Origin of the sequence: Lachnoclostridium sp. An14, assembly GCF_002160755.1 — a bacterium.
Lineage (GTDB): Bacteria > Bacillota > Clostridia > Lachnospirales > Lachnospiraceae > Lachnoclostridium_A.
In genome coordinates this window covers 1-51,730 of the sequence record NZ_NFLE01000030.1, presented here as the reverse complement: position 1 = coordinate 51,730, position 51,730 = coordinate 1, and the positions used below count along the sequence as shown (strand labels likewise).

Sequence of the window (51,730 nt, the reverse complement as noted above, 5' to 3'; positions counted from 1 at the left end):
GGGATTTTATACCCTTTTGACGGGTTAATTGAGTGATGTTATGGCTGCATGGATCAATTTTCAGATTCATGGTACTGTTATCAATTCAGATACTGTTCCGTGAATAATTTAGGTTTATTGTTTCTTGTGCAAGTTTCTCTACATCTATTCCTGCCATTCGCCCTTCTCCTTTGTTTCTTCGTCAAATGGAACGATCTCCGGTCCTATATCATTAAAGTCCATTTCATTTGTACTTAAAATTTTTTTGTATATTTTGTTTCCCCATCTCTGGATAAGAGGTGGAATAATAATAAAACCTGCAGCCATTAAAACACTTCCAACTGCAAAACATATCCATTCTCCACACCCATCTATTTTCTTCCGTTTCCGCATAACTCATCGCCTCATAAAAAATACGTGCAAATTTTACAAACTTCCATATCTTAATCCAATAATCCAATCCCAAACGTATCCTTATTGATCTTTTGCTAAATGTCTCTTATACCACTCGATTACCGCATCTCTGTCCGATTCATAGAACTGGGTAGAAATATAAATATCAGTTCCCTGGAATGACAGTGCCTTTGCGCGATATCTCTTTTGCGTTGAATTGCCCATATTTTCGGTTCTCTTGTCAGCTATTGCTGGATAAGCCGTTGTTGCGAACAATGACTTGGTATATTCCTTTGTCTTTAATTTTTCGACCTCAGTTTCCCCAAGTAACCCCCGATCAATTAAATCTGCCATGAAGTTATAAAACAGGCTTGCGACTGACAGCATTCCTTCGGCCCATGTATTCTCATCGTTGATATCGAATGGAACTTCGGATAAAGTAAACGTAAATTCCTCACTCTCCAAATCCATCTGCACCATCATATCCCGAATAAATGATATGGTTGTATTGGCCGACAGATTTGATTCGTAGTAAATACCGCTCCTATCAATTTCTTTGCCCTTACGCAGTTTTCTCTTATCATTGGTGATATACACATTGGTAGCATTCGGGATCATGTAATCCTTTGCCGCCAAATCGGAAAGAAGGGCCGTATTCAAATCATAGGCCACAGTCATAAATTTTGTAAGAACTTCTGCCCAGCTTGTCACCTTCGTATACTCGCCACTGAAAGAAAAACTACTCGGTTTCGTGTTTGTCAAATTCAATCCGCTGTCCAAAGAAAACCCGCTGTCACTATCACCCATAAAATCGGAACGAATATCTTCATAATTAAATTCTTCGATCAACCGCGCCGCAAGAACCTTCGCTCTATGTAAAATTGCGTCCTCGTTCCATGTGTCTGCCGACAGCACTTCGCGGTTAAGAATGACTGCCTTAGAGTTTGCCCTGATGATTTCCTTTTTATCACGAAAGGACTTCGTTCCCAGTTCACTGTTGTGCCCCGTTATGGTAAGGTTCCCCAATGTATGGAGATACACCTCATAGACTCTGCTGTAGTTCTCTCCAACCTCTTTCTTCCAAACTGCGGCATTCTCTTTTTGAGGAAGAATATGCTCGATGGTGAGATTGCTAACCTCAATATGCTCTTTCGTAGAATTCTCTATTGCAGAAAGAACAAACTTGCAGATAGGTTTCTTATACAAAGGCTTATAAAGTAACGCATATTCAAATTCCTCATCAGAAGGCATACGACCGCTGGCCTTAAGTCCGTTCAGAAACACAACAAATCTCTCATAATAACCATCGTATGTCGTACCGTCGATCACTCTATCGTACATGGACTTCATAAATTTCGACAGATTTTTGTTAATCTCACAGGCAGTCACTCTCACATAATATGTCAAAAGGTAATTCAAGACTTTGCACAGCGTCTTGTCATCAATGTGTCCATCTTCATAATCAGTGAATATTCTGAATATTAACGGCAGGACCGTTGTCTGCTTAATCGTATCGAAGGATCGTAAATATCCTGTAATTTCCTTGCTGTAATAATGATTCTCACCAACGAACGCTCCGTAGTACCGAGATGTTCTTTTTAGTTTTTTCAGCACATCCTCATGGCTCAAATGATTTTGTTCACAGTGTTCTTTAAAAAGCAGATACGCATTATTGGCATTTACAGCCTTGGTGATATTCGAATTTAAAAAATTAATTACAAAATCCCCCAGATTACGATATCCAACATTTTTTTCTATTTCTGACCAGTAGTCCTCGTATAATTCATCCTGGTTCTCATCATCCATCAAAAGGTAATTTCTAATAAGATCAGCAAGGCTCAGATCCAAGCCGGTAGAGTTGATAGACTCAAAGATCTTTTGCGGCTCATCCCCCTGAGATTTATCCAGAATAATTTCAACCATTTCTAGTTTTTTTATTCCGTCAAGAATATCCCCCAGCTCGTACCCTGCATCAACCGTCTCCTTGATCATAGATTTGAAAAGAATGTAGTTTTTATAGATATTGGAATTCCGGTCCATATCATCCATTTTATCCTTGATGAGAAGGAGAAGCTGTTCATTATCTGATTTAATAGGTTTCAGCTTAACCTTGTATTTCTCATCGCAATTGCGGTTAAACATAACTTCCTGGATTTCTTCTTCTATTCTGACAGAAACGCCTTTTGCTGCGTCATACAGAGCCTTAAGAAGAATATACACCGTTGTTAACCTCTGCTGGCCATCAATAATCAGAACCTCGCTCAGATTACTTCCGTTCAGTCCGACTATATAAACGATCGTTCCCGTAAAGTGCTTGTGATCACGTTTATGGGCAAGCATAATATCCTGATACAGTTTTTCACACTGAACATTTGACCAGTCATAATTTCTCTGATATACAGGCACCTTAAACACTCGCTTATTTTTTTCAATCAAATCTGAGAAAAGCCATACTCTATAAGGCTGCATAATCCAATCTCCTTTTTCTTTTGTCCGCTATGGTTTGCTCTAAGGTTCTCCTCTCCCTCATTATACCCCATCCCCCCACCCAAACACAAACCCCTTTTCCCAAAAAACCACTCATACCGCCCCCACCCCACACATACATTTTTAATAAACACCCGCCGTCAGGAGATGCGCCTATGAAACTGAAAAACCGCCTCTCTGAAAACGCCCTGTTCTGGATGGCGCTGATTTTGCTGGCCATCGGGGCCGCTACCACGTTTTACCAGCAGGGCAGCCTGGCCCTCACCGCCAGCTCCTTTCACATTTTCCAGGCCCCCGGCACCGCCAATCATCTGGCTGGAAACCGCCAGCTCCCCATTTACTGCGTCCAGACGGAAAAGCCCCAGGTGGCTCTCTCCTTCGACGCCGCCTGGGGAAACGAGGACACCAAGCAGCTCATGGACATCCTGGCCAGGCACAACGTGAAGGTCACCTTTTTCATGACGGGAGGCTGGGTGGAAAACTTTCCGGAGGATGTAAAATACATCGCCTCCCAGGGCCACGATCTGGGAAACCACAGCGAAAACCACAAAAACATGAGCCAGCTCTCCGACGAGGAGATCCGCTCCGAGCTCCAGAAGGTACACGACAAGGTAAAGGAGCTCACCGGCCAGGAAATGACCTTGTTTCGCCCGCCCTACGGGGACTACGACGACCAGGTGGTCACCGTTTCCAGGGATATGGGCTACTATCCGGTGCAGTGGGACGTGGACTCCTTAGACTGGAAAGATTACGGAACAGATTCCATCATCAACACGGTGCTGAACCACAAACACCTGGGAAACGGCAGCATTATCCTCATGCACAACGGGGCCAAATACACCCCCGCCGCCCTGGAATCCATTATCACAGGCCTTCAGGCGGCCGGATACGAGCTGGTGCCCATCTCTCAGCTGATCTATCAGGACAATTATCACATCGACCACGAGGGACGTCAGATCCCGGACCTTCCGCCGGCAGCTTAAGTGCCGCCGGCCTTTCCGGGGCCATTTTTCTTCTCCTCCCGCCGCTTTCTTCTCCAAATCCACAGGTACATTCCTCCGCCCACGGCCATCAGCACCGCCCCCAAAGACAATGCCGTCACCGCCGCCCGCACCAGATACCGGAATGTGCCATCCCCCGCGGACGGTTCCGAAACATTCTGCTTTTCCCCGTCCTGGGAATCCACCTCCCCGGCATTTCCATCCGGCAAAACGCCTCTTTCCTCCTCATTCACATCCTCAACCCCAGCTCCGTCTCCCCGGTACACTGCCCGCACATCCCACACCCGTTTCCTTCCGGACGCCAGCGCCTTCCTGCACCGAAGGCCATTCTCATCCACATAGCTTTCCCCGTCCCAGACCACTTCCTCCACCTGATAATACGCCGGGTCAAGGCCAGCCAGGGCCAGCAGTTCCTCCCCCCGATCTTCCACAAAAGGCGTCTCCTCTCCCGCCGTCACCTCCTGCCCGTTTAACAGGTAGCTGTCCGCCCCGTACTCCTCAAAGATCACCGGGAGGGAAAAATCCGCCTCCCACCGCTCTCCCCGCCTCTCCTGCCGCACCAGACGGTACACTTCCCCATCCTCGGCAAACACCTCCGGAATCTCCGTGACTGCCTCCGCCTCCCGGTAAACCACTGCCCGGTAAGCCGTACCGCCCGTTTCCACTTGTGCAGCCGTCCCAGCCGCATCTCCCATCATTCCGCCCGTCAAAACCGCCGTCAGCGCCCAAACACACATAAAATTTCCCATACCGCACCTCTCCTTTTCCACTGCAAAAAGAGAACAACCTTCGTTGTCCCGCACCTGCAACTCTAAATTGTTATTTTATTGTCAAAAACCTTATTCTGGAAAATCCCGCCGGAACCGGCGGCCTTCTTGAATCACTCTTGAATCAAAAATCAGATAAGCTCTCTCAAATCATATCCAATGCAGCTAAAAAAACAGGCAATTTCCCTGCCATTCCCTCTCTCCTACTTCCATTCTTCCCGTATGTCGCCGAATACCTGCCGGCAAAGCTCCACATACTCCCCGTACGGCTCATAATCCGACAGGGATTTCAGGCGCAGCGCCATTCCCCAGTAATACCAGGCGTGGGATTCCTTGTGCTTTTCGTTGAACCGCTCCCAAAGTGCCTCTCCCATGAGCAGATAATCCCTGGCCGTAGAGCGGATATTGCTCAGCTTGTCCCCCAGAATCAGCATTTTCAGATCCGTTCCGGCCTCCTCCGCCCGTTTGAGCTTGCGGGTCTTTCTCACCAGCCAGGACTGAGTCTTGTCGTCCGTCTCAGAGACCACCAGGTCTGTCACCCGATCCCCAAACTGCTCCCGCAGCTCCTCCTCTGTGGCGTCCGTATCCTCCAGTACATCATGGAGAACGGCCGCGGCGATCAGCTCCTCGTCCTTCGTCATACTCCCCACAATGACCGCCGCCTCCAGGGGATGGACGATATAAGGGATCTTCGTCCCCTTTCTCACTGCCCCCCTGTGGGCTTCCACAGCAAATTCAACGGCTTCTTTTATCATAACTGCCTTTCCGGCCAGCGGCCAAAGTGCACTTTTTTCTTACGATTCTTTCTAATATCTTAATCATAGCACAGTTGGCCGGAATTTAGAAGTTAAAACTTGTAAGAGCGGAAATTTTCTGCTATGCTATAGGTCAGAGTCAGACTGCCGCGGGGCGGGCACCCCCGGTATTTTCCCCGGGCCGCCGGGCGGACGGCACACCCAGCTGCCCCCAAAGGCCGCAGAAATAAAATCATCAGGAGGCATCACATGAAACAGAACCGAACACGCAGGAAAAAACAGACCCAGTCCAGCGATCTGCGGACCGTCCTTCTCTTTTACGTCCTGCCGTTTATCGTGATAAACAGCATTATCTTTTACCTGTTCACGGCCAAGCCCAAGGTGGAGATCACCGTCAGCGACACGGAGGACTACATTTCCACCACCGCCACGGTCACCATCCACACCCTTCTCCCTACAAAGGAGCTGTCCATCACCAAGGACGGACAGGCCATTGAGACGGAGCAGGCCGACAGCCACACCTACACCGTGCCCATCACGTCCAACGGCGTTCTGGAGGTGTTTGTAAAGAACTTCAACGGCATGGCCGCGTCCGCTTTCTCCCACATTAATATTTTGGACGACGCCGCGCCCACCGTGCGCAAGTACGACCTGAATGACGACATCATCACCATTGCCCTGGAAGACACCCAGTCCGGCGTGGATTTTGAGTCGGTTTACGCCGTGGATTCCGACGGAGCCCAGAGTTTTCCCATCTCCCAGGACAATTCCGCCGGAGAGGTGAAATTTGAGATGGATTCCAAGGGCCTCACCCTCCACGCCTCCGATTTCACCGGAAATGAGCTGCAGGTGACCTTCACCTCCCACATGGAAGGCTCCGAGGAGGTGCTGGACAGCATCGAGGGCTCAGAAGGTACGGAAGGCTCAGAAGAATAACGGTCCATACAAAACCCGGCAAATTGGTTTGAAAAACACAGTCAAACAAACGCAAAGCCCAAACGCAAACGACGGCCGCTCCCGGCAGGTATGATCCTGCGCCGGAAACGGCCGTTTCTATTTCTGTTTCAGACCTTCTATTTTTCCTTTTCTTCTTCCTTCTTCTCCCGGCCCCGTCCGTACACCCAGGCCAGATCCCGGCATTTTTCCCGCAGAGCCCGGTCAAACTGCCCCGGCAGAAGGCGCCATTTCCAGTTGTTTCCCAGAGTGGACGGCTCGTTCATTCTGGCCTCGCTCCCCAGCCCCAGATAGTCCTGCATGGGGATCACCGCCAGCCTCGCCCGGCTGCCCAAAGCGGCCCGGATGAAATCCCAGTGAATTTCCTCCCGGGGCGTATGGCCATTTCCCAGGTAGCGCTTAGAAAACTCCCGGTCCCACGAAGGCATGGAGCCGTACCAGCCCTGGAGCGTGTCGTTGTCATGGGTGCCTGTGTAGACGATGCAGTTTTCCTGGTAGTGATAGGGCAGATAAATGCTCTCCCCGTCGGCGGAAAAGGCAAACTCCAGCACCTTCATCCCCGGAAATCCCGACTCCTCCACCATCTGGAACACGCTGGGGGTCAAAAAGCCTAGATCCTCGGCGATGATGTCCAATTTCCCCAGCTTTTTCTCAATGGCCTGAAACAGCTCCAACCCCGGCCCCTTTTCCCAGTGGCCGCCGGCCGCCGTCTCGTCCTCAGCCGGGATAGAATAGTATTCGTCAAATCCCCGGAAATGGTCCACCCTCACCACATCATACAGCTGGAAACAGTAAGCCATCCGCTCCGTCCACCAGGCATACCCCGTTTTCTTGTGGTAATCCCAGCGGTACAGCGGATTTCCCCACAGCTGCCCCGTGGGACTGAACCCATCCGGCGGGCAACCCGCCACAGAATCCGGCTCCCTCTCCTCGTTAAACTGAAACAGCTCCGGATGGAACCAGCTGTCGGCGCTGTCAAAGGCCACGTAAATGGGGATGTCCCCGATGACGCGGATGCCCCGGCGGTTCGCGTAAGCCTTTAATTTTTTCCACTGCTCCTGAAATTTCAACTGCTGGAACTCATAAAACAGGATCTCGTCCGCCAAAAGCTTTTCGTAGCGGGCCACCGCCTGGGGCCGTCTCATGCGGATGTCTTCCTCCCATTCCGCCCAGCTTTTTCCGTTAAAATGATTTTTCACCGCCATGTAGACGCAGTATTCTTCCGTCTCCAGGCTTAAGTTCTCCTCCGACTCCTGGCCCAGGAGTTTCCACCGTTCAAAGGCTTTCCGCAGGACCTGAAAGCGGCTCTTGTAAATCCGCTCGTAGTCCACATAGGCCGGATACTGCCCGCAGTCCGCCTCCAGACATTCCTCCTTCGTCAGAAGTCCTTCCTCCGCCAGCGTATCCAGGTCGATAAAATAAGGGTTCCCGGCAAAGGCGCTGAAAGACTGGTAGGGAGAATCCCCGTAGCCTGTCGGTCCAAAGGGCAGTACCTGCCAGTACTGCTGGCCCGCCTCCTTCAGCTGATCCACAAATTCATACGCCGCCCTGGAAAAGCCTCCGATCCCGTAGGGGGACGGGATGCTGGTAACCGGGAGCAGAATTCCACATTCCCTCATCTCTTTGTATCTCCTTTTTCTGTCTTATCCGTATAATTTACATGGACATCCAGCTGGTTATAGGGAATGGAAATCCCCGCCTCGTCAAACCGCAGCTTGACCTCCTCCAAAATGTCCCATCTGGACTGCCAGTAGTCTCCTGTTGCCGTCCAGCCGCGGCCGCCGATGATCACGGAGCTGGCCGCCAGATCGCTCACAAACACCTGCACCGGCGGCTCCTTTACCACCATAGGATGGCTGGTGTAAATATCCATTAAAATCTCCTTGGCCCGTTTTAAATCCGCATCGTAGCCGATTCCCACAGCGATGTCCAGCCGCCTAAATTCCTCCGCGGTGGCGTTGGTGATGGGGGAATTGGAAAGGCTGCCGTTGGGGATAACCACCGTCTTATTGTCGGAAGTGTTCAGGGTGGTGTAAACCAGGCCGATGGACACCACACTGCCTTCCCCGTAGTCACTGACGATGTAGTCCCCCACCTTAAAGGGGCTCATCAGCAGAATCAGCACGCCTCCCGCAAAGTTGGAAAGGCTGCCCTGGAGGGCCAGGCCCACCGTCAGTCCCGCCGATCCCAGCAGGGCTATGATGGAGGATGACTGGATCCCGATCCGCTCCGCCGCCATAAAAATCAGCACGCCGTACATCAGCGCCTGCAGCAGGGACAAGAGGAACTTCCGCAGGGAAAGCTCCATATCCATGCGGGCAAAGGAGCGGTCCACCATCTTTCGGACCGCTCCCGCCACTTTAAATCCTACTACCAGTATCAGAATGGCCACCGCCAGGTCGATCCCAAACTGGGTCAGCCCCGGCAGCCAGTTTTTTACCATATCCGGCATTTACACTCTCCTGTCTCGCCTTCTGTCTATTTTGCCTTGCCGCGGGATTTCGCAGCGGATTTTGCCGCCGGTTTCCCGGTTTTCGCAGCCGGTTTTTCCGGCTCCGTTTTCGCGGCTGCCTTTTTCGTACTGGCCGGTTCTGCCTTGGCCGACGCTTTTTCCGGCTCCGCCTTGGCCGCCGGAGTTTCGGCCTTCGCCGCCGCTTTCGCGGTCTCCGCTGCCGGCGTTTCTGTCTTTTCCGCCGGTTTTTCCGCCTTCACCGCCGCTTTCCCGGTCTCTGCCGCCGGCTTTTCCGCCTTTGCCGCTGGTTTTACTGCCTTAGCCGCCGGCGTTTCCGCCTTCGCAGCTGCTTTCGCGGTCTCTGCCGCTGGCGTTTCCGCCTTCGCCGCCGGGGTTTCCGCCTTTTCCGCCGGTTTTACTGCCTTCGTCTCCGGCGTTTCCGCCTTCGCCGCCGCTTTCTCCGTCTTCACCTTCGGCGCCTCTTTCTTCACCGTCTTCTTCCCGGCCTTTTTCACCTCCGGCGTGCAGGTAAAGACGCTGACGCTCATGGGGGCCACATTGATGACGATAGAGTTGGGACGCTCGTTCCACTCCTCCTTCTTGGAGCTCTTTGCCCGCGGATTGGTGTGGCCGCTGCCGCCGAATTCCACGCTGTCACTGTTGAAAATTTCCTTATATTTTCCCGCGAAGGGCACGCCCACCTGGAACTTGTCGTGTACCACGGGAGCGAAGTTGCAGACAAAGAGCAGGGTCTCGTCTTTCTTCTTCGTCTTGCGCAGGAAGATGGCGATGTTCTCCGCCGCGTTGTTGCACTCGATCCACTCAAAGCCGTCGGGATGGAAATCCATCTGGCTGAGGGCCGGATACTGCTGATACATCTTATTCAGCGCCTTCACATATTCCTGCATCTGGCTGTGGATGGGATACTCCAGAAGTCCCCACTCCAGCTCCTTATTCTCATTCCACTCGTCCATCTGGCCGAACTCCTGGCCCATGAACAGCAGTTTCTTGCCAGGATGGCCCAGCATAAAGCCGTAGGCCGTCCGCAGGTTGGCAAACTTCTCCTCGTAGGTCGCCCCCGGCATCTTGTTCACCAGGGATCCCTTGCCGTGCACCACCTCGTCATGGGAGAACACCAGGATGAAATCCTCGCTGTAAGCGTAGATCATGCTGAAGGTCAGCTCTCCGTAGTGGTAATTTCTGAAATAGGGGTCGCACTGCATATAGCCCAGGAAATCGTTCATCCATCCCATGTTCCACTTATAGTCAAAGCCCAGGCCGTCGTCCCGCACATCCCCGGTGATCTTCGGCCAGGCCGTGGACTCCTCCGCGATGAGTACGGCTCCGTTCTTTTTCTTCTTGAAAATAGAATTCAGGTGCTTTAAGAATTCCACCGCGTCCAGGTTCTCGTGACCTCCGTAAATATTGGGAACCCACTCGCCGTCGTTCTTTCCGTAGTCTAAGTACAGCATGGAGGCCACCGCGTCCATGCGGATGCCGTCAGCGTGGTACTTCTCCGCCCAGAACAGAGCGTTCGCGATCAGGAAGTTGGAAACCTGAGGTCTGGCATAATTGTAAATCAGGGTACCCCAGTGAGGATGAGCTCCCTTTCTGGGATCCCGGTGCTCGTAGAGGCAGGTGCCGTCAAACTCCGCCATTCCCCACGCGTCCCTGGGGAAGTGGGCCGGAACCCAGTCCAAAATCACGCCGATCCCCTGGCCGTGCATATAGTCCATAAAGTACATGAAATCATCCGGCGTTCCGTAGCGGCTGGTGGGAGCGTAATAGCCGCTCACCTGATAGCCCCAGGAGGCGTCTAAGGGATGCTCCATCACCGGCAGCAGCTCCACATGAGTGTAGCCCATCTCTTTTACGTAGGCCGCCAGTCTCGGGGCGATCTCCCGGTAATTGTAAAACTCAGAGCCGACGATGGGATTCCCCGCCTCGTCCATCTGGATTTCCTTTCTCATAAAAGAACCCAGATGCAGCTCGTAGATGGCCATGGGCTTTGACTTGGTGTCCGTTTTCGCCCGCTTGTCCATCCATGCCTTGTCGTTCCATTTATACTTCTCAATATCCCAGACTACGGACGCCGTATTGGGGCGCAGCTCTCCGTAGTTGGCATAGGGATCGGCCTTTAAAATGGGATCCCCGTTCATTTTCTTGATCTCATACTTATAGAGCGTTCCCTCCTCCAGTCCGGGGATAAACAGCTCGTACACGCCGTAGCCCTCGTGGAGTTTCATCTGGTGCCTTCTGCCGTCCCAGAGGTTAAAGTCTCCCACCACGCTCACCCGCATGGCGCAGGGTGCCCATACGGCAAACAGCACGCCCTTTACCCCGTCCACTGTCATGGGGTGGGCGCCCAGCTTTTTGTAGATCTCGTAGTTTACGCCGGCGTCAAATTTTTTCAGCTCCTGCTCGGTGATCTGGTCCGCGAAGTAGTAGGGATCCCGCAGCTCCGTCTCCGTGCCGTTGTCAAACGTCACCTGTAAGGTATACGGGGCGGCTGTCTTTCTGGGGATCAGGACGGCAAAAAAACCTTCCTCGTCCGCCATCTCCATCGGGTATGTCCCCGCTCCCATCTTTACCTCTATGCTCTCAGCCGTGGGAATAAATGCCTGGACCAGCACTCCGCCGTCCACCACGTGAGCTCCCAGCAATTTCTCCGGATGACGGGCCTCCGAGTACACCATTTCCTCTATTCCCGCCCAATCCATTAGATCATACAGCATCTTGTTCATATGAGAACCCCCTTTGAATGGAAATCTACTTTCTATTTTAACATTTTGCTCCTTATAACACAACGATATTATTCTATTTTTGCCGTTTTCGTACAATTCTTTTTCGCACGGTGCCGCTTACTCCACATATTTCTTATTTTTGTGGAACGCGCGCAGTAAATGGACATGACCGCGGCGGACGTGGCCGCATCCCGCTGCCATCTTTCTCTGTGCGGCGAAACTCCCTTGCGCCGGAGCGCGGCTGCGCCAGCAGTCAGTTTCCTCCCCGCGGAGTGCGCCTCCTTGCGGAGCATTCTTGTTTAACAGGAAACGAAGTTTCCTATATCACATATCACAAAAAAAGTGTGCGCCTCAGCGCACACTTTCCCTCTTTTCTTCCATCCCGTCATCAGCTGCCTCGTCTGCTGATCAGCTTTTCCATGGTCTGCTGCAATACCGTAAAGTCAATGGGCTTAGACACGTGGGCGTCCATGCCGGCCGCCGTGGTGGCAGCGATGTCCTCCGCGAAGGCATTGGCCGTCACGGCGATGATGGGCACGGTTTTGGCGTCCGGACGGGTCAGCACCCGGATGTTTTTTGCCGCCTCGCAGCCGTCCATCTGGGGCATCTGCATATCCATCAGAATCACGTCTATGGCAAAGGGCCTGGACTCTTTAAACAGCTCCACCGCCTCCAGGCCGTTCCACGCCTGGATGATCTTCATCCCGCTCATGCTGAGAATTTCCGTGGCGATCTCCATGTTGGCCGCGTTGTCCTCCGCCAGCAGCACCGTGATTCCATCCAGGGAAAAGGTCTGCACCGCAGGCTCCCGCTTGGTCTTTTTCGCCGCGTCCTTCACAGCCGTGAAGGGAAGTATGATGGTGAAGGTGGTCCCTTTTCCCGGCTCACTCTCCACATTGATCTGGCCGCTCATCTGCGTCACCAGATTTTTCACAATGGGCATCCCAAGGCCCGTTCCCGCCACCCGTTTTACCCCAAACCTGGTCTCTCTGGCGTAAGGCTCAAAGAGCTGAGGAAGGAATTCCTTCGACATCCCGATACCCGTATCCGCCACCACCAGCTTGTATTTGGCCACATTCTGGTGGGCGAACTGGCTCACCTCCACCGAAATTCTGTCGTTCTTTCCCGTAAATTTCAGGGCGTTGGAGAGGAGGTTGTTTACGATCTGGCTGATGCGGAAGGGATCGCCCAGAACCACCTCGTCCTCCAGGGCAAAGCGCAGCTGGAATTCCTTCTGCTCCGCCTCCGCCTGGATCCGGAAGGTGGAGGCGCATTCTTCCACGCACTCCCGCAGGTCAAACTGCTGATAGTCCAGCGCCACCTTGCCCTGTTCCATCCGGGACATATCCAGAATATCGTTGATCAGTCCCAAAAGCTGACGGCTGGAGAGATTGATCTTTCCCATATATCCGGAGATCTTTTCCGGGTCGTCCAGGTTCTGCTGGACCAGCTCGGAGAGACCGATGATGGCGTTTAACGGCGTCCGCATATCGTGGGACATATTGCTGAAAAACGCGTGCTTGTTCTTCTCACTTCTGCGGGACGCCTCCAGGGCATCCTCCAGAAGTTTCTGCTCCTGTAAACGGCGCTGCTTTTCCTCGTCCACTTCCCGGAAACAGAGCACAGCCTCCTCCGGAGACAGGGATTCATCAAAGAGCACCCGCACATTCACCCAACGGTACGTATCTCCAAACAGCCGCCTGAAATCTCCTCCGAAATCCCGCACCCGCTGGGACACCAGCCCGCGGATGCTCTGGAGGGAAAAGCTCTCCACATACTCCTTGTAGGCCTCCGGCTCAATCACCTCCGTCATGACCTCCAACAGCACCTGATAGTCTCCCACCGGAGGAATCCGGCTGCGGATGTAATCCGAGCCCTTGATCATATCGTAGGTTCCGGTGGTGACATTCACCCGGTACAGGGCGTAGTAGGAATTTCCCAGCACCCGCACCGTCTCGCTGGTGCGGTCCATCTTTTCGCCAAGCCGCCAGTCCCTCCAGGCTAAGATCACAACCGTCGCCAGGCTGAACACCAAAATGACGGAAAACGCCGCCGCCATGGAATTCAGCTGCCTTAAAATCGTGGCATAGGGTACTGTGATGATAGAAATCCAGCCATTTGGCATATAGCTGTAATATACCCCACGCTTATTTCCCAGGGGGTCATTCATATAAGAATTGTAGCTGTCCTGCTCCCCGTTTTCAATGCTGGCAACCAGCTCATCCATAAATGGTTTCAGCTCATCGCCCTCCATATCCAGAATGGTCTGACTGTAAATCAGCGCCCCCTTCCGGTCACAGAGATAAAAAGAGGCATTCTCCGGAAGGGGCAGAGGATTGGACTGAAACTGGAAATTCTCCGGAAAAATGTCAAAAGCCATCACCGTATCGCTCTCACTGCACTTCTGGGAAATGGTGATCACGGGGCGGTTGTACACCGCGTCTGTGTAAAGATTGGTAAACACAGGCTCGCCGTCCGCTGCCAGGGCATTCCGATACCAATTCGTGGACTGGGCGTCATAGGTCGCGTCCCCCTCCCAGGGATTGGCAGCCACGATTTCCCCGTCCATGAGCACGTAGGGATCCACCGTCCGGTCTCCCAGGGATGCCTGCATCTGCTGGAAAAAGGTATGGATCATTTCCTTCGTCTCGCTTTTGGGGCGTCCCTGGGCGGTCTGGGTGTCGATGATCTCCGTTCCAAAATCCAGCAAAGTCTCATAGACCGTCAGGTTGTTCCTCTCCTCAGAGGAATAGCTCCTGGCTAAAGACTCCCCCAGATCCTGGGTATTCTTCAAAAGCTCCGTCCGCAGAATGAAAAAGCTCAAAACCCCCAACGCCGCCAGAAAGACCAGCACAACGCTGTAAAGAGTGATATTCCGTTGGAATACCCTCCTTCGTTTCCTTCTCCTGTTCACGCTCATCTGGCACTACCCCCGGATTGCCGCGATTGCTGCCTCGTAAGCCTGCTCCATTTCCGGCATCATGCTCTCCGCCTCCTCCCAGCGGTCCGCGCGCATCAGCGCCACCTGGCTGGTCGCCAGCTCGTAAAGTCTGGTGATGGAAAGATTTCCGCACACGCCCTTTAACGTATGGGAGGCCCGCAGCTGGGTATCCCTGTCCCCCGACGCCATGGCCTCTTTTAAAAGGGCAAAGCTCCCGTCTGTCAGGAACTTATTTAAAAACCGCTCCAGCAGCATCTCGTTGTCCATAAACCGGGACAGAGCCTCCTCCACATTGATTCCCGCTTCCTTTAAACGAATCTTTTTCCCCTCGTCCATCATCTATTCCTCTCTCCTTTGATAATATAAATTCCAGATCTCCGGCTCCACTTCCTCAAAGCACTTTAACAGCCGCGGATTAAACTGGCCGCACTCCCCGTCCCGGATCATCCGCAGCGCCTCCTTCCGGTCAAACGCTCCTTTATAAACACGGTTGCTCACCAGGGCGTCGTACACGTCCGCCAGGGAAACGATCTGTGCCCAGACGGAGATCTCATCCCCCTTCAGGCCGTCGGGATAGCCCCGTCCGTCCCAGCGCTCGTGGTGGTGCCTGGCAATGTCGTAGGCGTACTCGTAGGCCGCGTGATCCCGCATCTGAGGGATCTTCTCTAAAAGCGTGGCCCCCTGCACCGTATGGGTTTTCATAATCTCGTATTCCTCCGCCGTCAGCCTGCCCGGCTTATTTAAAATCGCGTCGGGAATGGCGATTTTTCCCACGTCGTGCATGATGGCCGCCATGGCGATCCACTCGATCTCCTCAGAGCTGATTCCTTCTCCCATCGAGGTGTGGAGCAGCATATATTTGGTGATGTCGTAAATCCTGCGGACGTGGGCCCCCGACTCGCCGCTGCGGAACTCGATGGCGGTGGACAGAGACTCGATCATTCCCACGTTCAGGTCGATGATGAGCTGGGCCTGGCGCAGCAGTTCCGACTGCTGCTGATCCACCACATTTCCCAGGCGCTTTCTGGCCTGGAACAGCTCTACCACAGAATTGACCCGCCGGCTCACGATGTAGGGAATCACCGGCTTGCTGATCACGTCCATCACCCCCATCTCGTAGGCGTCCCGCATCACGGAGTCGCTGGCCTCCGCGGTAATGAGAAACACGGGGATCTGGCCCAGCAAATTCCTGGCCTTCAGCTCCCGCAGCACCTCGATGCCGTCCATCTCCGGCATGATCACGTCCAGGAGCACCGCGCAGATCCGGTCTTTGTGCTCCAGCAGCCGCTCCAGACCAATCCGTCCGTTTTCCGCCTCCTCAATGGCGTATGTATCCGAAAACAAATTGTCCAAAATCGCCCGGTTGATCTCGTCGTCGTCGATGATCAGCACCGTGTCCGGCGTACCGGGAATGTTTTCATATAAATGCTCCAATTCCATGCCGAGTCTTCCTTTCCGTTCGCGCCTGCCGGCTGCCCCGGCGGCGCATTTTTACTCTTTCAGTATAAGGAAATGGGGGGCAGATGTCAATGAATTCCCGCCTCGCTGTCCCACCATCCAAGCATCAGATCCACCACCATGCCGTAGCTTGCCACCCCCTGCTCCTGGTCGTTTGCCTTTAAATAGGTATCGTTCATCGCCTCGGCCACCTCCGCGACCCGGCCCTCGTACCGGGCCCAAAACCGGTTGTTTTCCTCCAGATCCGCTAAAACTTCCGGATCCAGCTGCGCTCTGACCGCGAAATATCGTTCCGGATCCGCCGCTGTCAGGGCATTTCCCGCGTAGATCCAGCCCATCACGTAACCGCTGTAGCGAAACTCCCGGCGCTCCGACTCCAGACAGGCCAAAAAACCGATGAAATTGGCCTCGTCCTCCCGCATAAAGCCCTTCAGATGGGAAAGCTCATGGCAGAGGGTGTGAGGAATGTTGTAGGGGACCATGGCGTTGTTATAATTTGCCTCCACGGTGAAAGGGGAGTAGATGCCCGCCAGCTGCTGCACTGACAGGATCCAGGGAACCGTCAGGTATTTGGGCCGGGGATAGTAGCCGGACAGGCGAGAATCCCTCTCTCCCAATGCCTTCATGGCCTCCACGCCATCCTTCGCGTATTCTCCGGCCGTCAGCCGCGCGCCGGCGCAGTCCGCGTATTCATTGGCTTTCTCCGTCAGGTATCGGAGAAATTCCTCCAGCTGCTCCGCCGTGTGGGCCTCTCTCCCGTAGGAAAGCCCGTCGGAAAAGGAAGTGCTGTAGTAATTGACGCCGCAGGTGGCGCTGTAAAGAAACAGGAGCGCTCCCCCCAGAAACAGGGCCCGGGACAACATCCGAAAGGGGTCTCTCCAATGACGCGCCACGTAGACCGCACTTCCCGCCAAAAGCAGGTAGATCCCCGCCTCCGCCGCCGAAAAAGGGAAGATTCCCCAGATCCGTCCCAGGGAATTGACCCACAGGGGATAGAGGCGCGCTGTGTACCAGGACGCAAAGCCGGGGAGTTTCCGGGCGGCCAGAAGAAGGGCCAGGGCGGCGGCAAAAAGGATAGCGGCGCCGGACAGCCATGGCACGTTTCCCGGACTGGAAAAACGGGGCGTCCTATCCCTTTTTCCCCCGTCCCTATTTTTATGTCTCCCCCGGTTTTGTTCCTCTGTCCGCGTTTTCTCTCTCATCGCGCCACCTCCGTCCCCGCGTTTTCTGCCCCCATTATACTCGATTTCTTCCTTCTCTTTCCATGGCTATTTCTGGCAAAAATATGAAAATTTTATGTCCATTTCCGAAAACCCCTTGCGTTTGATGGCATTCTCATATAAACTTATTTGATATGTGAAATGGATCAGATTGCTGAAACAGCGATCGCCAGACAAGAAAGGACCGTACTCATACATGAACAACACACAGGAACCCCAGGAGAAGGAACCATTTTCCCTGAAAAAAGAAATTATCAGCTGGATCTGGATCATCGCCGTCGCGGCACTGATCGCATTTTTTCTGAATACATTTATCATTGCCAACAGCAAGGTGCCCAGCGGCTCCATGGAAAACACCATTATGACCGGCGACCGGGTCATCGGCTCCCGCTTATCCTACAAAATGCACGACCCGGAGCGGGGGGACATCGCCATTTTCCACTTCCCCGACGACATCACCGGCAAGACCCTCTACGTGAAACGGATCATCGGGCTGCCGGGGGATACGGTGGACATCAAGGACTGCCAGGTTTATGTAAATGGCGAGCCTCTGGACGAGCCCTACATCCGGGAACCTATGGCCCCGGAGGAGCCCCTTCATTTTGAGGTGCCGGAGGACAGCTATTTCATGATGGGCGATAACCGCAACTGGTCTTCTGACTCCCGATACTGGAACGAGCATTTCGTCACCAGGGACAAGCTGATCGCCAAGGTACTGTTCCGGTATTTCCCGCTTAACAGCATTGCGTGGCTGGATGACTGAGGCCGCGCAGAGTCGATGGATGGGCATTCTCAGGAAATAGGGAAATACATTTAGAATCTTGCATTCGTTTTTTACTGAAATCAAAATCGAAACAAAACCAGGGAGCAATACTGCCTGCGGCTGACGCGGCGGCGCTACTCCCTGGTTTTTTCCATTTATTCTATTTATTTCTTTAATTGCAACTCGCCACATGACGGTTTTCCATATCCGTCAAAAGGCTTTCCCGCAGCATCTGGGCCAGCAAATCCAGCTCTCCAGGCAGAAACGCCTCCGCCCTCGCCATAAGGATGTGGGTCCAGTACACCCCTTCTTCTCCCACAGAGGCGCAGACGCACTGGTCGGAATGACACACGTATTCCCAGGGGGAAAAGGTAAGAGTATTGCAGTTTAAGCAGGAATTGATCACGGTAAACAGGCTGGTGCTGCTCTGAAGAATGTTGATATTCTGCACATTCATGGTATGGAAGATCTGGTCGCTCATCTTGCGGATCTCCCGTTTCCCATCACAGAGGATATAGGTCTCCCCGTGAAGTTCTAGCGGCGTCACCCAGTGCTCACCTTCCTTTTTCTTCCGCAGCTTTCCTGCCAGCGGATGTTTTTTCGGCACCATGAGCATGATTTCCTCCCGAAGAAGGGGGTAAACCCATATATTTCCGTTCATGGAATAATCCTCGTCAATCACCGTGGTGCAGGCCGCGTCCACAATGCCCTGTTTCAAGGCACCCACCAGATTTTTCCGGGAACTGATGGTGTCATTAATCTCCAGATCAAACCCCATATCCCGTCCGTCCAACATGGACATCATCGACGGAATCAGGATGGTCCCTCTCTGATCCCCGATCCCAAAACGGATCCGCCGGCGGCTCAGTCCCTTTAAAACTGTCACTCCCGTATCATATTCCTCCACCAGCCTGCGGATCAAGTCCAGGTATCCCTTTCCTTTCACCGTAGGCCGTACACCGTGAGAAACCCGCTCAAAAATGGCAAATCCCAGCTGCTCCTCATAGCTGTGGAGAAACTGGCTCAGTCCCGGCTGTGACACGTACAGGGAGCGGGCTGCCAGGGAAATGCTGCCCTTCGTCTCTATTTCCAGCAGTGTGCGAAAATCTTTCAGTTCCATTCGGCCAATACTCTCATTCTTTCTATCAATCCACTTGTCCATTATAGCGCACCGGGCCATGAAACACAATTTGATGTTATTGGATAATGGACATTTTCCCTGTTTCCGCGTGCAGCACATCCATGGCCGCCGGATCCTCCACCAGACCGACACGGTCCAGGAAATACAAAAGCTTTTCCAGATATTCTCCAGGCAGCTCTACCATCGGCGTGTGACCGCAGTCCATCCAGAACAGCTCCGCTCCGGAGATCCCGTCTGCCAGAATCTGGGCGTGAATTTTAGAACGGCTCTGATCCTTCAGTCCGTGGAGAATCTGTACCGGACAGGTAATCTCATTTAACCGGTCTCTGAAATCGCTCTCCCGCACGGAATGAGCCGCCTGACAGACCGTGTCCTTTTTCAATGCCATGGCGTAATCCTCCAGCTGCTGGTACATCCCCTGGGAAATAGGTCTGGCATAGCACCTGGCGCTGAACTCCCGAAACAGCTCCCGATCCGGCCAGTCCTTTTCCAGCTTTCTGGGAAAGTCCGGATCTCCGTGCCCAATGGCGCAGGCCCCTGTATCCGCCACCATAATTCCCTTCACCAGCTCCTCCTCGTCGTCGATGGCCGCCGCTAGGCTCACCACACCGCCCCAGGAATATCCGGCCAGCACCGTGGGCCCCAGCTGCAGCTCGCGAATCAGAGCCAGCACCTTTTTCCCCACGGTTTCCACCTCCCATGGTCCGTCAGAATTATTCCAGTCAATGATGGCGGACTGACAGGGCAGATAATTTGCCAGACCGGCAAACACATTGGGGGAGGTCATCGCTCCCGGGATAAACAGTACGGACGGCAGACCGCTGTGCAGGTTCCCCACATAATTTAATATCGCCTTTTCTCTCATCTCAATCTTCCTGTTCTTTCTCTTTTAATCCAAGCAAGCTGGCCGGAAGGCTTTTCGCCATATAATCAATGTCCTCCACCGGCACTCCGTGATCGGCGAAATACTGCATATAAGCGCGCAGCGCCTCCTCCCACCGCGGATTGGCCAGTTGGCCGCCATCTGTGGAAATGATCATATGCTCCCGCCCCAGTCTCCGGTATGCCTCCAGGTTCTCCGGCAGGTTGACATGGAAACTGCCGTCCGGCATGGGCTGAGCATAGTACCGTCCCATATACACGCCGTAATCTCGTACCAGGCGCTCCTGTTCCTCTAAGGTCATGGCTGTCACCCAGTATTCCGGGTGATCCACCAGGATCCGGTCAATCCCCATGGACTTTGCCGTGTCGATCACCGCCAGGCTCTCCTCCGCGTTCAAGTGGCCCGTTCCCAGGACCGCCCCGTACTCTTTGATCACCCGGAGTACCTCCTTGGTGGCCTCATTTACCCGGCCCAGCTCCACGCAGGCGATCCCGTCGTGAAATCCTTTCAGCTCCCGCTCGTTTCTGGAGTCCGTGGTGGGCAGCCAGACGATTTTTGCCCCCAGTTTCAGGGCCGTCTCCACCGCCGCCGTATTTAAGCCCCCTATGGGGCGGTTTAACACCACGCTGCCGTACATGACTGTATCGGATTCCGGATAGAGTCTGCGCCGCATCTCATTGCACAGCTCCGCGCGGGCCGCCGTCATTCCGTAATGCCACTTTACTACAATGGCCCGCGCTCCCACCCGCACCCCCGCCTCCATCAGCTCCATATCGGAGTAGGAACGGGGATACAGGTCCGGTTTGGCGTGGACGTGGACCTCCACCACGCCCTTCAGAGAAATTTCCTTCATAGGCTTGTTCCTCCTATATGATAGCCGGCAAAATCAAAGAAATCTGCGGGATGTAGGCGATGAGGAAAATGGTAATAACCACCGCAATCAAATAGGGCCACACGCCTTTTACAATCTCCACAAAGGGCGTCTCACACACCGCTGACGCCGTAAACAGATTCATTCCGAAAGGCGGAGTGGCCAGTCCCACCACCAGCGTGATGCAGAATGTCACTCCCAGATGGATGGGGTCGATCCCCAGCTGTAAACCGATAGGTACTATAATCGGGGCCAGAATTACCACCAGAGACAGCACCTCCATCACACAGCCCGCGATCAAAAGCAGAATGATCATCAGCAGCATAAAGATATACCGGTTGTGCAGGTAGGGGATAATCGCCTGGGTGATGGCCGTGGGAATTCTGGCGGTGCTGAGCAAAAAGGTGAAAATCGCCGCCATGGCCATAATAAACATGACCATTCCCGTGGTGGACACTGTCCTTCTGAGGGAGGACACGATGTCCTTCCATTTCATTTCCCGGTAAATCAGTCCCCACAGCATGGTGTAAAATACAGCTACCACAGCTACCTCCGTAGGAGTGAAGATTCCGGAGTAAATGCCTCCCAGAATGATTACAGGCAGAAACAGGGTGGGAAGGGCCTGAATCACGGAGCTCAGTACCTCCTTGGAGCTGTAGCGGGCCTTTTCCGGCGTATGCCCCAGTTTTTTAATGCGTCCCCGGCTCATCACAGAGTTCGTAAGAATCATGGCACCCGCCAGCATAATTCCCGGCAGCACCGCCGCCATAAACAGATCCGGAACTGCCACACTCATCGTCGAGCCATACACGATCATACAGATACTGGGCGGGATGATGGGCCCCAGAGCGCCTGCCGCCGCCAGCATTCCACCGGCGTCTCCCCGGCTGTACCCCGCGTTTAACAGGGCCGGAAACATGATACATCCGATGGCAGTTACTGTCGCCGGTCCTGAGCCTGTGAGGGCCGCAAACACGGCACAGCACACAATGGTTACCGTTCCCACGCCGCCCACAGAACCGCCCAGCAGCTTTTCCATACAGCTCACCAATCGCTTGGACATTCCGCTGGACTCCATCAGATACCCAGCCAGCGTAAACATGGGAATCGCCAGCATAGTAAAGCTGTCCACCCCGTTTACCGAGCTCTGGGCAACGATTACCATGGGCTTTAAGTCCGTGACCAGCAGAAACAGCATTCCCGACAAGCCGATGGAAAACGCCACCGGCACACCGAAGGCCAGCAGAGCCACCATTACTCCTAAAAGCAGAAACGCCTGTGTCATCCTTCCACCTCCTCTGTGTTTTTGTCCATCATATCACTTAAAATATTGCTCACCGTTCCCACGATCATCCCAAAGCAGCCCACCGGCAGGGAGGCGTATACCACACAGGTGGGAATTCCCAGGGTGGGGGTGTGAGACTTGGCCGACACCTCGATCATGGTGAAACCGTACCGCAGCAGCACCAGACAGCAGATCATCACCAGGATCTCAATAATGAGCTGATGCACCTTTTTCACATTTCCTTTCAGATGGTCGTTTAAAATAGTCACCGTGGCGTGTCCGCCGGTTCTCGTACAGATGCTGGCCCCCAGCATAATCACCCAGATAAAAGCATACCGCGCAAACTCCTCCGTCCCCGCCATGGAGGCTTCCAGAATGTATCTGGTGAACACCTGCAGGGCCAGAGCTATCGTCATTGCCACTAACAGGATTAGGGCCATTCCCTCATATATTTTGTTAATCCATTCACAAATTTTATATATCGCCCGATTCATATAATCCCTCTCCTAACGACATTGTGGGCGCAGACAGCTGCGCCCACGGCAAACTTTCTTATTCGATCGTCTCTGTCAGTGCCTCAATCTTGTCCAGGCGCTCCTGTCCATTAGCCGCGATAAAACTGTCATATACCGGCTGAACCACTTCGCGGAAGGCCGTTTTATCCTCAATCTCGTTGATCTCCAGGCCCTTCTCATCCACCATGGCCTGAAGGAGCCTTTCGTTTAACTCCGGCATCTCCGCCCGCTGGGTATCCCTGGCGTAGGCAGCTGCCTCCTCAAACCATCCCTGCTCCTCCTCACTCAAATTCTCCCACAGAGAGCGGGACACGGTCAGGCTGATGGGGTTGTAAATGTGCTCTGTCAGGCTGACGTATTTGCAGACCTCGTAGGACTTGTAGCTGTACATGGGGCCGATGGGCTGCTCCAATCCGTCGATGGTGCCCTGCTGCAGGCCGGTGTAGCACTCGCTGGATGCCATGGAAACGGGGTTGGAGCCGAAAGCCGTGAAGGTGGCCAGATATGTCTCATTTCCAGGCACCCGGATCTTCATGGAGGTGAAGTCCGCCGGGGACACGATGGGTTTCTTCGTGTTGATCACGCTGCGGAATCCACCTTCTCCGTAAGCCAGAATTTTTACATCGTACTCATCGTAAAGCTGCTGAATTAAGTCCCCTGTAATCTCCTCATCGTCCATTACCGCATGGGCCTGTTCCTCGCTGGTGAAAATGTAAGGCAGGTCAAAGGCCGCAAACTCCGGAATGCTGGTGCTGTAGCTGAAATTAGAGATAATGGCACAGTCGATGGTGCCCAGTTTCATTCCCTCAATCATGGACGCCTCACTGCCTAACTGGGCGTCGGATAAGATGTCAATCTGGATCTTTCCCCCGGAAAGCTCGCTCATCTTGTCGGCAAAATGCTCCGCCAGCAGCTGGTAAGGATCGTTGGTGCTGGGGTCAATGTGTCCCAGCTGGATCACCAGCTCCGGAGCCGCCCCCGCTGATCCTTCTGCCTCCGCTACCGCACCGTCCGTCTGATCCGCCGCAGCCGTACTGCTGTTTCCTCCCCCCTGGCAGGCCGCCAGTCCCATAACCATCGACACCGCCAGAATACATCCCAATACTTTCTTCATAATCTGTTTCCTTTCTCCTTTTTTCTGAAAATACAGTTACTTTTTACAATATTATAGTAACATTTTGCCAGAAATTCCGCCAATATGAATAATCAATCCCATGATATAAGTACAGGTTATGGCATTCATTTTTGTAATATCACCGGGACCATGCCTGTGTTTTTTACACCAGGAAAATACGCATTCTTTTTCCCTTTTTTGGACAACAACACAACGGGAGACAGCCGTTTCACCTCTCCGGGAAGGATAGACCTGCCGAAAATCCGATTCTCAAAAAAGCGTTTTATAAAGCAAATAGAAGGAGCAGTCTGGCCGTTCCCATTGACGCTCCCAGGCTCCTCCTATCATTTTATATGTAAAAGTGTACTACTCTGTAACGCACACGCGCGCTGAAACGCAGCTGCTTAAACAGCCATATTCTTCCGCGTGGAACACGTAGCTGCCGCACACTTTTGTTTCTTTGTCTTACTGAAACTTACATCCAAATAAAACCAGGGAGCAACACTGCCGCGGCTGACGCGGGCGGCGCTGCTCCCTGGTTTATACACAAAAAACCCCGCCAGCCCCATCGGTCTCCCGCCGATTCCCGCTGCCGGGGTTTTCCTTACAATTTCGTTCTCTTATCTGCCGTCCAGCCATTTCCCATCATGGCCAGGCCCTACTAAGCTTCGCCGTGCATCCACCGCACAACCGCCAATCTCAGCCCTTCTTCTCAATCTCCATCACCATATCCACCCGTCTCTGATGGCGGCCGCCCTCGTACTTGGCGTCCAGCCACTCCTTGACGATCATTTTGGCCATCTCGTCTCCCACCACGCGGGCGCCGAAGGCCAGGACGTTGGAGTTATTGTGCATTCTGGAAAGCTTTGCGGTGTAGGGCTCGCTGCACACGCAGGCGCGGATGCCCTTCACCTTGTTGGCCGCCAGGGAGATTCCCACTCCCGTGCCGCAGATGGCGATGCCTAAGTCCGCCAGGCCGTCCACCACGGCGCGGCCCACCTTTTCCCCGTACACCGGGTAGTCGCAGCTCTCCCTGCTGTCCGTGCCTAAGTTGATCACCTCATAGCCCAGGCTCACCAAATAATCCAAAATAACATTTTTTAAATCCACTGCCGTGTGATCATTTCCGATTGCGATTTTCATAATGTTGTCGTCTCCTTCCTGTCATCTGTGCCAAAGCGGCTTTGCCACTTAATCCTCCGGCTGCGCGCTCACTCCAAAAAAAGCCTGTATCCGATCCAGCCGGGATGTCATGGACTGGAGCAGCAGATCCGCCGCCGTCAGCGCCGCCATGGTTTCCACCACCACCACGGCCCTGGGCACGATCACCGGGTCATGGCGGCCGACGATCTCGATCATGGTCTCCCGCCCGTCCCTCGTCACCGTGTGCTGCGGTTTCGCGATGGATGGGGTCGGCTTAAACGCCGCCCGCAGAAAAATCTCGCTTCCGTCGCTGAGGCCGCCTAAAATGCCGCCTCCGTGGTTGGTGCGTTTCACGGTCCCGTTTCCGTCCGTGTGGAACTCGTCATTGTTCTCCGATCCGCGGCTTAAGGCGGCCCGGAAACCGTCCCCGATCTCCACGCCCTTTACCGCGCCGATGGACATAACCGCCTTCGCCAGATTGGCGTCCAGCTTTTCAAACACCGGCTCGCCCACGCCCGCGGGCATTCCCCAGATCACGCATTCCACCACGCCGCCCACGGAATCCCGCTCGGCCATCCGCCGCTCCAGCAGGCGCTCCGCCTGTTCCGCCGCTGTCCGGTCCGGCATATAGAGGCGGTTCTTCCCCATTTCCTCCCAGGAAAACCGGCTGCGGTCGATGGAAACGTCCCCGATGGCGCTGGTGTACGCCTGCACCCGGATCCCTAAGCTGGCGAGAAACTTCGCCGCGATGGCGCCTGCCGCCACCCGCCCGGCAGTCTCCCGCCCGGAGGAGCGGCCGCCGCCCCGGTAGTCCCGAAATCCGTATTTCATGTCAAAGGTGTAGTCCGCGTGGCCGGGACGGTACACCTCCATAATATTCCCGTAGTCCCTGGAACGCTGGTCCGTGTTCCAGATCATCATGGAGATGGGCGTCCCCGTGGTCCGCCCTTCAAACACTCCCGACAGGATCTCCACCCGGTCGCCTTCCGCCCGCGCCGTGGTGTACCGGCTCTGCCCCGGTTTTCTCCTGTTTAAATACGCCTGAATGTCCTCCTCGCAAAGAGGCAGGCCCGCCGGACAGCCGTCTACCACGGCCCCGATGGCCTTCCCGTGAGACTCCCCCCAGGTGGTCACCTTAAATATGGTTCCAAATTCCGAACCTGCCATTCCCTTTCCTCCGTATCGTTTCTTCTGTATGGTTTTCAAATGGGCCGGGCCGGTTTCCCCGTCCCGGCCCACTGTCTTTTAGCGCACCTTCGCGAACACGCAGCTGTTGGGCTCGTCCACGTGGATGGAGCGGCTGCTCATCACCAGAAGGCCCTTCTCATAGTCTACCCGGAAGAAGGAAATATTTCCGCCGTGGTTGATGGAGGCGATGTGGCTGCTGTCCGGGAACACGGCGATGTCCTTGGGATAATCTCCGCTCACCGGCAGGCAGCAGATAAACTCTAAAAGGCCGGTCTCCGTGTCGCGGTTGTAGACGCTGATGCTGTTGTCACCGGCGTTGCTGCAGTAGAGATGGGTCTCGTCCGGGGAGAACCGCATAGCGCAGGCCGCCGTCAGCTGGCTCATCTTCTTCGGGCCGGTGGTGGGGATGGTCTGGATCTTCTCAATCTTCGGCACCTTGTCCCCCGTCTCGTAGGTAAACACGTCGATCACGTTCTTCTGCTCATACAGCAGATAAATAAATTTCCCGTCAGCGCTGAACCGGAAACACTTGGGAGCGGACTCCTGGTCACAGCGGATGGCATCCACCAGGGCCAGCCGCTCGTCCTTCTCGTTAAAGCGGTAGATCTTTACCTGATCAATGCCGGAGTCAGCCATCATCACAAACTTATTGTCCGGGGTCCTTCTGGTACAGGTGATGTGGGGACGGAACGTCCGCTCCGCCACAGTCCCCAGACCTTTGTGGAACACGCCGTCCACGATCTCGCCCACGGAACCGTCCTTGTTGAGCCTGAGCACCGTGGATTTGCCGTCGTGGAATCCGGAAACGAATATGTACTTGTCCTTCGCGTCCGTGGACAGATGGCAACCTCTCATCCCCTTAATGGGAGCCGTGTTCAGCCGGGCCAGGCTGCCGTTTTCCAGAATCCGGAAGGAAACCACGCCCTCGTCCGCGATGGAATAGAGGGTCTTTCCGCTGTTGGACGCCACCAGATAGGAGGCGTTGTTGACCTCCTCCTCGCATCTGGGGATAAACAGCCCCTTCTCCACATCCACATCAAAAACCGTAATGCCTTTTGCCTTTCCCGTATACGAATAGGAACCGACATAAGCCATGTATTTACTGCCTTTCATCCTGTCAATCCTCCTGTTTTCTCCTTCGGAAACACCGAGTCTTATTAGCTATCATTATCCCCTTTTTCCCTACCGTTGTCAATGTTTACTGACTGGAAAATGAAATAGAAATGTTCCTGTTGACACACGGTGCCGTTGCTGTATAATGAATGGTGCTGTTTGTTTATTATTACTGAACTTTTTATTTAACAATACTGTTACCTGCCACGGCGGACCGCCGGATGCAGGCTGCGGCCTGCCGCAGAACGCGGCCAAGCACGGTGAGAACGCGGCCAGACGCCGCGAAACACCACAAACCGCCGCGCGGAGGCGGGAAAGAAAAGGAGGAAGGAAATGTCCATCGGAAACAGGCTGAAAGAGCTGCGCGTCCTGAAGGGGCTGACCCAGGAGGAGTTAGCTGACCGGGCGGAGCTTTCCAAAGGTTTTATCTCCCAGGTGGAGCGGGATTTGACCTCCCCGTCCATCGCCACTCTCACGGACATTCTCCAGTGCCTGGGAACCAGCCTCAGCGAATTTTTCAGCGAGGAGCCGGAGGAACCCATCGTATTTGGCCGGCAGGACTATTTTGAAAAATATGACGCAGAATTAAAGAATGAGATCCAATGGATCGTTCCCAGCTCCCGGAAAAACAGGATGGAACCCATTTTGCTGACCCTTAAGGCCGGCGGCTCCACCAGCCCGGAGGATCCCCACGAGGGGGAGGAGTTCGGCTACGTGCTCCACGGCTCTGTGACCGTCCATCTGGGAAACCGGGCCTGCAAGGCAAAAAAAGGCGAATCCTTCTATTTTACCGCAGGCAAAAACCACTATCTCAGCAGCAAGGCGGGAGCAGTCATCCTCTGGGTCAGCTCGCCGCCCAGCTTTTAAGAAGTTTACATTCAGGAGGAAATTGATTATGGCACATCCCCTTATCGACCTGGTCCATATTTCCAAGGCCTACGACGGCGCCACGGTGCTGGACGATTTAAGCCTCTCCGTAAAGGAGAATACCTTCGTCACCCTCTTAGGGCCTTCCGGCTGCGGAAAGACCACCACTTTGCGCATCATCGGCGGCTTTGAGCGGCCGGACGCGGGAACGGTGATTTTCGATGGCCAGGACATTACCAGCCTGCCGCCCAATAAGCGGCAGCTAAACACCGTGTTTCAGAAATACGCCCTGTTCACCCACATGACCATCGCGGAGAACATCGCCTTCGGCTTAAAGATCAAAAACAAGCCCAAGTCCTACATCGACGACAAGATCAAATACGCCTTAAAGCTGGTGAACCTAGACGGCTTTGAAAACCGCAGCGTGGCCTCCCTCTCCGGCGGCCAGCAGCAGCGGATCGCCATCGCCAGAGCCATTGTAAACGAGCCCCGGGTGCTGCTTTTAGACGAGCCTTTAGGCGCCCTGGATCTAAAGCTGCGCCAGGATATGCAGTACGAGCTGATCCGGCTGAAAAACGAGCTGGGCATTACCTTTATCTACGTGACCCACGACCAGGAGGAGGCCCTCACCATGTCCGATACCATCGTGGTCATGAACCAGGGCTACATCCAGCAGATGGGTTCCCCGGAGCAGATCTACAATGAGCCGGAGAACGCCTTCGTGGCGGATTTCATTGGCGAGAGCAACATCGTCCCCGGCGTCATGCTCCGGGACGAGCTGGTGGAGATCTTCGGCGCCAAATTCCCCTGCGTGGACAAGGGTTTCGGCGTCAACCGGCCGGTGGACGTGGTGATCCGCCCGGAGGACATCGACCTGGTGGAGCCGGAAAAGGGCACCCTCACCGGCGTCTGCACCCACCTGATTTTCAAGGGCGTCCACTACGAGATGGAGGTGACCACCCCCGACGGCTTTGAGTGGCTGGTCCACTCCACGGACCTCTGCCCTGTGGGAAAAACCGTGGGCATCCACGTGGATCCCTTTGACATCCAGATCATGAACAAGCCGGAATCGGAGGACGAGGAGGCCGTGGGAGTCAATGAATAAGAAAGCGACAAAATGGCTGGCCGGGCCATATATCCTCTGGATGATCGGTTTTACGGTCATCCCCCTGGCCATGATTTTCCTCTACGGCCTCACCGCCGCCGACGGCTCCTTTACCCTGGAAAATGTGGCTGCCATCGCCACCCCGGAGCACCGGAAATCCTTATTTCTGGCCCTGGGGCTGTCCCTTGCCAGCACGGTGATCTGCCTGGTGATGGCCTATCCCCTGGCCATGATCCTGCGCCGCCGGAACGTGGGCCGGGGCAGCTTTATCCTGTTTATTTTCATCCTTCCCATGTGGATGAATTTCCTGCTTCGCACCATGGCGTGGCAGACCCTTTTGGAGAAAAACGGGGTGATCAACGGCATCCTCACGGCCCTGCACCTGCCGTCCATCGCCGTGATCAACACCCCCTGGGCCATCATCCTGGGCATGGTCTACAACTTCCTGCCCTTCATGGTTCTGCCCATTTACAACGTCCTGGTAAAGATTGACGACGATGTGATCAATGCCGCCAAGGACCTGGGGGCAAACGATTTTCAGACCATCACCAAAATCCTGCTGCCCTTAAGCGTCCCCGGCATCATCAGCGGCATCAACATGGTGTTCGTGCCGGCCCTGACCACCTTCGTGATCTCAAACCTGTTAGGCGGCAGCAAGATCCTGCTCATCGGAAACGTCATCGAGCAGGAGTTTACCAGAGGAAGCAACTGGCACTTAGGCTCCGGCCTGTCCCTGGTGCTCATGGCCTTCATCCTGGTGAGCATGGCCTTCATGGCCAAATATGACAAAGACGGGGAGGGAACTGCATTCTGATGAACCGCGCGAAACTGAAACGGCTGATCCAGGATTTTTACCTGGTATTTGTCCTCATATTTTTATACGCCCCCATCCTCACCATGATGGTGCTGTCCTTCAACACCTCAAAATCCAGGACGGACTGGGGCGGTTTCACCCTGGACTGGTACGTGCAGATGTTCCAGAGCTCCACCATCATGGACGCCCTCTACAACACTCTGCTGATCGCCTTTATCGCCGCCCTGGTCTCCACTGTGCTCGGCACCGTGGCCGCCATCGGCATCAACAGCATGGGGCGCCTGCCAAAGACCATCACCATGGGAGTGAACAACATCCCCATGTTAAACTCGGAGATCGTCACCGGCATCTCCCTGATGCTGGCCTTTTTGGCCTTCGGCATTTCCCTGGGCTTTAAAACCATCCTGCTCTCCCACATCACCTTCTGCATCCCCTACGTGATCTTAAGCGTGATGCCCAGGCTGAAGCAGACCAGCCGCTACACTTACGAGGCGGCCATGGATCTGGGAGCCGGGCCGGTGCAGGCCTTTTTCCTGGTGGTGCTGCCGGATATTATGCCAGGCGTCCTCTCCGGGTTTCTGCTGGCCTTTACCATGTCCTTAGACGACTTTATCATCACCCACTTTACCAGAGGCGCCGGCATCAACACCCTGTCCACCCTGATTTACAGCGAGGTGCGCCGGGGCATCAAGCCGTCCATGTACGCCCTGTCCACGGTGATTTTCTTAACGGTGCTGGCCCTGCTTTTGATCACCAATTTCTCCCCGGAAGGGCAGGAAGTTTCCAGGGGACTGCCCCCCACCGAGGCGGAAAAGGCAAAGAAACGCCGTCTGGAAACGGCCCGCAAGGCCCTTTTGACGGCGGCCTCCTTCTGCGTGATCCTGGCGGTGTCCTTCACCACCTACCGCCACTTTGCCGCCGCCCGCTCCAATGAGCTCTACGTCTACAACTGGGGCGAGTACATCGACGAAACGGTCATCGAGGAATTTGAAAAGGAAACGGGGATCGACGTGGTCTACGACCTGTTTGAGACCAACGAGGAAATGTATCCGGTCATTGAGGCCGGAGGCGTAGCCTACGACGCGGTCTGCCCCTCCGACTATATGATTCAGAAAATGATTGAAAACGATCTGCTGGCGGAAATTGACTTTGAAAACATCCCCAACATCGACCAGATCGACCCGGAATACCTGGAGCGCTCCAAAGCCTTCGACCCGGAGAACAAATACTCCGTCCCCTACACCTGGGGCACCGTGGGCATCCTCTACAATGACAAGCTGGTAGAGGAGCTGGGCGCTAAGCCGCCGGAGAGCTGGCTGGATTTGTGGGACGAGAAATTCGCCGGGGAAATCCTCATGCAGGACAGTGTCCGGGACGCCTTTATGTGCGCCTTAAAGCCCCTGGGCTACTCCTTAAATTCCACCAATCCGGAGGAGCTGCGCCAGGCCAGAGATCTGCTCATCGCGCAAAAGCCTCTGGTACAGGCCTACGTCATCGACCAGGTGCGGGACAAGATGCTGGGCGGCGAGGCCGCCGTGGGCGTCATCTACTCCGGGGAAATGCTCTATCTCCAGGAGCTGGCGGAGGGCAAGGATTTCCAGCTGGAGTACGTGATCCCCAAAGAGGGCACCAACCTGTGGATTGACTCCTGGGTGATCCCCAAAAACGCCCGCAACAAGGAAAACGCGGAAAAATGGATCAATTTCCTCTGCCGCCCCGACATCGCCCTGCGAAACTTTGAATACATCACCTACGCCACCCCCAACCGGGGCGCCTTTGACCTCCTGGACGAGGAGCTGAAACAGAACAAAGCCCTGTTCCCCGACTGGGATTCCTTAGAAAACGCCGAGGTCTACCAGTACCTGGGCGACGAGGCGGACAGCCTTTACAACGAGCTGTGGAAGGAAGTCAAATCCAAGTGACGGACAGACATCCGGAAATAAAAAAACGAAAAAACTCCTGAAATTTAAAAAAATGCCAGTTCCGCTTTTTATTGGAACTGGCATTTCTTCATTTAACAGGAAACTGGGGTTTCTGTTAAAGGTTTCCTGTTAAATAAGAATGCTCCGCAAGGAAACGCACTCCGCGCAAAGGAATATGGCTGCCGGCGCAGCCGCGCTCCGGCGGGAGTGTGCGCCAATGGCATACTTTTTTATAGTTAGGACGCCGCAAACCACGCCTTCATGGTACTCAGCACCTGTACCAGCTGGTCCTCGGTGATAATGTAGGGCACCATGGCGTAGAGACAGTTTAAAAACGGGCGGGCAAACACCCCTCTCTCGCAGGCAAACTGCTGATACCCCTTTAAACAGGCCCCGTCCTTCACCTCCACGCAGACACAGCCTCCCATGATCCGCACCTCCCGGACCCTTGGATCGGAGAATCCGGCCATCTCCCGCCGGGTGATCTCCTCAATCCGGCGGATTTTCCCCATGTAGTCCTGTTCCTCAAACAGCCGGATGGACTGCAGCGCCGCGGCGCAGGCCAGGGCATTTCCCATAAACGTGGGGCCGTGCATCAGGGCGTGCTCCGGGTTGTCGTCGTAAAAGCCGTCAAACACCCTCTTGTTTGCCGCCGTCACCGCGTGGCCGATGTAACCGCCGGTGAGGGCTTTTCCCAGCACCAGGATGTCCGGCAGCACCAGATCCGCCACAAACCGGTTTCCCGTGCGCCCGAAGCCGGTGGCCACCTCGTCAAAGATCAGAAGAACGCCGTACTGGTCGCAGAGCTCCCTGGCCCGTTTTAAGAAGGAAACGTCGTACATCCGCATTCCTCCCGCCCCCTGCAAAAGAGGCTCCACCAGCAGGCAGTTTAATCGGTGGTGGTACTTCTCAAAAGCCTGCTCCAGGGCCGGAATCTCCGTGGGGATGTGGGCCACGTGGGGGCTGGGGCCGTAGGCGTTCATCACGAAGTGATAATCCTCGTCGTCCCCCACCTCCATGGTCTTAAAGGTGTCCCCGTGGTAAGCGTGCTCTAAGGCCAGCACCATGGTGCGCTCCGTCTCTCCCCGGTTCATGAAATACTGGAGGGCCATCTTTAAAGCCACCTCCACCGCCACACTCCCCGAATCAGAGAAGAAAAAGTAGTCCAGATCCCCCGGCAGGAACTCCTGCAATTTCGCCGACAGCCGCTGCACCGGATCGTGGGTCAGCCCGCCTAACATCACGTGGGAAAACTTCTCCACCTGGGAAATGATGGCCCGGTTCATTTCCGGGTGCTTATAGCCGTGGATCATGCTCCACCAGGAGGAGACGGAATCAATCATATCCCCTTCCGCCGTGTGCAGCCAGACGCCCTCCGCGTCCAGGACCTTGTACGGCTCCTTCATGGTTTTCATCTGCTCATATGGATACCAGATCATTTCTCTATTCCTCCGTCATTTCATCGTAAAGGGCCTTCAGGTTCTCCGCCGAAAGCCTTAAATCCCGGTCTCCCTCCTGGACGCAGGCCACCACCGGCACTCCCGTCAGGCGCTCGCACATCGCCAGGTTATCCTCGTGCATCACGTCCCCCGGCTGAAACCGGTTGAAAATGATTCCCTTCAAGGGAATACCCTTTTCCTTCATGTAAAAAGCCGTCAGCCCCACGTAATTGATGGTGCCCAGGCCGGCGTCCGCCACCAGGAGACAGCCGCAGCCGCCCATGCGGATCACGTCCGGCAGCCACAGCTCCTCGTCTCCCATGCGGATGGGGCAGAGAATTCCGCCGGAGCCCTCTAAGGTCACGTAGTCCCAGCGGTTTTTCACCTGGGAAAAGGCCTCCTTCACCTTATTCATGGAGACCGGGCCGCCCTCCAGGCGGGCCGCCAGATGGGGGGAAACGGCATTTTCATAGATGTAAGGGCACATCTCCTCCGGCAGCTGGGAAATGCCGGACATCTCCTTCACAAACATGGCGTCCCCCGGGATCAGCTCTCCCCTCTCATCCCGCTCATTTCCGCTCATGGCCGCCTTAAAATACCCGGCGGACACGCCGCTCTCCCACAGTTTCTTCACGATCAGGCCGGCCACATAGGTCTTTCCCACATCCGTGCCCGTCCCCACTAAAAACAGTCCCTTACTCATACGCCACCTCGTATCCCAGCCCCTTTAAAAGCTCCTTGTCCGTCTCCACAGTGATCCCTGCCGTGGTCAGCATATCCCCGGTGATGGCGGCGTTTGCCCCCGACTGGAAACAGCCCTTTCCCTTGTCCGCCAGAAGGCCGCGGCCTCCCGCCAGGCGGATAAAGGCATCCGGCAGCAGGAACCGGTACACCGCCACGATCCGCCTCATATCATCGGCGGTCAGCGGTTTCTGGCGCTCCAGGGGAGTGCCAGGAATGGGATTTAACAGATTCACCGGCACACTCCCAATCCCCAGCTCCCGCAGGGTGAGGGCCATGTCGATCCGGTCCTCCTTCGTCTCCCCCATTCCCATGATCCCACCGCTGCACACGGTGAGGCCGGCGGCCTGGGCCGCCCGGATGGCCGCCACCTTGTCGTCAAAGGTGTGGGTGGTGCAGATCTCCGGGAAGTGATTCCTGGAGGTCTCCAGGTTGTTGTGCACCCGCGTCACTCCCGCTTCCTTTAATTTCCGGTACTGTTCCTCCCCCAGAAGGCCGAAGGAAATGCAGACGGACAGCCGGCACTCCCTGCGGATCTGCCGCACCGCCTCGCACATCTCGTCCACTTCCCGGTCCGTCAGCCGCTTTCCGGAGGTGACGATGGAGTAGCGCAGCACGCCCTGGGCATCCTCCCGTTTCGCCTGGGCCACGATCTCCTCCGCGGAGAGCAGGGGATACTCCGCCGCCCCGGTGTGATTGTGGGCGGACTGGGCGCAGAACCGGCAGTTCTCCGAGCAGCGGCCGCTCTTTCCGTTTATAATGGTGCAGAGGTCAAAGCGGCCGGCGCAGAAATGCTTTCGGATCCGGTCCGCCTGCTCACACAGCTCCTCCAAGGGCTGCTCCCACAGCCAGAGCGCCTCCTCACGCCCGATCAACCTTCCCTCCATAATCTCCTTCGCAAGCGTTTCAACCGTCATGTTTTCCGTCTCCCTTCCTCAAATCAGCGGAATCCGCCGTCCGTTTCCTCCGCGGCGTTTCCGACAGTTCCCGATGATGGAAGAATAGCACAGCCCGTCCCAAATGTCAACTTATCACAAGTTTTTAGTTTACAATCCATCAACCCATGGACTTTCCCTCTCATTTGCGGTATGATTTGATGGAACGATTGATTCTACACACAAAGGGAGGACAACACCATCATGTACAGCTTTACCAACGATTACAGCGAGGGCGCCCATCCGCACATTTTAAAAGCCCTCATGGACAGCAACCTCATCCAGCACACCGGCTACGGCATGGACGAGGATCACTGCGGACGGGCAAAGGCCCTGATCAAAAAGGAAATCGGCAGGGAGGACGCCAGCATCCACTTCCTGGTGGGCGGCACCCAGGCCAATCTGACCGTCATCGCCTCCGCCTTAAAGCCCTGGGAGGCCGTGATCTGCGCCGCCACCGGCCATATCAACGTCCACGAGACGGGAGCCGTCGAGGCCACCGGCCACAAAGTCCTGGCCATCCCCGCCGCTGACGGAAAAGTGACCCCCGCCATGGTTCTGGAGACCCTGGAGGCCCATCCCGACGAGCACATGGTGAAACCGAAAATGGTCTACATCTCCAACACCACGGAGATCGGCACCCAGTACACCAAGGCGGAGCTGGAGGCACTCTCCCGCGTCTGCCGCCAGAACAATCTCTACCTGTTCTTAGACGGAGCCCGCTTAGGCGCCGCCCTCACCAGCTCCGCAAACGACCTGACCATGGCCGACATCGCCGCCCTCACCGATGTATTCTACATCGGCGGCACGAAAAACGGCGCTTTGTTTGGGGAGGCAGTGGTGATCTTAAACCCGGCCATCGACGAGAATTTCCGTTTCAGCATCAAGCAGAGAGGCGGAATGTTGGCCAAGGGCTGGCTCCTGGGCATCCAGTTTGAAACCCTGTTCACCGACGGCCTGTTCTACGAGATGGCGTCCCACGCCAGCCGCCTGGCGGACACGCTCCGGGAAGGCATCCGGGAGGCGGGATACCCCTTCTACTCCGACTCCGTGAGCAACCAGGTATTCCCCATTTTCCCTGACGAGCTGATCGAAACTCTCTCCAGAGACTTTTCCTTCAACATCCAGGAGAAAATGGACGACAGCCACCACGCCATCCGCCTGGTGACCTCCTGGGCCACGAAGGCGGAGGCAGTGACGGCCTTTTTGGAAGCGCTGAAGGCGTAAACGGCCATATTCCTCCTCACGGAGCGCGCCTCCCGCTGGAGGCTTTTGTGGCATAGGGAACTCAGTTTCCCATGACACAAAAAAACGGGAAAGCTCGCTGATTTCCTCAGCCGGGCTTTCCCGTTTTCTTAAATTTCAGGTAATCTTCGGGCACTTCCGCCGCCATACGGCATCTGCGCCTTACTCCATTTCCTTCAGCGTCTCCACCGCCGTCCGGATCTGGTTGTCATTCTCCGGATCCACATTGATCAGATAGGTCATCTCCCCATCCAGCTCCACCTCCACATCCGGCTCCAACCCTTTGCCGTGCAGGTCAAAGCCGTCCGGCGTAAAGTAGTGGGCCGTGGTGAGCTTGATGGCATCCCCGCCGGTAAACGGGATCACGCTCTGCACAATCCCCTTTCCGAAGGTGGTGGTTCCCACCAGCTCCGCCCGGTCATAGTCCCGCATGGCCCCAGCAAACACCTCCGAGGCGCTGGCGGAATTACCGTTTACCAGGATCACCATGGGAATGTCCAGCTCATGATCGTCCGGGATGGGATACTGGGACAGACGCGTCCCCGCCGTAGAGCTGGCCTGCAGCTCTCCGTCTTTTGAGAAATACTCGTCTCCCGTCCCGTTCTTGTACTCCGTCCGCACGATGGTGCCGTCCGGCAGCAGATAGGCCGCCATCTCCACCGCCGCGTCCAGAAGGCCGCCGGGGTTGTTTCTCAGGTCAATGATCATCTTTTCCATCCCCTGGCTCTCCAGATCCTCCACCGCGGCGATAAACTGTTCCGCCGTCACGCCCTCAAACTGGCTCACCAGCACGTAGCCGATGTGATCCTCCAGCATTTCATGCTCCACCGTAGGCGTCTCGATCTTCTCCCTGGTCATCACCAGATCCAGGTACTCCTCCGTGCTCTCCCGGTAGACGGTCACCGTCACCTCTGTGTCCGCCTCGCCTTTGATGTAGTTGTTCACCACCAGGTCCAGCTCCATGCCTACCACATTTTCCCCGTCCACGGCGGTGATCATGTCTCCCGGCAGCATCCCCGCCTTAGCGCTGGGCGTCCCGTCAAATACCCGCATGATCTCCATCACCATGGTCTGCCGGTTCTGGCTGATGAGGGCGCCGATACCACAGTATTCCCCGTTGATGCTGTTGTCCATGAGATCCTGGAAATCTTCTTCCGTATAATAGGAGGAATAGGGATCCCCGAGGCCGGCCATCATGCCCATGAAAATGCCGTCCTCCACCATCTCCGGATCCTCGTCAAAGAGATAGCGCTCCTTAATGATCCCCTGGATCAGCTCCATCTTCTGGCTGATCCTTTCCACATCCAGGGTCACTTCGCTGGGCGTCGCCTGATGGTCCGCAATCCCGTAGGCCTGATTTCTCATCACGCCCCGGCCTACCACCCAGATCCCGGCCGCCATCCCGATGATGATCAGTCCGGCAAAGGCCGTCACCAGCGCGCCCACCAGCACGCCCTTCCAAAATTTATTCCTGTTGTCCAATGTCATTCTCCTATCTTATTACGGGCTCACATACTTCAGGGGATTGACGTATGCTCCATTCGCCCTTACTCCGAAATGCAGGTGGGGCCCCGTGGAATACCCGGTGGATCCGACCTTCGCGATCACCTGCCCCTGAGCCACCTTCTCTCCGGCGGAGACAAGAAGGGAGGAACAGTGCATATACACGGTGGACACCCCGCCTCCATGGTCAATCATAATATAATTGCCAGCAGAAACGCTGTATGTAGAGATGGTCACCGTCCCCGCTGCCGCCGCCAGAATATCGCTGCCGGAGGACGCCCCGATGTCCACGCCCTTGTGGTTGGTGGACGCTCCCTCCGTGGGAGAGGAACGGTCGCCGAACTGGGAAGTGATCCTGCTGCTGGACGGACAGGGCCATATAAAGCTAATATTCCCTAAATTGACAGGAGTATACTTCTGGCCAGCCGCCTCCGCCTGTTTCCGCGCTTCCTCCTCTTTCCGGCGCATTTCCTCCTCGATGGCCCGGATCTTCGCCTCCTGGGCCTCGATGTCCTTCTCATACTCGGAAATCTGCCCCTGGGCGCCGGCGATCTGGGTCTCGTAGTTGGCTAACTCCGCCGTCTTTTCCGCCATCAGCGTCTCCACCGACGCCTGCTTGGCCTGAGTGGATTCCTGAAGGGTCAAAAGCTCCCCCTTCTCCGCCTCCAGCCTTGCCTCCCGGACGGCGATGTCCTCCTTCGCCTGGGCGTACTCCGTCAGCTTTTCCCGGTCATAGCGGGAAATCTGAGCGATGTACTCCGCCCGGTTCAGCATCTCGGAAATGCTCTGCGCTCCCACCACCAGATCGAGGAAACTGGTCTCTCCCCTCTCATACATATACTGGATCCGCAGTTTCATGGAGTCGTACTGCTCCTGCTCCACGATCTTTGCCGCCTCCAGCTCCTCCTGGGCTGCGACGATCTCCCCCTCTTTATCGGAAATCTGCCCCGCCAGACGCTCCAGCTCCCCATCCAGGGCGGATAAGCTGGCGTCCAGCTGTTTCACATAGGCCGCGGCATCGCTCTTTAAGGTCTCCAGCTCCTTTAAGGTGGCCTCCACCTTCTTTTTCTCCGACTCCAGGGAGGACATCTCCTCTCTGGCGCTGTCTGCCTCCGTCTTGGTGGCGTAGGCCTGAACCCCCTGGCACATCACCGCAAAGGCTGCCGCCAGGACGGCCGCCGCCCCCATCCGTATCCGTCTCTCCATAGCCGCCTCCTACACCTTCAGATGCTTTCTGATTGTGAAAAAGCTCACAAAGAAACCGATGCCGACTCCCAGAACGAGGGCCACCGCCGCCATAGTGGGAAAGAGCTGCTCCATAGGCAGCAGTTTCAGCACGCCGCCCATGCCTCCCGCCGCCCCCACCGAGCGGGCTGCCATATAGGATACGACCCTTCCGTACAGGATATACATAGCTCCCAGGGGAAGGAGCGCTCCCGCCAGGCCTAACACCGTCCCTTCCACCACGAAGGGGGCCCGGATCATGAAATTGGTGGCCCCGATGAGGCGCATGATCTGATTCTCCGTCTTGCGAAACGCCGCCGCCACGTGGATGGTGTTGCTGATGAGGAACACGGACACCGCCAGCAGGATCCCGATGATCACCGCCGACAGAACGCCCACCAGCCGGTTCAGGCCTGTAAAGCCCGCCACCAGGTCATTGGAATAGTTCACCTTCCGCACCCCGTCCAGGCCCTGCAAATAGGACACCATCATATCCTGCTCCGAAATGTCCTTTAAAAAAATCTCATAGGAGGCGGAGGACGCCAGGGGATTGTCCTGGGCGAAGCCTTCCGCCAGTTCCTCCATCCCGGCAAAATATTCCGCCTGGAAACTCTCCCAGGCTTCCTCCGCCGAGATAAACTCCATCTCCTTTACCTCCGGCCGTCCGGCGATCCCATCCCCTAAGGCCAGGATTTCCTCCTCCGTCATCCCCTCGTCAAAAAACACGGTGACGCCGATGGTGGTCTCCGCCAGGTGGGTGATATTCTGGATATTGGAAATAATGGAAAAGAACAGGCAAAATAAAAAAATACACGCAGAAATCGTCGCCACCGATGCCAGGGAAAATAAGCTGTTTCTGCATATATTTTTTATACCTTGCTTAAAGCTATAACAGATTGTGCTGAAGTTCATAGATCTCACCGCCCCTCTTGTCGCTGACCACCATGCCCTTGTCCATGGTAATCACCCGTTTCTGCATACTGTCTACGATCTCCTGGCTGTGAGTCACCACGATCACCGTGGTTCCCTGGGCGTTGATCTCCTCCAAAAGCCGCATAATCTCCTCTGCGTTCTGCCGGTCCAGATTTCCCGTGGGCTCGTCCGCCAGCAAAACCTCCGGATTGTTCACCAGCGCCCTGGCGATGGCCACGCGCTGCTGTTCGCCGCCGGAGAGCTGGTTGGGATAAAACTTGTACTTGGACGAAAGTCCCACCAGTTTCAGCATTTCCGGCACGTTTTCCCGGATCCGCCGGACCGGCACGCCGATGACCCTCTGGGCGAAGGCCACATTTTCATATACCGTCCGGTCCTTCAGCAGTTTGAAATCCTGGAATACCATCCCCAGCCGCCTGCGGTACTTCGGCACGTGGCGGCGGGGCATCCGCTGTAAATTCACTCCATTCACAATAATATGGCCGGAAGTAGGCTCTACCTCCTTCAGAAGCATCTTCAGCAAGGTGGACTTTCCCGACCCGCTCCTGCCGACGATGAATACGAATTCACCGTCGGCAATATGGATGTTCAGCTTCCGTATCGCCTTGTTTCCGGCCTTGTAGGTCTTTATCACATTTGAAATTTCTATCATAAATCCTTATTCCTAGTAGTCCATGCTCTCCATATACTTCATGTATTTTACTACCATCAGCGCGATCTTAAAGGTGATGGCGTCCTCAAACACACGCAGGTCCAGGCCCGTGCTTTTCTGCAGCTTATCCAGGCGGTAAACCAGGGTGTTTCTGTGGATGTAGAGCTGTCTGGAGGTCTCGGACACATTCAGGCTGTTCTCAAAGAACTTATTGATGGTGGTCAGAGTCTCCTCGTCAAACTCGTCCGGGGACTTGCCGTCAAAGATCTCCTTGATGAACATCCGGCACAGAGGCAGGGGCAGCTGATAGATCAGGCGGCCGATTCCCAGATTGCTGTATGCCACCACATTCTTTCCGCTGTAGAAGATCTTGCCCACGTCCAGGGCCATCTTCGCCTCTTTATAAGAGCGGGAAACTTCCTTGATCTCATTGACAATGGTGCCGAAGGCCACGTGTACCTTGGACATCGCCTCCGTATTTAACATATCCAGAATGATATTGGCCGTCTTTTCCAGGTCAGCGTAGGTCTCGCCCGGCTTGACCTCCTTCACCAGGATGATGTTCTTCTCGTCCACCGCCGTGACGAAATCCTTCGTCTTGGTGGCGAACAGGCTGCGCACCGTCTCCAGGGCGCTGCCGTCCTTCTCGTGCTTCGTCTCAATGATGAAAACCACTCTCTTGACATTGGTCTCAATATGAAGCTTCTTCGCCCGGTTGTAAATGTCTACGAGCAGAAGGTTGTCTAAAAGCAGGTTCTTTATAAAATTATCTTTATCGAATCTCTCCTTGTAGGCCACTAACAGGTTCTGAATCTGGAACACCACCATCTTGCCCACCATGTAGACGTCCTCATTGCTGCCCTTGGCCAGCAGGATGTACTCCAACTGATTCTCGTCGAACACTTTGAAAAACTGATAGCCCTGGATCACCTGACTGTCTGCCGGAGAATCTACAAATGCAAGTATGGAATTTTCGTACTCCTCTGCCTCCGAAAAGGTAGATGCCAGCACCTTTCCTTCCGTGTCGCAGATGCAGAAATCTATCCGGGTGATCCCCTTTAACCCCTCAATCGTAGACTGTAAAATCTGATTTGATATCATTTGCTGCACTCTCCTTTTTGTAATTTGCCCTAATTGTATCTTAATTCAAAAAGGAAAAAAAAGCAAGCGAGTATTGCACCCGCTTGCACAATTTTTACAAAAATATAACTCTCCGTCAGATCGCTTTCTGCGTATCTTTGTCAAAAATGTATACCCTGGAGGGATCCACCGCCAATTTCACCTCGTCCCCCGGGCGAATGCCGGCGCTCTGGGGCACCTTTGCCTTCATGGTATAGCTGCCGACGCGGAAACTCATGTAGGCCGCGTCCCCCGCGGTCTCATACACATCGGCGCAGGCGTCGATGAGATTGTCGCTGAAACGCTCCAGGCACTCCGGCTCGCAGTGGATGTCCTCCGGACGCACCCCCACGGTGATTTCCTTTCCCGCGTATCCGGCGGCCAAAAGCCTCCTGCTGTTCTCCTCGGAAAATACGCCGTGGGAACCAGCCACCGTCAGCACGGCCCTGCCGTTCTCCTCTCCCACCATGGCCTCCAGCACATTGATGGCGGGATCACCGAAATACTCCGCCACAAACCGGTTGATGGGTTTCTCGTACACCTCCTCGGGGGTTCCCGTCTGCTCCAGCGCTCCGTCCCGGATCACCACCAGCCGCGTTCCCAGGGCCATGGCCTCTCCGGCGTCCTCCGTCACGTAGATCACCGTCACTCCCAGATGGCGGTACAGTTCCGCCAGCCCCTCCCGCATCTCTCTGCGCAGCTCGCCGTCCACACAGAGCATGGGATCATCCATGAGGAGCACCTTCGGCTTGCGGGCCACTGCCCGTCCCACCGCCACCTTGTAGCGGTCGATTCCCGTCACCTGCTCGGAGGGAAGGTCCAAAAGCTCCGTGATCTCCAAAAGCTTTGCCGTCTCCGTCACCCGTTCGTGAATCTCGTCCTTTCCGCACCCGGAAAGCCTCAGTCCAAACGCCAGGTTCTCGTATACCGTCATCTGCGGATACAGGATGTAGTTTCTGAAAATCATCGCCACCCCCCGGTCCCTGGGCTCCAGGTCATTGACCCGGACTCCGCCGATGTAAATGTCCCCCTGGGAAATGTCCTCCAGGCCGCCGATCATCCGCAACAGGGTGGATTTCCCGCTGCCCGCCGGGCCCGCCAGAACCGCGAATTCTCCGTCCGCAATCTCCATACTGATGTCTTTTACACCCACGCCTCCGTTGGGATACAATTTCGCCACATTCTTCAGCAATAAACCTGCCATCTGTTATCTGTCTCCTCCATTTGCCTATGTATTTCTGCCTAATATGCTGTCTATCATTATACAAAAGATCCCCCGGAAATGTTATGGCGCAAGTAGCCAAATCCTTTTTCGTTTCTTTAGCTAATTTGTACAGAGACGGCGGAAAGTTTTCCCAAACATGGAAAACTCTCCGCCGTCCCGTTCATTTTACTGTCTATATTCCATAAAGCCCTCTCCCAGCACCTCTCTCACGTCGCTGACGATCACAAAAGCCCTGGGATCAATCCGCCGCACCAGCTCCTTCACCTCCACGATCTCCTTTTTGGAGACCACGCAGAACACCATGTCCCTGCGCTCCCCAGTGTAAGCGCCTCTGGCGTCGATCAGGGTGACGCCCCGGTTCATGTCCATGATCTCCTGAGCCACCCGCTCCTTTTTGTCCGTGATAATATAAGCCGCCTTCGCGTAGTGCATTCCTTCAATGATCCCGTCGGAGGTCTTTGCCAGAGCCGCCACGGCGATCACCGCGTAGAAAGCGTAGTGCACCCCGAACACCGTCGCGCCCAGGATCACCACAATCCCGTCTAACACCTGCAAAATCTGGTTGATGGAGTAGTGGCGCAGCCTGGTGTGAATCAGGGCCGCCATGGTGTCCGTCCCTCCGGTGGTGGCATGGCACAGCAGCATCATACCTGTCCCCACGCCGCAGAACACGCCGCCAAACAGGGCTGTCAAAAGGAGATCGTCCTTTAAAAACGCGTACTCCGGCAGCACCGCTAAGGACACCGTCAGCGCCGCCTCCGCCACCAGCACCCGTTTTACAAATTTCCAGCCCTTCAGTTTCAGGGACAGCAAAAACAGGGGGCCGTTTACCGCCAGGTTCGTCACCCACAGCGGCAGCCCTACCTTTTCCTTTAAAATGATGGCGATGCCGGATACGCCTCCCGTCACCAGGCCCTGGGGATCATAAATATTTTTAATAGAAAATCCCACAATAAAGGCGCCCAGGATTATGATGAGATAATCCCGGACAGCCGAACGCTTTTCAACCATGCTTCTTCGCCCTCTTTGTCCGCGGCAGACGTACACTCTCCCTTATTTTCTCCGAGCCAGCACGTGGATCCAGCCGCTGCCCTCATAGCCGCGGCGGAATTCTCCTTCCTTCGTGGTCCAGGTCTTTAAGATCTGGAATCCGCAGTCCTCCAAAAGCTCCTCCAGCTCCCCTTTTTCGTAGTCGCTGAAGTAGAGCTCTCCGCTGAATCCCTCGAACTCTCCCTCGCAGACGGAGGTATAGAGCACGCCTTTTCTGGTCAGGGCGTTTCTCACCCGGTCCAGAATGTCCTCCATCTCGTTTTTCGGCACGTGAATAAATGCCTCCTTGGCCCATACGCCGTCAAAGGCATCATCGAAGTCCATATCCTCGTACTTCTCGCAGAGCACCTCCAGGTCCGTATGTACCTCGGCAAGCCTGCACATTTCCACTGCCCCGTCCAGAGGAGTCACGTCGTACCCCCGCTCATAGAAGTCCAGGCTGTCCCGGCCGGAGCCGCAGCCTAAATCCAGAATGGCGTCCCCCTCGTCCAGGTGGGACAGGAACTCCTCCCGGACTTCCTCTGTGACTTCCTCCTCCACAGTCTCCTCGAAAATTTTCGCAGCGTACTTATTATAATAATCTATCGCGTCCAAAACGCCCCTCCTATACTCTTTCTATGGTATTTTCCGTGATCGTGATCTTGCCTTCTTTTAACAGGCGGCCAACCGCCCGCTTAAACGCGTTCTTGCTCAGGCCGAACTGTTTCTTTATCACCTCCGGGGCCACCCGGTCATTGAAGGGCAGCACTCCGTCCAGCTCGTCCATGGCTTTTAACACCATTTCCGCGTCCGTCTCCATCTGCTGGTAGGCCTTTGCCTTGGGATTTAAGTCCAGCTTGCCGTCGTTTCTCACCTTGGAAACCCTGGCCTCCACCACTTCTCCCACCTGGTACTCCCCGAACATCTCTCCTCTGGGGATCAGCCCGTAATAGCGGTTGTCCACCGCCACAAAGGCGCCCAGCCGCTCATTGATCTCGTAGATGGTGCCGGTGACCCAGTCGTCCTTCCGGTAGGGAGACTGATTGCTCATGTAGGAATACACCTTCATGGTGGCGGCCAGACGGTGGCTCTTGTCCACGTAGAGGGCCACCAGGCATTTCTCCCCGGCCTTTACCTTGTGGTTCTGCTCTTTAAACGGCAGGAGCAGGTCCTTTTCCAGGCCCATGTTTAAAAAGGCCCCGATTTTGGAAACGTCCTTTACCTCCAAGACCGCCGTCTCCCCCACCTGCAGAAGGGGAGTCTCCGTGGTGGCAATCAGCCTATCCTCCGAATCCTTGTAGATGAACACGTCCAGCTCATCCCCGATTTTCGTGCCCTCCGGCACGTGCTTTTTCGGCAGGAGCACAGCTGCCTCCCCGCCGTCCGGCTCCCCCACATAGACGCCGAAGGTCTTTTCCCTCAGCACCTGGAGCCTCTGTATTTTACCCAATTCGATCATAATTACCCTTTCTTTTCCCGGAACCATGCGGCCGCGTAGCGCTCTCCCTCCGGGCTGGACAGCTCGACCGTAACCGCGCCGTCATCCCGTCCGATTCTGGGGACAATCCAGTCGCCCAGCACCGCAGCCTTCCTATATTCTATGCGCAGCTCCCCTGTCCGAAATCCCTCCGGCAGGTATTCTGCGGCGATTTCTGCGTATTTGGCGTTATTGACGTGGTGGTTGGTGTCAATGTGGTGGCGGACCACCTCCACGGCACGTCCCTCCTCGTACTCCTTCAAAGGAGAAATCTTTCCCGACGCGTACTCCATCTTTAACGGCTCCGCGTGGACGGCGCCGTAGCAGGACACATCCTCCTCTGTCACCCGGACAGGCCGGCCAGCCTTTAAGTCAAACAGGAACCAGACGGAATTGGCCCGCACCAGGTAATTTCCCTCCCGGTCCAGAATCATAAAATTCCGGTAGCCGTAGATCCCCTTGAAATCATAGGGGTAAGTGGCTATGGTCACCGGCTCTCCCAGGCCCGGACAGCGGTCAAACACGATCTGCCAGGAGGACAGCCACCAGGCTTTCCCGTGATCCGTCAGATACCGGACGCCCCTTCCGATGTCCTCTGACTGGAAGGTGGAACAGTCCTGAAGGTAATTGACGGCTGCCGTCACCGACAGCGTCCCGTTTTCATCAATTTCACTGTATCGAACACGGCTGTCAAATGTATACATGGATACCGCTTCCTTCGTTTCATAAACTACGCCAGATTATAGTATAAGGCTTTTTCCCCCGGATGTCCAGAGGGTGAATGGGGTCTTAACAGTTTTTAAACCCTTTTGCCTCTCATTTTTCCGGCGTTTTTCCCGGAAAACAGGTAAAATCTCCGTTTCCGCGCGGAAACGGGGCGTCCCCGGCCGGTCTTTCGGCCTGGAAACGCCCCGCGTTGTCAATCTTTTTTAAATTTTTTTCGATCCCGCGGACCGGTTTACGTCAGCGGGAATACCAGGTTGGACATAAAGATCACCAGCACGCCGTAAATGATCCACAGAGGCAGGCACACCTTCACCACTTCCTTGATCTTATACTGACCGGCACCGAAGGCGATGGCGATGGACGGGGATGCCGTAGGCGTCATCATGGCGGCGGTACAGCCGGCGAAGATGGCGGTACAGAAGGCTCTGGGATCCAGCCCCAGGTTCACCGCCGTCACCACTGCCAGGGAGACGAAGATGTTCTGGGTGGCAGTGTTGCTCATAAACTGGGTCAGCACCGCGCCGGCCACGTAGAAGGCGATGAGGATGGTGATGGGCGCCGGGTTTCCGCCTAAGATGGAGAGGATGAAGTCCGCCACCACCGTACCGGCTCCCGTCTTCTGCATGGCGGTCGCCATGGGCAGCACGCCGGCCAGCATGAACAGGGTATCAATGTTCATAAAGTTCTTTACGTCGTTTATGTCCAGGACGCCGCAGTAGAGCAGCACCAGGTCGGCGATCACCGGGATCACCTGCATATCCACCGGCAGGTAGTTGGCAAACAGGATTCCCACGAAGGTCAGGGTAAACACCACATACACCAGCTTTTCCTGGGCCGGTGTCAGCTTGGATTTGCTGGCCGTGGCCTTCACCGCGTCCGTCTGCACCAGGCGGTTTGCCTTAAAGCCTTTCCAGCCAATAAAGGCCATATAAAACAGGGAGAACAGGGCGGGGATGGCCACCACCTTGCTATAATCCAGCATCCCGATCCGCTCCGGGGCGCCGCTGGCCTCCAGATAGGAGTTTAACATCACAAAGAAAGCGCCGGGGAACATTCCCTGCCAGCAGTGGGCCACCACCGCGCCGGGCAGCAGCACGTGGGAGGGCTGCACTCTGCTCTCCTCGCCGAAGGCCGCCATAAACGGGATCATCATAGCCACCAGGGCCGTGGGCATACTGAACTGGATCAGGATGGCGTTTGCCAGCAGGTAGAGGAAAATGATCAGTCCGCTCTTGCTGGAATTTTTCATGATCAGCTCTTTTAAGGTGGGAACCAGACTGGTCTTTCCCAGGGCGCCGCTTAAGATGAAGATGGCGCCTACCATGATCACGTTGCCGTTTGAGAAGTTGGCATAAGCCTCATTAAAAGTGAGCACGCCGGTCACGCACAGAATGGTGGCGGCGGTCATGGCCACCAGGCCCAGCTTAAATTTTCCGCTTAAAAATCCTACAATCAAAAATATGGTTACAGCCAAAGTGATAATTAAAGGCATATTCATCTGACAGTCCCTCCATTCTCCTTCTCTTTCCCGATCTGCCTCTCAACGGAGGCCAGCATTCCCTTCATATAGCCCATAAAATAGGCCTCTGACATCCTGGACATTCCCTTTCCGTCCGGATTGAAGAAGGGGTGGTCAATGTTTAACTGTCCGTCGTAGCCGCAGCGCACCAGCTGCTCTAAAATGGCGTGCATATCGGCGTAGCCGTCCTCTAAGAGGGTCTCCTCAAAATAAGGGATGGTGGCGCTGACGTTGCGGAAGTGGACCACGAAGATCTTTTTCTGCTCCGTAAAGGTGCGGATGTCCTCCATGAGATCCCCGAAGGCCTGGTTCTCCAGCCAGCAGCCCACGCACATTTTCATGCCCAGATAGGGGCTGTTTCCCGCCAGCTCAAAGGCCCGCTTAAAGCACTCCGTGTTCCAGATCAGGCTGTGGACGCCGCACACGCTCTCCACCGGCGGGTCATTGGGGTGAAGGGCCAGGCGCACGTCCGCTTCCTCGCACACCGGCAGGGCCCGGTCCAGGAAATATTTGAAATTGTCCCAGATCTCTTTCTCCCCGTACACCCGGTCGTTGGCGATGGGCCTGGCGTTTAACTCGTCCATGTCACAGATCATGGCATTCTCCCCGCGGGTGTGCTCTCCCACGCCGATGCGGCTGCGGAAAATGCCGTTGGGCTGCCAGGCGATATAGTTTACTTTTATACCTGCTTTTCCCAGCACCTTTGTGAAATCGTTGTATTTGCCGATCCATTCATCCCGGTCCGGCTTTCCCAGATGGATCTGGGGGCATTTCTGAAGGGCCGGGCAGCCGGCGTCGGCGATGCTCAGATCAAATTTCTCTGCCCGCTCTTTAAACCGCATCACGCTGTCGTAATCTACCGCGTCCGGCAGGAAATTCACCGCCAGATACTCAATTCCCATGCCCCTGACAGACTGCATTTCCTCATCGGTCATTCTGCTGGAGCAATTTGCCTGTACTTTTATCATAGCTATCCCCTTTTATTGTGTGATTTGTTCAGTTCTCTTTAAAAATTACCCAGGTATTTTGTACTTTTTATTATAATTTCTATTGTCAAAAAGTAAACTTTACATTATAAATAGAGGTATAGTCAAACGCTATACCTCTGGAGGGAAACGGTATGAATTTGTATCATCTGGAATACATCGCGGAGATCGCGAAGACGGGAAATATCTCGCGGGCGGCGGAACATCTGCACATTTCCCAGCCCACCTTAAGCATTTATTTAAACAAGCTGGAGCGCTCCCTGGGGCTGCGCCTCTTTGAGCGGAGGAAAAACGAGCTGATCCCCACGGAGGCGGGCCTTAAGTACGTGGACGCCTGCCGCCGCATCCTGGGGATCCGGGACGAGCTGTACCGGGATCTGTTTGCGGAGCGGGAGGCGGTGGTACGCCTGGGGATCCTGCGGACCAGCATTTCCATTTTCAACGAGGCTTTTCAGGCCCTCAAACAGGAGTTTCCCGCCACGGTGTTCCTGCCTCAGATCTTCTCCTCCGAACAGATCTATTCCGAGCTGACGGAAGGGCGCATCGACCTGGGGTTCGTCACCTCCTACCATCCGGACTTTCACGCCGTCTTTCCAAAGGCCAGCTACACTGTGGTGAAATCCTACGAGCTCATGCTCATGATTTCCAGGGAAAACCCGGTATTTCCCCTGCTGCGTTTCAAAGACGGCTGCCTGGACGAGGAGAGCTACTGCCTGCTCCAGGGACTTCCCATCTTCCAGGGGAAGAACGCCATGGTGCAGCGGCAGATGAAGGAATTCGTCTTTCCGGCCCTGGGCATTCATCCCAAATACCGGGGCGGGCTCATCGACATCGAGTTCATGTTTCAGGCCATGATGATGGAAAACAGTTTCAGCATTCTGCCGGAGAGCCGCATCCAGGGCGGAAACATCGCCCAGATCCCCTTTTCCTTCCATCCAAAGATCCACCGGCTGTTCATCCATCCCGCCGGAAAGCGTCTGACCCGGCCGGAGCAGGCGCTCATCAACCGGGTCAGAGAGGCGTATGAAGAAATTTCTTACTATTATGATGTCTCTTTGTTATGACATCTCTTTGCTGTAACCGGCGGTCTCCAGCCCCTCAAACTGCATCCGATAGTAGTGGGCATAGATGCCGTCCCGTTCCATCAGCTCCCTGTGATCTCCCCGCTCCGCAATGCCTTCGTTGTTAATGACGATGATCTCGTCGGCGTTTCGGATGGTGGACAGGCGGTGGGCGATGGTGATGGTGGTGCGGTTTTTCGACAGCTTTTCCAAGCTCATTTGAATGTGGCGCTCACTCTCATTGTCCAGGGCGGAGGTGGCCTCGTCCAGAATCAAGATGGGCGGGTTTTTGAGGAACACGCGGGCGATGGAAATCCGCTGTTTCTGGCCTCCGGACAGGCGGGTGCCCCGCTCTCCCACGAAGGTGTCGTAGCCGTCGGGCAGGCTCATGATGAAGTCGTGGATGTTGGCCTGCTTTGCCGCCTCCATGATCTCCTCCATGGACGCCCCCGGCTTTCCGTAGGCGATGTTGTCCTTCACCGTGCCGCAAAACAAATACACGTCCTGCTGCACAATTCCGATCATGCTCCGCAGGCTCTTTAACTGCACCTGGCTCACATCCGTCCCGTCTATGGTGATCCGTCCTCCGGTCACGTCATAAAACCGGGGCAGCAGGGAACAGATGGTGGTCTTTCCGCCGCCGGACGGCCCCACCAGGGCTACGGAGCGGCCTGCGGGAATGTCGAAGGAAACGTGGTTTAACACTTCCTCCTCGTCGTTGTAGCGGAAACTGACATCCTCATACCGCACATGGCCTTTCACGTCCGTAAGCTCCACCGCTCCCGGCGCGTCTACGATCTCCGGGTCCGTCTCCATCACTGCCTCAAACCGCTTGAATCCGGAAAGTCCCTTCTGCATCATCTCCGCCAGCTCCACAAGGATCTGGATGGGATTGATGAAAATGCCGATGTAGAGGGCGTACATGGCCAGATCCTCCGCCGCCATCTGGCCCTTGGCGATGAGCCAGCCGCCGTAGACCACGGTCACCAGGTACATCATTCCCTGGAAGAATAAGTTTCCTCCCATGAAACTGCCCATGCAGCGGTAGTTATTGTCCTTGGACTGGAGGAAATTCTCATTGCTCCTGCGGAATTTTTTCCGCTCCACATCCTCGTTGGCAAAGGACTGCACCACCCGGATGCCCGCTAAGGTGTCCTGAAGGCTGGCGTTTACGTCGCCGATCTTTCTGCGGTTGTCCATGAAGGTGGCCTGCATCCGCGTGTTCTGTCTGGCGGAAAAGAAGATCATCACCACCACCAGCGCCAGAAGGGGCACCGCCAGCCTGGCGTTGATGAGGAACAGGCAGATGAAGGAGCCTATGATCTTAATTAAGGAAATAAACAGGTTCTCCGGCCCGTGGTGGGCAAACTCCGCGATGTCAAAAAGGTCGGACACCAGCTTGCTCATCATCTGTCCGGAATTGTTGTTGTCGTAGTAGGAGAAGGACAGGCGCTCGTAGTGGTCAAAGAGCTGCTGCCGCATATCCCGCTCCATGTGGGCTCCCATCATGTGGCCCTGGTAGCTCACATAAAACTTGCAGAAGGACTGTACCGCGTACATGAGAAACAGTCCCGCCGCCAGAGGCGCCAACGCCCGCAGCACCGTATCCCCGTCCCCGCGAAACAGGGTTTTCGTCAGCGTCCGGAGAATCTGCGGATAGGCCAGATCCACCAGGCTGATCACCGCCGCGCAGAAAAGGTCAATAAAAAAGACCGCCTGATACGGTTTGTAATAGCGTATAAACTTTTTCAGTGTATCCATTTCTTCCTCCCTTGTAATCGTTCTGTCACCTGTCAGTTTACTATAACTTACGGCTGGTGGCAACGGGGAAATTGCGGGGAAGGTGAGAAAACGGGGTTCCGGACTGGGATTTGGCTGGGAATGGGCGGGACGGGGTGGATGGGGGCAGGTTTCTATGACACAAAAGTGTGCGCTTGGCGCACACTCGCGCCGGAGCGCGGCTGCGTCAGCAGCCATATTCCTCTGCGCGGAGTGCGCCTCCCGCCGGAGGCTTTTGTGTCATAGGGAACGCAGTTTCCTA

General features: G+C 55.2%; 45 protein-coding genes. 9 read left to right on the top strand and 36 right to left on the bottom strand.

Annotated features, from left to right (window positions below; genetic code table 11):
* Positions 1-144 precede the first annotated feature (144 nt).
* On the bottom strand, positions 145-372 hold the full coding sequence (locus B5E84_RS15115; protein WP_087224231.1) for a hypothetical protein: 228 nt from the start codon (positions 370-372) through the stop codon (positions 145-147).
* An 81-nt stretch (positions 373-453) separates the two neighbouring features.
* A complete protein-coding gene (locus tag B5E84_RS15110; protein ID WP_087224229.1) occupies positions 454-2,841 on the bottom strand; it encodes a DUF262 domain-containing protein in 2,388 nt (795 codons plus the stop codon).
* A gap of 173 nt (positions 2,842-3,014) precedes the next feature.
* Here B5E84_RS15110 and B5E84_RS15105 point away from each other — a divergent pair, with 173 nt between their 5' ends.
* Complete coding sequence (locus tag B5E84_RS15105; protein ID WP_242963400.1) at positions 3,015-3,842, top strand: polysaccharide deacetylase family protein; 828 nt, start codon at positions 3,015-3,017, stop codon at positions 3,840-3,842.
* Here the strand turns inward: B5E84_RS15105 and B5E84_RS15100 are convergent.
* Both B5E84_RS15100 and B5E84_RS15095 read right to left on the bottom strand, forming a co-directional pair.
* Entirely contained in the window at positions 3,839-4,609 is a 771-nt protein-coding gene (locus B5E84_RS15100; protein WP_087224227.1) for a hypothetical protein, read from the bottom strand. The two genes, B5E84_RS15105 and B5E84_RS15100, sit on opposite strands and share 4 nt — an antisense overlap.
* 221 nt (positions 4,610-4,830) lie before the next feature.
* Entirely contained in the window at positions 4,831-5,382 is a 552-nt protein-coding gene (locus B5E84_RS15095) for an HD domain-containing protein (RefSeq protein ID WP_087224225.1), read from the bottom strand.
* 249 nt (positions 5,383-5,631) lie between these two features.
* Between B5E84_RS15095 and B5E84_RS15090 the strand changes: the two genes are divergently transcribed.
* Positions 5,632-6,318: a hypothetical protein gene (locus B5E84_RS15090; RefSeq protein WP_087224223.1), complete on the top strand. Its 687-nt coding sequence runs from the start codon at positions 5,632-5,634 to the stop codon at positions 6,316-6,318.
* Between the two features lie 137 nt (positions 6,319-6,455).
* On the opposite strand, the gene malQ is transcribed toward B5E84_RS15090, so the two are convergent.
* From malQ to B5E84_RS15055, 7 genes are all read right to left on the bottom strand, one after another.
* Positions 6,456-7,955 carry a 4-alpha-glucanotransferase gene (gene malQ, locus B5E84_RS15085; protein WP_087224221.1) on the bottom strand — a complete coding sequence of 500 codons (1,500 nt, stop codon included), beginning with the start codon at positions 7,953-7,955 and terminating at the stop codon, positions 6,456-6,458.
* The gene (locus B5E84_RS15080) at positions 7,952-8,788 is read right to left on the bottom strand and encodes a mechanosensitive ion channel family protein (RefSeq protein WP_087224219.1); all 837 of its coding nucleotides are present in this window, start codon (positions 8,786-8,788) and stop codon (positions 7,952-7,954) included. The genes malQ and B5E84_RS15080 overlap by 4 nt, the downstream gene beginning before the upstream one ends.
* A 26-nt stretch (positions 8,789-8,814) precedes the next feature.
* Positions 8,815-11,532: a 1,4-alpha-glucan branching protein GlgB gene (gene glgB / locus B5E84_RS15075; RefSeq protein ID WP_087224217.1), complete on the bottom strand. Its 2,718-nt coding sequence runs from the start codon at positions 11,530-11,532 to the stop codon at positions 8,815-8,817.
* A 388-nt stretch (positions 11,533-11,920) separates the two neighbouring features.
* Positions 11,921-14,452 (bottom strand): hybrid sensor histidine kinase/response regulator, encoded by a 2,532-nt coding sequence (locus tag B5E84_RS15070; protein ID WP_087224215.1) that lies wholly within the window; start codon positions 14,450-14,452, stop codon positions 11,921-11,923.
* A 6-nt stretch (positions 14,453-14,458) separates the two neighbouring features.
* On the bottom strand, positions 14,459-14,812 hold the full coding sequence (locus B5E84_RS15065; protein ID WP_087224213.1) for an Hpt domain-containing protein: 354 nt from the start codon (positions 14,810-14,812) through the stop codon (positions 14,459-14,461).
* Positions 14,813-15,913: an HD domain-containing phosphohydrolase gene (locus B5E84_RS15060; protein WP_087224211.1), complete on the bottom strand. Its 1,101-nt coding sequence runs from the start codon at positions 15,911-15,913 to the stop codon at positions 14,813-14,815.
* Positions 15,914-15,999: 86 nt separating this feature from the next.
* Positions 16,000-17,133 (bottom strand): DUF3810 domain-containing protein, encoded by a 1,134-nt coding sequence (locus tag B5E84_RS15055; RefSeq protein WP_087224209.1) that lies wholly within the window; start codon positions 17,131-17,133, stop codon positions 16,000-16,002.
* A gap of 214 nt (positions 17,134-17,347) precedes the next feature.
* Between B5E84_RS15055 and lepB the strand changes: the two genes are divergently transcribed.
* Entirely contained in the window at positions 17,348-17,914 is a 567-nt protein-coding gene (gene lepB, locus B5E84_RS15050) for a signal peptidase I (protein WP_087224207.1), read from the top strand.
* Between the two features lie 172 nt (positions 17,915-18,086).
* Here the strand turns inward: lepB and B5E84_RS15045 are convergent, their stop codons facing one another.
* The 9 genes from B5E84_RS15045 to B5E84_RS15005 form a co-directional block, all read right to left on the bottom strand.
* Positions 18,087-19,034, bottom strand: a complete 948-nt coding sequence (locus B5E84_RS15045; protein ID WP_162612872.1) for a LysR family transcriptional regulator — start codon at positions 19,032-19,034, stop codon at positions 18,087-18,089.
* 76 nt (positions 19,035-19,110) lie between these two features.
* Positions 19,111-19,920, bottom strand: coding sequence for an alpha/beta fold hydrolase (locus B5E84_RS15040; protein WP_087224203.1), 810 nt, complete (start codon positions 19,918-19,920; stop codon positions 19,111-19,113).
* Position 19,921: 1 nt separating this feature from the next.
* The gene (locus B5E84_RS15035; protein ID WP_087224201.1) at positions 19,922-20,791 is read right to left on the bottom strand and encodes a DUF6282 family protein; all 870 of its coding nucleotides are present in this window, start codon (positions 20,789-20,791) and stop codon (positions 19,922-19,924) included.
* Between the two features lie 13 nt (positions 20,792-20,804).
* Complete coding sequence (locus B5E84_RS15030; RefSeq protein WP_087224199.1) at positions 20,805-22,094, bottom strand: TRAP transporter large permease; 1,290 nt, start codon at positions 22,092-22,094, stop codon at positions 20,805-20,807.
* Positions 22,091-22,588, bottom strand: a complete 498-nt coding sequence (locus B5E84_RS15025; protein WP_087224197.1) for a TRAP transporter small permease — start codon at positions 22,586-22,588, stop codon at positions 22,091-22,093. Before B5E84_RS15025 ends, B5E84_RS15030 begins: the two co-directional genes overlap by 4 nt.
* A 58-nt stretch (positions 22,589-22,646) precedes the next feature.
* Positions 22,647-23,723: a TRAP transporter substrate-binding protein gene (locus tag B5E84_RS15020; RefSeq protein WP_087224195.1), complete on the bottom strand. Its 1,077-nt coding sequence runs from the start codon at positions 23,721-23,723 to the stop codon at positions 22,647-22,649.
* A 699-nt stretch (positions 23,724-24,422) separates the two neighbouring features.
* Positions 24,423-24,866 carry a ribose 5-phosphate isomerase B gene (rpiB, locus tag B5E84_RS15015; protein WP_087224193.1) on the bottom strand — a complete coding sequence of 148 codons (444 nt, stop codon included), beginning with the start codon at positions 24,864-24,866 and terminating at the stop codon, positions 24,423-24,425.
* A gap of 48 nt (positions 24,867-24,914) precedes the next feature.
* Complete coding sequence (gene aroC, locus B5E84_RS15010; protein ID WP_087224191.1) at positions 24,915-26,033, bottom strand: chorismate synthase; 1,119 nt, start codon at positions 26,031-26,033, stop codon at positions 24,915-24,917.
* A 78-nt stretch (positions 26,034-26,111) separates the two neighbouring features.
* Complete coding sequence (locus B5E84_RS15005; protein WP_087224189.1) at positions 26,112-27,167, bottom strand: lactonase family protein; 1,056 nt, start codon at positions 27,165-27,167, stop codon at positions 26,112-26,114.
* A gap of 333 nt (positions 27,168-27,500) precedes the next feature.
* Between B5E84_RS15005 and B5E84_RS15000 the strand changes: the two genes are divergently transcribed.
* Genes B5E84_RS15000 through B5E84_RS14985 form a run of 4 tightly spaced genes read left to right on the top strand, consistent with a single transcriptional unit; the run spans position 27,501 to position 31,875 of the window.
* Positions 27,501-28,034, top strand: a complete 534-nt coding sequence (locus B5E84_RS15000; RefSeq protein WP_087224187.1) for a helix-turn-helix domain-containing protein — start codon at positions 27,501-27,503, stop codon at positions 28,032-28,034.
* A gap of 28 nt (positions 28,035-28,062) precedes the next feature.
* Entirely contained in the window at positions 28,063-29,139 is a 1,077-nt protein-coding gene (locus tag B5E84_RS14995; protein WP_087224185.1) for an ABC transporter ATP-binding protein, read from the top strand.
* On the top strand, positions 29,132-29,953 hold the full coding sequence (locus B5E84_RS14990; RefSeq protein ID WP_087224183.1) for an ABC transporter permease: 822 nt from the start codon (positions 29,132-29,134) through the stop codon (positions 29,951-29,953). The genes B5E84_RS14995 and B5E84_RS14990 overlap by 8 nt, the downstream gene beginning before the upstream one ends.
* A complete protein-coding gene (locus B5E84_RS14985) occupies positions 29,953-31,875 on the top strand; it encodes an extracellular solute-binding protein (protein ID WP_087224181.1) in 1,923 nt (640 codons plus the stop codon). Before B5E84_RS14990 ends, B5E84_RS14985 begins: the two co-directional genes overlap by 1 nt.
* 236 nt (positions 31,876-32,111) lie before the next feature.
* Here B5E84_RS14985 and bioA read toward each other — a convergent pair whose 3' ends face one another.
* The 3 genes from bioA to bioB are packed head-to-tail and all read right to left on the bottom strand — an operon-like array spanning position 32,112 to position 34,972.
* On the bottom strand, positions 32,112-33,314 hold the full coding sequence (bioA, locus tag B5E84_RS14980) for an adenosylmethionine--8-amino-7-oxononanoate transaminase (RefSeq protein WP_087224179.1): 1,203 nt from the start codon (positions 33,312-33,314) through the stop codon (positions 32,112-32,114).
* Positions 33,315-33,318: 4 nt separating this feature from the next.
* Complete coding sequence (gene bioD / locus B5E84_RS14975) at positions 33,319-34,017, bottom strand: dethiobiotin synthase (protein WP_087224177.1); 699 nt, start codon at positions 34,015-34,017, stop codon at positions 33,319-33,321.
* Entirely contained in the window at positions 34,010-34,972 is a 963-nt protein-coding gene (bioB, locus tag B5E84_RS14970) for a biotin synthase BioB (RefSeq protein ID WP_087224175.1), read from the bottom strand. The genes bioD and bioB overlap by 8 nt, the downstream gene beginning before the upstream one ends.
* A gap of 222 nt (positions 34,973-35,194) precedes the next feature.
* On the opposite strand from bioB, the gene B5E84_RS14965 reads away from it, so the two are divergent.
* A complete protein-coding gene (locus B5E84_RS14965) occupies positions 35,195-36,217 on the top strand; it encodes a threonine aldolase family protein (RefSeq protein WP_087224173.1) in 1,023 nt (340 codons plus the stop codon).
* 180 nt (positions 36,218-36,397) lie between these two features.
* Here the strand turns inward: B5E84_RS14965 and B5E84_RS14960 are convergent, their stop codons facing one another.
* The 12 genes from B5E84_RS14960 to B5E84_RS14905 form a co-directional block, all read right to left on the bottom strand.
* Positions 36,398-37,717, bottom strand: a complete 1,320-nt coding sequence (locus B5E84_RS14960; protein ID WP_087224171.1) for a S41 family peptidase — start codon at positions 37,715-37,717, stop codon at positions 36,398-36,400.
* An 18-nt stretch (positions 37,718-37,735) separates the two neighbouring features.
* Positions 37,736-38,944: a murein hydrolase activator EnvC family protein gene (locus B5E84_RS14955; RefSeq protein ID WP_087224169.1), complete on the bottom strand. Its 1,209-nt coding sequence runs from the start codon at positions 38,942-38,944 to the stop codon at positions 37,736-37,738.
* Between the two features lie 9 nt (positions 38,945-38,953).
* Positions 38,954-39,874 carry a cell division protein FtsX gene (locus tag B5E84_RS14950; RefSeq protein ID WP_087224167.1) on the bottom strand — a complete coding sequence of 307 codons (921 nt, stop codon included), beginning with the start codon at positions 39,872-39,874 and terminating at the stop codon, positions 38,954-38,956.
* Positions 39,849-40,547: a cell division ATP-binding protein FtsE gene (gene ftsE / locus B5E84_RS14945; RefSeq protein ID WP_087224165.1), complete on the bottom strand. Its 699-nt coding sequence runs from the start codon at positions 40,545-40,547 to the stop codon at positions 39,849-39,851. The genes B5E84_RS14950 and ftsE overlap by 26 nt, the downstream gene beginning before the upstream one ends.
* A 12-nt stretch (positions 40,548-40,559) precedes the next feature.
* The gene (locus tag B5E84_RS14940; RefSeq protein ID WP_087224163.1) at positions 40,560-41,648 is read right to left on the bottom strand and encodes a PucR family transcriptional regulator; all 1,089 of its coding nucleotides are present in this window, start codon (positions 41,646-41,648) and stop codon (positions 40,560-40,562) included.
* Positions 41,649-41,763: 115 nt separating this feature from the next.
* On the bottom strand, positions 41,764-42,870 hold the full coding sequence (locus B5E84_RS14935; protein WP_087224161.1) for an ABC transporter ATP-binding protein: 1,107 nt from the start codon (positions 42,868-42,870) through the stop codon (positions 41,764-41,766).
* Positions 42,871-43,056: 186 nt separating this feature from the next.
* On the bottom strand, positions 43,057-43,902 hold the full coding sequence (locus tag B5E84_RS14930; protein WP_087224159.1) for a YitT family protein: 846 nt from the start codon (positions 43,900-43,902) through the stop codon (positions 43,057-43,059).
* Between the two features lie 42 nt (positions 43,903-43,944).
* Positions 43,945-44,535 (bottom strand): class I SAM-dependent methyltransferase, encoded by a 591-nt coding sequence (locus tag B5E84_RS14925; RefSeq protein WP_087224157.1) that lies wholly within the window; start codon positions 44,533-44,535, stop codon positions 43,945-43,947.
* A 10-nt stretch (positions 44,536-44,545) separates the two neighbouring features.
* Positions 44,546-45,379 carry a CvfB family protein gene (locus tag B5E84_RS14920; RefSeq protein WP_087224156.1) on the bottom strand — a complete coding sequence of 278 codons (834 nt, stop codon included), beginning with the start codon at positions 45,377-45,379 and terminating at the stop codon, positions 44,546-44,548.
* Positions 45,380-45,381: 2 nt separating this feature from the next.
* Positions 45,382-46,101: an acyl-[acyl-carrier-protein] thioesterase gene (locus tag B5E84_RS14915; RefSeq protein WP_087224154.1), complete on the bottom strand. Its 720-nt coding sequence runs from the start codon at positions 46,099-46,101 to the stop codon at positions 45,382-45,384.
* Between the two features lie 254 nt (positions 46,102-46,355).
* Entirely contained in the window at positions 46,356-47,621 is a 1,266-nt protein-coding gene (locus tag B5E84_RS14910; protein ID WP_087224152.1) for an SLC13 family permease, read from the bottom strand.
* Positions 47,618-48,610 carry a mannonate dehydratase gene (locus tag B5E84_RS14905; protein WP_087224150.1) on the bottom strand — a complete coding sequence of 331 codons (993 nt, stop codon included), beginning with the start codon at positions 48,608-48,610 and terminating at the stop codon, positions 47,618-47,620. Before B5E84_RS14905 ends, B5E84_RS14910 begins: the two co-directional genes overlap by 4 nt.
* 152 nt (positions 48,611-48,762) lie before the next feature.
* Here B5E84_RS14905 and B5E84_RS14900 point away from each other — a divergent pair, with 152 nt between their 5' ends.
* Entirely contained in the window at positions 48,763-49,692 is a 930-nt protein-coding gene (locus B5E84_RS14900) for a LysR family transcriptional regulator (RefSeq protein WP_087224148.1), read from the top strand.
* Here B5E84_RS14900 and B5E84_RS14895 read toward each other — a convergent pair.
* On the bottom strand, positions 49,687-51,450 hold the full coding sequence (locus tag B5E84_RS14895; protein ID WP_087224146.1) for an ABC transporter ATP-binding protein: 1,764 nt from the start codon (positions 51,448-51,450) through the stop codon (positions 49,687-49,689). The two genes, B5E84_RS14900 and B5E84_RS14895, sit on opposite strands and share 6 nt — an antisense overlap.
* Positions 51,451-51,730 lie beyond the last annotated feature (280 nt).

Bases quoted from the DNA above. Each gene is read 5' to 3' on its own strand.
- aroC (WP_087224191.1), bottom strand. From the start codon at position 26,033: ATGGCAGGTTCGGAATTTGGAACCATATTTAAGGTGACCACCTGGGGG.
- B5E84_RS15070 (WP_087224215.1), bottom strand. From the start codon at position 14,452: ATGAGCGTGAACAGGAGAAGGAAACGAAGGAGGGTATTCCAACGGAAT.
- B5E84_RS14920 (WP_087224156.1), bottom strand. From the start codon at position 45,379: ATGATCGAATTGGGTAAAATACAGAGGCTCCAGGTGCTGAGGGAAAAG.
- B5E84_RS15080 (WP_087224219.1), bottom strand. From the start codon at position 8,788: ATGCCGGATATGGTAAAAAACTGGCTGCCGGGGCTGACCCAGTTTGGG.
- B5E84_RS15115 (WP_087224231.1), bottom strand. From the start codon at position 372: ATGCGGAAACGGAAGAAAATAGATGGGTGTGGAGAATGGATATGTTTT.
- B5E84_RS15020 (WP_087224195.1), bottom strand. From the start codon at position 23,723: ATGAAGAAAGTATTGGGATGTATTCTGGCGGTGTCGATGGTTATGGGA.
- B5E84_RS15025 (WP_087224197.1), bottom strand. From the start codon at position 22,588: ATGAATCGGGCGATATATAAAATTTGTGAATGGATTAACAAAATATAT.
- B5E84_RS15055 (WP_087224209.1), bottom strand. From the start codon at position 17,133: ATGAGAGAGAAAACGCGGACAGAGGAACAAAACCGGGGGAGACATAAA.
- B5E84_RS14965 (WP_087224173.1), top strand. From the start codon at position 35,195: ATGTACAGCTTTACCAACGATTACAGCGAGGGCGCCCATCCGCACATT.
- B5E84_RS15035 (WP_087224201.1), bottom strand. From the start codon at position 20,791: ATGAAGGAAATTTCTCTGAAGGGCGTGGTGGAGGTCCACGTCCACGCC.
- B5E84_RS15005 (WP_087224189.1), bottom strand. From the start codon at position 27,167: ATGAAAGGCAGTAAATACATGGCTTATGTCGGTTCCTATTCGTATACG.
- B5E84_RS15110 (WP_087224229.1), bottom strand. From the start codon at position 2,841: ATGCAGCCTTATAGAGTATGGCTTTTCTCAGATTTGATTGAAAAAAAT.
- B5E84_RS15045 (WP_162612872.1), bottom strand. From the start codon at position 19,034: ATGGAACTGAAAGATTTTCGCACACTGCTGGAAATAGAGACGAAGGGC.
- B5E84_RS15090 (WP_087224223.1), top strand. From the start codon at position 5,632: ATGAAACAGAACCGAACACGCAGGAAAAAACAGACCCAGTCCAGCGAT.
- B5E84_RS14930 (WP_087224159.1), bottom strand. From the start codon at position 43,902: ATGGTTGAAAAGCGTTCGGCTGTCCGGGATTATCTCATCATAATCCTG.
- B5E84_RS14985 (WP_087224181.1), top strand. From the start codon at position 29,953: ATGAACCGCGCGAAACTGAAACGGCTGATCCAGGATTTTTACCTGGTA.
- bioA (WP_087224179.1), bottom strand. From the start codon at position 33,314: ATGATCTGGTATCCATATGAGCAGATGAAAACCATGAAGGAGCCGTAC.
- B5E84_RS14905 (WP_087224150.1), bottom strand. From the start codon at position 48,610: ATGATAAAAGTACAGGCAAATTGCTCCAGCAGAATGACCGATGAGGAA.
- B5E84_RS14950 (WP_087224167.1), bottom strand. From the start codon at position 39,874: ATGAACTTCAGCACAATCTGTTATAGCTTTAAGCAAGGTATAAAAAAT.
- B5E84_RS14910 (WP_087224152.1), bottom strand. From the start codon at position 47,621: ATGAATATGCCTTTAATTATCACTTTGGCTGTAACCATATTTTTGATT.
- B5E84_RS15105 (WP_242963400.1), top strand. From the start codon at position 3,015: ATGAAACTGAAAAACCGCCTCTCTGAAAACGCCCTGTTCTGGATGGCG.
- B5E84_RS14895 (WP_087224146.1), bottom strand. From the start codon at position 51,450: ATGGATACACTGAAAAAGTTTATACGCTATTACAAACCGTATCAGGCG.
- B5E84_RS15095 (WP_087224225.1), bottom strand. From the start codon at position 5,382: ATGATAAAAGAAGCCGTTGAATTTGCTGTGGAAGCCCACAGGGGGGCA.
- bioD (WP_087224177.1), bottom strand. From the start codon at position 34,017: ATGAGTAAGGGACTGTTTTTAGTGGGGACGGGCACGGATGTGGGAAAG.
- B5E84_RS14955 (WP_087224169.1), bottom strand. From the start codon at position 38,944: ATGGAGAGACGGATACGGATGGGGGCGGCGGCCGTCCTGGCGGCAGCC.
- ftsE (WP_087224165.1), bottom strand. From the start codon at position 40,547: ATGATAGAAATTTCAAATGTGATAAAGACCTACAAGGCCGGAAACAAG.
- B5E84_RS15040 (WP_087224203.1), bottom strand. From the start codon at position 19,920: ATGAGAGAAAAGGCGATATTAAATTATGTGGGGAACCTGCACAGCGGT.
- B5E84_RS14990 (WP_087224183.1), top strand. From the start codon at position 29,132: ATGAATAAGAAAGCGACAAAATGGCTGGCCGGGCCATATATCCTCTGG.
- lepB (WP_087224207.1), top strand. From the start codon at position 17,348: ATGAACAACACACAGGAACCCCAGGAGAAGGAACCATTTTCCCTGAAA.
- B5E84_RS15065 (WP_087224213.1), bottom strand. From the start codon at position 14,812: ATGATGGACGAGGGGAAAAAGATTCGTTTAAAGGAAGCGGGAATCAAT.
- B5E84_RS15060 (WP_087224211.1), bottom strand. From the start codon at position 15,913: ATGGAATTGGAGCATTTATATGAAAACATTCCCGGTACGCCGGACACG.
- B5E84_RS14940 (WP_087224163.1), bottom strand. From the start codon at position 41,648: ATGATATCAAATCAGATTTTACAGTCTACGATTGAGGGGTTAAAGGGG.
- malQ (WP_087224221.1), bottom strand. From the start codon at position 7,955: ATGAGGGAATGTGGAATTCTGCTCCCGGTTACCAGCATCCCGTCCCCC.
- B5E84_RS14915 (WP_087224154.1), bottom strand. From the start codon at position 46,101: ATGTATACATTTGACAGCCGTGTTCGATACAGTGAAATTGATGAAAAC.
- rpiB (WP_087224193.1), bottom strand. From the start codon at position 24,866: ATGAAAATCGCAATCGGAAATGATCACACGGCAGTGGATTTAAAAAAT.
- B5E84_RS14935 (WP_087224161.1), bottom strand. From the start codon at position 42,870: ATGGCAGGTTTATTGCTGAAGAATGTGGCGAAATTGTATCCCAACGGA.
- B5E84_RS15030 (WP_087224199.1), bottom strand. From the start codon at position 22,094: ATGACACAGGCGTTTCTGCTTTTAGGAGTAATGGTGGCTCTGCTGGCC.
- B5E84_RS14995 (WP_087224185.1), top strand. From the start codon at position 28,063: ATGGCACATCCCCTTATCGACCTGGTCCATATTTCCAAGGCCTACGAC.
- B5E84_RS15000 (WP_087224187.1), top strand. From the start codon at position 27,501: ATGTCCATCGGAAACAGGCTGAAAGAGCTGCGCGTCCTGAAGGGGCTG.
- glgB (WP_087224217.1), bottom strand. From the start codon at position 11,532: ATGAACAAGATGCTGTATGATCTAATGGATTGGGCGGGAATAGAGGAA.
- B5E84_RS14900 (WP_087224148.1), top strand. From the start codon at position 48,763: ATGAATTTGTATCATCTGGAATACATCGCGGAGATCGCGAAGACGGGA.
- bioB (WP_087224175.1), bottom strand. From the start codon at position 34,972: ATGACGGTTGAAACGCTTGCGAAGGAGATTATGGAGGGAAGGTTGATC.
- B5E84_RS15100 (WP_087224227.1), bottom strand. From the start codon at position 4,609: ATGGGAAATTTTATGTGTGTTTGGGCGCTGACGGCGGTTTTGACGGGC.